This window comes from Acinetobacter pittii ATCC 19004 = CIP 70.29, from assembly GCF_000369045.1.
GTDB lineage: Bacteria > Pseudomonadota > Gammaproteobacteria > Pseudomonadales > Moraxellaceae > Acinetobacter > Acinetobacter pittii.
This window is the reverse complement of record NZ_KB849797.1, coordinates 583,803-641,473: the sequence shown is the minus strand read 5'-3', so window position 1 is coordinate 641,473 and position 57,671 is coordinate 583,803. Positions and strand designations below refer to the sequence as shown.

The following is a 57,671-nucleotide window of genomic DNA, read 5'->3' as shown; positions in this document are numbered from 1 at the left end:
TACTCACTGCTTCAATTGCAATTTTGGAGACAGAATATGCGCCCCATAAAGCACGCGCTTCACGGCCTACACCAGAACTGGTAAATACGACAGAGGCGTTTTCTGATTTTTGCAAAAGTGGTAATAAGGCTTGAGTGAGGGCAAACGGAGCACGTAAGTTAACTGCCATCACGTCATCCCATACTTCTGTAGGATAATGTGCCAGCTCTACACGCTCACCTAAAATACCCGCATTATGCAAAATACCGTCTAAACGTCCAAACTGCTTTTCGAGCGTATCAACTAAAAAGTCGTAATCACGGTCAGAGGCACTTGAAAGTTGTAGCGGTAAAATCGCGGGTTGCGGTGCACCTAGACTTTCAATTTCATCATAAATAACTTCAAGTTTGTTTAAGGTTCTACCATGTAGGACAACGGTTGCACCATGTAGGGCGTAACTTAGAGCCGCAGCTCGCCCAATTCCATCACCAGCACCGGTAATTAAAATAATTCGATCTTTGAGTAGATCCGGACGAGGTTGGTATTCTGAATATTTCATTGGTAAACCTCCTTCTTTTTATATTGATAAAACAAATAGCCGTTAAAAAAGTCTATAAAACTCTGATGTTAACTTATCATACGCTGATTTTCCTGTAGAACAGGAAGCTTTTGACGTAACATATCGTGTAATTCTGTCACTGTATTTACAATCGAATCGGCCTGCCATGATGCTAAATCATCACGGTGTTCGATAGGTAAATAGCCATAAGCTGCCAAGATGGTATACATATCGGCATTGCGACCAGCATCAATATCACGTGGGTGGTCGCCCACATAAATAATTTGATCTGCTGGGATATTTAACTGTTTAGCAGCCAAATACATTGGTTCAGGATCTGGTTTGGTTTTACTGACATCTTCAGGGCATACCAGAACCGCACAGCGTTCTGTCAGATTTAACTTTTCTAAAAGAGATTCACTTAATCCGCGTGGTTTGTTGGTCACAATACCCCATGGGATTTGCGCAGCTTCTAACTCTTCTAAGAGTGGATACATGCCTTCAAACAGATCTGTATCAACCACAATATTATTGCCGTACAGATCTAAAAAGTTTTGACGATGCGCCAAGAAAATTGGATTGGCTACATCCAACTCTGGATAGACCAATTTCACCATCGCACGTGCACCTTCAGAAACCTGAGTGCGAATAAGATCGGCTTCTACAACAGGGCGTCTTGCATCACGGCACATTTGCTGAATAATACGAATGAAATCCGCAGCTGTATCGATAAGCGTACCGTCTAAATCAAATAAAACAGCTTTCATCATGCACCTGTATTAATCGTATGAACCATATAGTTAACGTCAACATTTGGCGCTAACCAGTAATGCTTGGTCAGTGGGTTGTAATGTAGTCCAGTCATTTCTTTTAACGTAAGACCTGCATTACGAATATCATGTGCCATTTCAGATGGTCGAATAAATTTATGATAATCATGCGTACCTTTTGGCAACATGCGTAGGACGTACTCTGCACCAATAATGGCAAATAAATAAGATTTTGGGTTACGGTTAATGGTCGAGAAGAACACATGGCCGCCCGGTTTAACCAGAGCCTGACAAGCTTTTACAATAGATGCTGGATCTGGAACGTGTTCCATCATTTCCATACAAGTCACCACGTCATATTGACCTGCTTGTTCTTGTGCTAATTCTTCTACAGGAATTTGGCGATATTGAATATTTTGAACATTTTCTTGCTGAGCATGTAAACGGCCGACAGCTAGAGGTGCTTCACCCATATCGATGCCTAATACATCTGCGCCACGACGTGCCATGCTTTCGGCCAAGATGCCGCCGCCACAGCCGACATCAAGTACTTTTTTACCAGCGAGACCGCCTGCACGTTCATCAATCCAGTTTAGACGTAGTGGATTGATTTGATGAAGTGGGCGAAATTCAGAATGTTGATCCCACCATTTGGCAGCAAGTGCTTCAAACTTTGCGATTTCTTGTAAATCAACATTCAATTGCGACATGGTGCTACCTCTAAACTTGAGTTATCTTTTTGGATGTAGTTCGCCGTTAGTGTAGCGATTATTGGGAAAAAAGCGATAAACCCAATAAAAAACTTCACAGAAGCAAAACGAATTTAGCATATTTGTTTTATATTTAGGGCATAAGCTAATGCATAACAACTTAGAGGAAAAGCTGTAGCAATGAAAAAATTGGTTTTGGGTGGTTTGAGTGCAGCAATTATGGCCGTATCGGGTAGTGCAATGGCAGCAGATTTTGTTGCTGGTAAAGACTACACCGTGATTGCCAATCCAGGCAAAGTGGAAGTTCCGGGGAAAATCGAGGTTCGAGAGTTCTTTTGGTATGGATGTCCACACTGTTTTAAACTTGAACCGCATATGCAAACGTGGTTAAAACAGATTCCTAAAGATGTACGTTTTGTACGTACACCTGCTGCAATGAATAAAATGTGGGAACAAGGGGCGCGTACATATTATACATCTGAGGCATTAGGTGTACGTAAGCGCACGCATTTACCACTGTTCCATGCGATTCAAGTGAACGGTCAACAAATTTTTGATCAGGCTTCTGCTGCGAAATTCTTTACTCGTTATGGCGTACCTGAGCAGAAATTTAATAGTACTTACAACTCATTTGCTGTGACGGCAAAAGTTGCCGAGTCAAATAAACTTGCTCAACAGTACCAATTAACAGGTGTACCTGCAGTTGTTGTGAATGGTAAATATGTTGTGCAGGGTGAAGATGGTAAAGTCACTCAAGTTCTTAATTATTTAATTGAGAAAGAACGTAAAGCAAAATAAGTTGTTTAGGCTTTACTTCAAAAAAAATGGGCTTCATGTGAAGCCCATTTTTATATTTAATTTATCGTTAATTATCACGAAATAATTCAATTAATTTTGCTGATTTTCATCTTCAATCTGAAAATTTAAAACATCAAAATTAGCTGTTTGAGTCGGCAGTGATAATGCCTGATTAATATATAAATTAATTAATTTTTGGCGAGAACCAATCGAACGCTGGTAATAAGTAGAATTTAAAAGCAGTGATGCACCATAAGTCAGTGACCAGATATAAGACAAATAGTCACGAATCGACATATCATAATTCAATGATTTTAAATAATTTTCGGTAATATCTTTAATTGCTAAAATACGCTGTTGGCGAATTTCATAAAGCTCTTCGAAAAGATGCTTCAACTTAGACTCTGTCATCGTCAGATTTTCTTCAAGTTGATGCAATAGAATCGTTTTACCTGGTGCAAGCAAATGGTGAAGCATGTAATGAGGAGCATACTCTTTGAAATCTGTATTATATTTTTTAGAAATTTCTAAAATTTGCTTTTCATTTTGAATAATGAGCTCAAGTAGAAGCTCATTTTTACTTCTAAAATGCTTATAAAGTGTGCCTTTAGCAATATCTAGCTCGGCCACTAACTCATCTAGAGTAATTTCCTGATTGTTTTCTAATAACAACTTTTCTGCCACGCTCAGAATTTTTTCTTTACGCATCAAAAACTGTGTATGACGATCAAGATTCATAGGTATTCCCACACCAGTTTGGCCTAACTAATAGTTTACTTCCTGTAAAAAGAAAAAGACTTTTCTCGAAATTTTTAGCCTTTTTCTTTCTCTCTTTACGTATTACCACATAACCTGTTTTTTGTCATTTGCCGCTTCTATCGTTCCCAGTTTGCAATCCCTCTAAAGAGTAAACGGACTTGTGTAGAAGCATTTTCAATAAAGGCAGTTTGTTGCAGCTTGAGCTGTTCACCTTGATATTGTTTCGATAGGTTGAGCCACGTCATTGCCCATGTAAATGACATATTAGTCAAAATGGTAGATAAGACATTTAAGTCTTGAGGATTTTGAATATGTTTAAAATTTTCGAGTTTAGTAAGATCAGTTGTGAGATCTTCAATCAAAAATTCGATTTCTCTGGCAATTGCTGCACGAACCGTTTCTGAGCCTCCCCAACGTTCAGCAATCATAAATTGCCATTGCTTAGGGCTATGATTCACCGCCTGCACAAATAGCTCAATACTGGTTTGGGTTTTAGCAGATTTATGTTGTAAATAACTTTGACCTAATTGATGTAAAACGCTTTTTAAATGTAGGGCAACTTGGTCAACCAGTTCTTTGCCGAGTTCATCCATGTCCTGAAAATGACGGTAGAACGCTGTCGGTACTAAACCTACTTCACGTGCAACTTCACGCAAACTGATACTACTGAACGAACGCCCAGACGTGCTTAGATGCAAGGCTGCATCGAGAAGTGCCTGACGACTTTGCTGTTTTCGTTCATCCCGTATCGACATTAAAAGAACCTATTTAAACCGTGAGCCAAAGTCTAACAAAAAAGAGCAAACTTTCATAAAAAAAATAGTGAACAAGTGTTGACTGAGTGAACAGTTATAAATATAGTGTACATATGTTCACTATACGAACATGTGTTCACTCAAATAAATAGCCAGATACAAAAGAGGAACGTATGAACGCAACACTTAGTTATCAGCCACATTGGGTTCGAGAAGATTTCGTTGATTTTGTCTTGCAGAAAATTAACGTGACTTGGGCGTGGAAAAGGGTACTTGCAGAAGTTACTGCAGTTCAGCCACTGCATACCGATATGGTGCTCATTAGACTTAAACCGAATCGTAATTTTAATTTCGATCAGGTCCGCGCAGGTCAAAGTATTTTGCTGACTTTGCTTATCGATGGCGTTTACCAACAACGTAGTTACTCGATTATTGAAGTGACAACGCAAGGTGAAATTGCTTTAGGCATTAAAGTACAAGGTTTGGTGTCTCGTGCAGCTCAACTATTACATGTGGGCGAGTGTGTTGAGATTTCACAGCCACAAGGTGATTTTATTTTGCACCAAGGTCAGCATCCTGCAATTTTGATTGCGTCAGGAAGCGGTATAACTGCAATTTATTCACTCTTGCAGCAAGCTTTAAAACAGCAACTTGAACAAATTCATGTCATTTATTTTAATCGTGCGGAAATTTTTCATGCTGAATTAAAAGCTTTGGCAGAACAGCACCCACAGCTTCAATATCACTTTTTTAATACCACCGAGCAAAAACAGCATTTAACTGAAAGCTTACTGCAAAAGCTGGTTCCAGATTTTGAGCAGACAGCAACTTATGTTTGTGGTCATCATGGCATGATGCAGAAAGCCAATGAAATTTATGCACAAAAAGGTGCTCAGTCGCAGCTTCATCAAGAGTATTTTCAGCCACTTCAAGTGACTGGTACACATGCAGCACAGCCTGTTATTTTCCGCCGTGCTCAACACGAGTTTTTAGCTGAAACAAATTTACTGAGCAGTGCAGAGCAAGCTGGTTTACGCCCACAACATGGTTGCCGTATGGGTGTCTGCAATAAATGCAGCTGTACCAAGGTAAGCGGAGTTACTCAAAACCTATTAACTGGTGAAATTGAAGATCAACCGAACCGCCCAATTAAACTATGCGTGAGCCAGGCATTAAGCCCAGTCACAATTGATCTATAAAAAGAATTAAAGAGGATTAACCCTATGAATATGGCATTAGAATTTTCTACTGTTTCTAAATCTGCTCATTTAACACCTGAACAGACTGAAGAGTTTGGTCGCCGTGTTGAGCAGATTCGCCAAGACGTGATGCAAAGCCTTGGTGAACAAGACGCGAAATATATCTACAAAGTGCGTAATTTTGTTCGCTACACCGAAATCGCTTCACGTGGTATGTTGATGTTTGGTGGTTGGATTCCGCCAGTCTGGCTACTAGGCACAGGCTTATTAGGTATTTCTAAAATTGTAGAAAATATGGAACTTGGTCATAACGTCATGCACGGTCAGTTTGACTGGTTAAATGAACCAAGCCTGAACGGTAATACTTACGATTGGGATACCATTGCCTCTGGTGATGACTGGCGTGAAACACATAACTATGTGCACCACACCTATACCAATATTGTCGGTAAAGACCATGATGTTGGTTATGGTATTTTGCGAGTAAGTGATCAACAGAAGTGGGAACCCCGCCACCTGTTTAATATTCCTCTAGGTCTACAGTTAATGTTTTTCTTTGAGTGGTATGTAGGCGTGCAAAACTTACATCTTGAAGATGCATTAGTTTATAAAACCAAGAGTTGGAAACAAGTTTGGAAAGATTCGGCTAAAGTCCGTAAAAAGGCCACGCGCCAAGTCTTAAAAGACTATGTGTTTTTCCCTGTGATCTCTGGCCCTATGTTTTTACCAGTTTTTGCAGGAAATGTAGTTGCGAATATTATTCGTAACTTGTGGTCATCTGCGGTGATTTTTAATGGTCACTTTACTGAAGATGCAGAAACGTTTGAGCCTGATAATACTGATACCGAAACTAAGGCCGAGTGGTACTTACGCCAGATTCGTGGTTCAAGTAACTTTAGTGGTACAGAATGGCTGCATTTTATGAGTGGTAACTTAAGCCATCAGATTGAGCATCATTTATTTCCAGATATGCCAGCTAACCGCTATAAAGAAGTAGCACCGAAAATTAAGGCACTTTGCGCAGAATATGGCATTAATTACAATGAAGCGAACTTTATGCGCCAGTTCTGGAGTGTATGGGTACGTTTAGCGAAATGTTCACTGCCAAACCATACCACTGGAAAAGTGATGCAGACATTAGAAAAGTTAAAAGCAAAATTTAAATTTGCATAATCTCAGTTAATTCAAAATAGCTCCTTTTTAGGGGCTATTTTTATTTCTGAATTATAAAAATTGCAGACTTACATTTGAAAGTAGGGAATAAACTCAACCTGTCAAAATCCTTTGCTATACTATGCCCAAGTTTGTATTTAAGAGAAGTTAGGAAGGATTATGCGTATTGACCAACGTGCATTAGACCAATTACGTGAAGTGAAAATTACACGAAACTACACCCGTTATGCTGAAGGTTCTGTGCTGGTCGAATTTGGTCACACCAAAGTCCTTTGTACTGCAAGCATTGATAACTCAGTGCCACGCTTTTTAAAAGGCCAAGGCCAAGGCTGGGTAACGGCGGAATATGGCATGTTACCACGTTCAACCCATTCACGTTGTGACCGTGAAGCGGCTCGTGGCAAACAAACTGGTCGTACTCAAGAAATCCAACGTTTGATTGGCCGTAGCTTACGTGCGATGGTTGATTTGAAAAAGCTTGGTGAAAACACGATTACTATCGACTGTGATGTCATTCAGGCTGATGGTGGTACGCGTACTGCTTCAATCACTGGTGCTGCTGTAGCATTGGTTGATGCGATGAATGTTCTATTGTCTCAAAAGAAAATTAAGCATGATCCGCTTAAAGGGTTGGTTGCTGCAATTTCTGTCGGTATGTATCAAGATGAAGTGTTGCTTGATCTTTGCTATGAAGAAGACTCGAACTGTCAAACTGACTTAAATGTAGTAATGACACAAGCTGGCGAGTTTATTGAAATTCAAGGTACTGCCGAAGACAAACCGTTTACCCGCGCTCAAAGCAATGCCATGTTAGAAATGGCTGAAAAAGGGATTGCCGAGCTCATTAAAAAGCAACAAGAAGCTTTAGGCTGGTAATTTTACGCTTTCTGAAAAACGCATCTTCGGATGCGTTTTTTTATGCCTTCATCAAATCGACATAAAAACATCACTTGCTTGTCACTTTTACACTTTATTAGTAGTTCGCATTTAAACCGTTTGGAAAAAACCAATGCGAAAACTTTCAATTTTATTAATTACCTATTTAGCACTCATGCTCAGTGGTTGTAACGATGATAACGACTCAGATAATTCATCGCCAACAACACCGCCCACCAGTAATTGCAAAATACACTGTGCACCATAATAAGAACTAGGATAGAACTAATGAATCGTCGCGAATTTCTTTTAAACTCTACAAAAACCATGTTTGGGACAGCTGCTTTAGCGAGTTTCCCGCTAAGTATTCAAAAAGCCTTAGCTATTGATGCCAAAGTTGAAAGTGGAACTATTCAAGATGTTAAACACATCGTGATTTTGACTCAGGAAAACCGTTCTTTCGATAATTATTTCGGAACATTAAAAGGCGTACGTGGTTTTGGTGATCGTTTTACGATTCCAATGACGGAAAGCCGAAAGGTTTGGGAACAATATGATGCGAATAAAAAGAAAGTATTGCCTTACCATTTAGATAGTCGTTTAGGAAATGCTCAGCGTGTTTCAGGTACACCTCACTCATGGTCTGATGGCCAAGCAGCTTGGGACAATGGCCGTATGAGTGATTGGGTCGCTTATAAAAAACCACAGTCGATGGGCTATTATAAAAAACAAGAAGTCGAATATCAGTTTGCTTTAGCGAATGCTTTTACCATTTGTGATGCTTACCACTGTGCTATGCATGCTGGGACCAACCCAAACCGTAAGTTTATTTGGACTGGAACTAATGGTCCTACAGGTGCAGGTGTTGCGAGTGTTGTAAATGAATTTGATGGGATTGGGGCATCAACAGAAGGTTATGAATGGACGACGTATCCTGAGCGCTTACAGCAGGCTGGCGTAACATGGAAAGTCTATCAAAATATGCCAGATAACTTTACCGATAACCCGTTAGCTGGTTTCAAACAGTATCGCCGTGCAAATGAGCAATCTGGTCAACCTGTTAGTAACGACACACTAACGTGTCCAGCATATGATGAAAAGATTGATGCGACTCAACCACTTTACAAAGGTATTGCCAATACCATGCCGGACGGTGGTTTTTTAGGAACTTTTAAAGCTGATATCGCACAAGGTAAATTACCGCAGGTGAGTTGGTTGGTCGCTCCTGCAACTTACAGTGAACATCCGGGGCCATCTAGTCCTGTACAAGGTGCTTGGTATATTCAGGAAGTATTAAATGCATTAACTGAAAACCCTGAGCTGTGGAGCCAAACCGTTTTATTGGTGAACTTCGATGAAAATGACGGTTTCTTTGACCATATTCCTTCACCAAGTGCACCTTCTAAAGATGTAAACGGTGTTGTATATGGAAAAACGACTTTAAACGATCAGCAAGTATCTTATGAGTACTTTAACCATCCAGCAGTAGCGACTTCAAAATCTCAACCTAAGCCAGATGGTCGAGTGTATGGACCAGGTGTACGCGTTCCAATGTATGTGATTTCGCCGTGGAGCCGTGGAGGATGGGTAAATTCTCAAGTCTTTGACCATACCTCTATTTTACAGTTCTTGGAAAAACGCTTTGGTGTGCAAGAACCTAACATTAGCCCTTACCGCCGTGCTGTATGTGGTGATTTAACGACGGCATTTAATTTTAAAACACCGAACCTTCTGCCTGTTGCTGAACTAGATGGGAAGAAAACCAAAGCCGAAGCCGATGCGATTCGTGTTGCTCAAGCTTTATTGCCACAAGTTCCTGTTCCGAGCCAGCAGCAATTTCCTCAGCAGGAAATGGGAATTAGGCCATCACGTGCTTTGCCATATATTTTGCACACCAGTGCCAAAGTCGATACCACTCAAAAAACGATTAAGCTGATGTTCTCTAATACAGGTAAACAAGCAGCCGTTTTCCATGTCTATAACCGATTAGATCTTACGGCAATTCCACGTCGTTATATGGTTGAAGCGGGTAAACAGCTTGATGATGTATGGAATACTGCAAATGGACAGTACGATTTATGGGTACTTGGACCAAATGGTTTCCACCGTGCGTTTAAAGGTAATTTGAGTCAAGCTAACCAGACTCAAGCATTACCGGAAATTAGAGTATGTGTGGAAGAGTGTGATGCGAATTTGTATTTAAAAGTGCGTCATGATGGTAATAAGTCAGTCAAGCTAAACGTCAAAGCAAATGCTTATCTTCCAAATAAGACATGGACGATTGAAACCAATAGTTCTGAAAAAGAACTGGTTTGGGATATGTCTGAATTTGGTGGTTGGTATGACTTCACTGTGACTTTAGCTGATGATGCTACGTTTAGTCGTCGTTTTGCAGGACGTATAGAAACTCAAGAAGATTCAATTTCTGATCCTTATATGGGTTATCTAGAGTCTTAAGTTATATAGTCTGAATTGGAATTGTTATTTAAAGTCGATTTAGATGACTTTGATAAAAAAGCACGGCCTTATATCACATGAAATTCAAATAGATGTTGTATAGGCTTCCTCACTTTTGAAAGGTCAAAAGTGACAAAAACCTCTGTTTCTCTGATGTTACTTCCATATAACACAGAGAAACGGTGACATCCATGTCACCTGTCACGATAGTAAATGCAGGGTTTAGGCTGTTGATATAAAACTTTATGCGTAAAATATTGTCGTATAGATGAATAATAAAAATAAAGGCTTACCTTTTGTAACAGAATCTCCTAAGCCTGGTCATATTTATCTTTTACCTTGAAACCCTGAATTTTTAAAGTAATGGGGAAAATTTATGCTACAAGGTTTTATTGTATTATTAGCAGTCGTTACATTTGTTTTAATGGCTGCCGATCCACGTGATGGGGGGGCACAAGCGACTCAGTCAGCGTGGCAAAAAACACAAGCGGCGGACATGACCAAGTCGCAAAAAAATACCAATAATGACGCAGATTTTATCTAAACATTAAAACGCATAGATAAATCAACAGCTCTAACGTCTTTAGTTAGGACGCCCATAGAAATATAGTCAACGCCAGTGGTGGCAACTTCACGCAAGTTTTCAATGGTGATATTGCCAGAGGCTTCGAGTTTACAGCGACCTGCTACATGTTTAACTGCATCAATCATTTGCTGTTGACTGAAGTTATCGAGCATGACAATGTCCGCGCCAGCTTCAAGCGCTTGATTTAGCTCATCCCAAGTTTCAACTTCGACTTCAACTGGTTTACCCGGCGCGATTTGATGTGCTTTGGCAATTGCCTGAGCAATACCTCCCGCTGCCATAATATGGTTTTCTTTAATTAAGAACGCATCAAATAAACCAAGACGATGGTTTTGTCCACCCCCGATAGCAACCGCATATTTTTGTGCAATACGTAAGCCTGGTAGGGTTTTACGTGTATCGAGAAGTTTTGTATTTAAACCTTCAAGATGCTTAACATATTCAGCAGTTTTTGTTGCAACAGCAGACAAAGTTTGAATAAAGTTTAAAGCAGGGCGCTCTACAGTCAGTAAGCTACGTGCAGAACCAGCAAGCTTTAAAAAGGCTTCGTTTGCAGCAACACGTTCACCTTCTTGTTTTAGCCAAGTCACTTGAACAGTATTGTCATAAGCTGAGATGAGTGCATTTACCCACGGCTGTCCAGCTAAAACCATATCTTCGCGGCTAATAATGGTTGCAGTGGCTTGCTCATCTTCAGGTGTGAGCATCGCGGTAATGTCACCGTCCCCAATATCTTCTTGTAATGCTTGTTGAATATTGATTTGAATTGATTGTTCAAGCAAAGACTGAGGTATGCTCATACGGTTTCCATTTTGTCGATGACCCTAAAACTTGCGATATATTAGCATCGTCGACCTGAAAAATAAGCTGTTTTATGAGATTAATCGCGATAAACAATCGCATTTACTACTTTGAAAAGCACATAACTGTTTTAAACTAAAACAATTGGCAAGCAATTTATTGGCGTCTCAATGAAGCAAATCACACCGTATGAAGTTATAGATGGACAATTAAAAGGGGCGAGACAAATCCCTTCTCCAAATTTTAACCAGCGTCCGACTGGCACCGAAATTCAAATGATTGTGGTTCATAATATTAGTTTGCCGCCGTCTCAATTTGGAGGTGGCTATATTGAGCAGTTTTTTCAAAACAAATTAGATTGGTCAGTTCATCCTTATTTTCAGACTATTGAAGGCATGCAGGTTTCTACACATCTGTTAATTTTACGAACAGGTGAAGTCCTACAGTTTGTTAACTTTAACGAGAGAGCATGGCATGCGGGGCGTTCAAGTTATTTAGCTAAAGTAGAATGCAATGATTATTCAATTGGTATAGAACTTGAAGGAAGTGATGATTTACCTTTTGAAGACGTACAATATGAAGTGCTAACTGACGTTGTTACCGCTATCCGTCAGGCTTATCCTGAAATTAAAAACCATATAGCAGGGCATTCAGACATTGCACCGGGCCGAAAAACCGATCCGGGGCCTTATTTTAAATGGCAACACTTTAGACAACTGTTAGCACAGAAAAAAACTTGAGTTCATTCATCATTTCACAACGAAAAGATTTTCTAGTTTCATTACAATAGCGTCTTTCGAATATAGCTGTAGGTGAGTGCGATGGCATTGTGGCGATCGACTTTTATTGTCAGTGCAATGACGATGTTGTCACGAGTGTTAGGGCTCGTGCGTGACGTCGTATTGCTCAACGTGTTTGGTGCAGGTAAAGATTTTGATACCTTCGTCGTCGCTTTTCGTATTCCCAACTTCTTTCGACGACTATTTGCCGAAGGCGCCTTTTCTCAGGCCTTTATCCCAGTCTTAACTGAATATAAAACGGGTCGAGCACACGCTGAAGTACAGATCTTAATTAGTCGGGTATTTGGCTGTTTGCTCACAGTCATGACCTTACTGACTTTTGTGGCTATGGTTTTAGCACCTGCAATCATCTATATGTACGCACCGGGCTTCCACAGTGACCCGGAAAAGTTCGATTTAGCCGTCAGCATGTTCCGTTTGACTATTCCATATCTAATGTTTATGTCGCTCACGGCTTTTGCTAGCAGCATCTTAAATAGTTATGGCTCGTTTGCCTCACCAGCTTTTTCACCAGTTTTGTTAAATGTAGCGATGATCGCAGGAGCGTGGTGGCTTACGCCGTATATGGCTGAGCCAATCAAAGCACTAGGCTGGTCAGTTGTTGCGGCTGGGGTATTACAGTTAGCGATACAAATTCCTGAATTGTGGCGTAAAAACCTACTGATTCCACCTAAAGTTGATTTTAAACATGAGGGTGTAGAGCGTATTTTAAAATTAATGCTTCCAGCATTATTTGGTGTATCGGTGACTCAGATTAACCTATTGCTAAATACGATTTGGGCATCTTTCATGCAAGATGGTTCAGTGTCTTGGCTCTACAGTGCTGAGCGTATGACTGAGCTACCTTTAGGTTTAATTGGTGTTGCGATTGGTACAGTAATTTTGCCTTCACTTTCTGCCCGTCATGCAGAGCAGGATCAAGCAAAGTTCCGCGGTATGATCGACTGGGCTGCAAAAGTCATTGTATTGGTAGGGTTGCCGGCAAGTATTGCTTTATTTATGCTTTCAACACCGATTATTCAAGCATTATTCCAGCGTGGTGAGTTTGATCTACGTGATACACAAATGACAGCTCTAGCATTGCAATGTATGAGTGCTGGTGTAATTTCTTTCATGCTTATTAAGGTATTTGCACCCGGTTTCTATGCACAACAAGACACAAAAACACCAGTGCGCGTAGGCTTAATGTCAGTTGCAGCTAATGCGATTTTAAACGTTGTATTTATCGGCTTCTTTAAGCTTATTGATTGGCATGCAGAACATATGGCACTTGCACTAGCATCTTCAGGTTCAGCGTTAGTAAATGCCGGTTTACTCTACTTCTATTTGCATAAGCGTAATATTTTCCGATTTGGTCCGCATTGGAAGAAATTAGGACTTCAATATGGTTTAGCGAACCTTGCTATGATTGTAGCGCTTTGGTTTGGGCTCAATTGGTATAACGGAGAGCTTTCACAGTGGTTACGTGTTGCCGAAGTCGTAGGGCTATGTTTAGTTGGGATAATTGCTTACCTGATCGGTTTAATCCTTACGGGTTTTCGACCTAGAGATTTAAAACACTAAAAATAAAAAAGCGATCTTAAAATGATCGCTTTTTTTATACTAATACATTTATTTTGGCAAAACTTGCAGCAGTTCAATATCGAAAATTAAAGTGCTATTCGGACCAATCGTGTCACCTGCACCAACTTCACCGTAAGCGAGATTTGCGGGGATAAAGAAACGAGTTTTACCACCTTCTTTCATGGTTTGTAGACCTTCAGTCCAGCCTGCAATCACTTGGCTGAGTTGAAACTCAACTGGATGATTACGTGCGATTGAGCTGTCAAACACAGTTCCGTCAAGTAAACGGCCTTCATAATTTACTTTAACACGTGATACAGCTTTCGGTTTTTTACCTGTACCTTCTTTTAATACTTGGTATTGGAGACCTGATTTAGTCGTGATTACGCCCGATTTTTTTGCATTATCAGCAAGAAATGCAGCACCTGCTTGAGCATTTTGTTGACCTACTTTTTGAAATTCAACAAGCTGCTTAGCTTCTAAAGTTTTTTTATAATCATTAATCGCTTTCGCCATTTCTTCGTCAGTTAAGCGTGCGGTTTTGTTCTGAGCACCTTCTTGTAAACCCTGATAAAAAATATCAAGATTTAGATCTGTTAGAGCATCAGTATTATTACGGCCCATTAAATAGCCATAGCTATAGCTAAATTGTTCTTTTGCTGGGCTTTTATTTGTAATAGGTGCAGCAGCAAAAACAGATAAACTCATCGTTGATGTTGCAATAATTAAACCAATTTTTTTCATGCCGTTTTCCAAAAAAAAGGAGAGTACTGTTTTACTCTCCTGAATGTTTTTATTTCACTGAAATGAGTTCTACATCAAAAATCAGCGTACTGTTTGCTGGAATGCCAGGAAGTTCCTGAGGACCATAAGCAAGATTAGATGGAATAAAGAACGTCGCTTTACCACCTTCTTTCATGAGCTGAAGTCCTTCAGTCCAACCTGGAATAACCTGATTGAGAGGAAACTCAACAGGCTCACCGCGCTTATAAGAACTATCAAATACTTGACCGTTAATTAAACGGCCTTCGTAATGTACTTTAACCATAGACTGCGCAGTTGGTTGTTTACCTGTGCCTTCTTTAGTGATGATATATTGCAAGCCAGAGGCTGTAGTTTTTACACCAGCTTTTGTTTTATTTTCTGCAAGGAATTGAACATCTGCAGATTCAGACACTGCACCAGCGGCTTGCTCTGGTTTATCTTGTTGTTGCATTTTTTGTTGCAATTCTTTTTCATAAGCAGCAACAGCAGCTTTTAACTCTTCTTGAGTATAAGCACTTGGTTGCTTATTACGAGCATCATGAATCCCTTTCACAAATGATTTTGTGTCTAGTTCAGGTGGAGTTTGCTGAGCAACTTCGTATCCAAGAACATAACTGATTTTTTCAATTGGAGAGGCATTTTTATTTGCTTTGCTTCCGACTTCTGTGGTCGGATGTTGGCTTGCATAATAAACTGGTACAAGTGCAGCACCGCCTAAAACTACAGCGACAGCAATGGGTAAGGCTTTACTCATAAAAGGTTCCAAAAATAATCATTTGAGTCTAAAAAGGCTGCTTTTGATCTTAGCATGCTTAAGCATAGAATGTTTAAGAAAAAAAACGAGTGGTTTTTTATATATTTTAGTTAGTTTTAGTAGGGATAGACTTAAAAAAATCTTAAATAAAAAACCGGATCATTTGATCCGGTTTTTTTATCACTTTACGATTAATCTTCTTTTTGTGCTTTATAAGCATAGGCATAGTTATAGCCATAACCATAACCCGCGCTCGCACGTTGAATATCGTTAAGAATAAAGCCGTTGACTTTAACACCTGCTTGTTCAAAGCGATTAAGCGTTAATTCAAGCTCTTTCATTTGCGACTTAGCATAACGCGCAACAATTAAGTTCACGCCTGTATATTGCGAAATAATAATACCATCGGTTACTGCAAGTACTGGTGGAGTATCGATAATGATGTGGTCATACTGACTTTGTAGTTGTTCAAGTAGTTCTTTAAATTGGTTAGAGCTTAAAATCTCTGAAGGATTTGTTGGACTCTTACCGCGAGTAATCACATCAAGGTTAGCAACTTGAGTTTTATGCAAAACTTTTTGTAGATCAGCTTGTCCACTCAATAACTCAGAAAGACCTGGCTTAACATCTACATCGAAGTATTTATGCATATAACCACGGCGCATATCGGCATCAATGAGTAATACACGCTTGTCGCTTTGAGCAAAAATAGTTGCAAGGTTGGTTGAAATAAACGATTTACCAACTTCTGGTGAAGGGCCAGCAATCATAATGATATTGTTTTTTGCATTTGCTAATGCAAAGTGAATCGCGGTACGGATACTACGTAAGCTTTCAATTGCAATATCATCACTATTTTTAACTGCAAGAATAGGAATACTCTTCTTTTTCTTTAAAATCTTGATACGACTTTCTTGAATTGGAGAACGTGGTACGGTTGCATAGACTGGTAAATCCAACTCATTTTCAATTTGCCCAGAATCTTTAATGCCTGTACGTAACATATTACGTAGTAGGGCGACTAGTGTTCCAATAAAACCGCCCACAAATAAAGATAAAATAAGAACTAACAGTTTTCTTGGTTTAATTGGCTTAACTGGCTCGACTGCAGTGTCAACAATACGTACGTTGCCTATTTCACCTGCTTTGGCGATACGAAGTTGTTGGTACGAGTTGAGAAGCGCTGTGTAGAGCTGTGTTTTTACCTCTACCTCACGATACAATTGTAAATATTGACGTTGCACATCAGGTAGTTGTTTTAAGGTGCTATTTAACTCACCAATTTGTTTATTAATAGCAGCGAGCTGCCCATTAATTTCACGCATTGCAGGGTGTTCAGCAGTATATTTTGCCGCCATCTCAGCTTGCTTTTGCTCAAGCTCAGCCTTTTTGGTCTCTAAAGTAATACTTTGAGTTAAGTACAACTCAGACTCTTTAGTGACATCAACTGTGTTGTATTGTTGACGGAACTTATTAAATTGACGCTCTGCATCGTCTAATTGCTTTTTAAGATCTGGAAGTTGTTCATCTAAGAACTTTAAAGTTTGAGCAGACTCAGCCGAACGACGTTCAATATTTTGTGCACTATAAGTTGCCAGAATTGCATTTAAAACTTTAGTAATATGTTCTTTATCTTGACCTTGATAATTTAGACCTAAAACACCTGTAAGTTTGCCACGTTCTGCGACAGAATAATTTACGCTAAGTGAATTTACAGCAGCAGGTAAGGACAAATTAGTAATATTATAGGTCGCATCAAGTTGATCTTTGGCAAAAATTGCAACCTTCCAGAGTCCATGTGGCCCAGTAACATGGTTAGCCCGGTTCAACGGAACTGTTAATATTACCTCTTCAGTTTCTGGGTCAGTTAAAGTTAAAGATTGTTTATCAAAATTAAGAAGTAAGTTTTTGTCTAGATAATAATTCGGAACTTCAAATTCACGCACTTCAAAACTTTTAAGGTTATCTTGAAATAAAACCGATTTTTTTGTGTACTCGGTTTTATATTCTGTGTCGCTTAATAATCGGTGAGTAAGCGTATCTTCTGTACTGGAAATTTGTATATTTAGATGTAACTCTTTAATGACAGAGCCTAGAACCAAGCGAGATTTTAAAATTTCAATTTCAGCTTGCGCTGGTGATTTTTGCTCAATCATTTGCGACAAATCACCTAAAAGTGCAGCAGAAGCCCCTTTACTGTCTTCAACTTGGACCAAAGCATCAACCGAATAGGTATCTGGCGTTACGCGTAAATAGAGTAGAGCAAATACAACGCTTAAAATAACGCATAGAGCAATAAGCTTCCACTGAGCGATCAGCGAAAAAAACAGTTCTTTTAAGTCAATTGTATCTTCGGTATTAGTATTCTGTTGGTTCATATGCTTAAAAATCTATACGTTAAATATAAGGTTTCCAATCAGCCACACACTGCTGAATGAGTTGGAAAGTTTCATCAAAAACAACTTGATCGTGCTGGTAGGGATCAGGCACATTTTTGTTCTGCCAGTGGCCTAGGCGATAGGTTTTACCTTTTGCAAAGGGCCAAGTCTGCTCAATATGCTTTTGCTGATTGTGACTCATGACCAAAATAAGGTCAGCTTTTTTAATATGCGAAGCATTAAGTTTACGGGCAATATGTGGTTGCATATCGATGCCTAAGCGTTGCATACAAAGTTGTGCTTTACTGTCTGCTTGATGACCTACAAGTCCAGAAATACCAGCAGATTCAATATTTAGTTGGGGGTATTGCTGTTTTAACAAATACTCTGTCATAGGACTACGACAGATATTTCCAATACAGACGACTAAAATATTTTTAATTTGCATAATATTATTGTCCCAAACGGTCTATGTTATATAAAGCATTTGAGAAAGGAATAATCTGGTTAATTACACGTTGCCAACGTGTTAAACCAGTCGCATCAACGTAGACAATATCATTACTACGTAGTTTGAATTGATTCGCTAGACCAAAATCACCAATACTTAAAAGATTTAAGTGATAAATTTCAGTGGTATAATCATTTGGATTAGTACGCACTACATAGATCTTACTTGCACTACCAGAAGCTGGATTAATACCTAAACTTTCCCCGAGAGCATCACTTAAAGTCATACCCTGATCGCGCATTGGTAAAGCTTGACTTTTTCCAGCTTCACCCATGACATAAATTTTTTGGTTCTCACGTGTGCTGACATAAATGGTGTCATTGGGTTGAACGAGTAGCTTATGAAGTGAATAGCCAGCTTTTTCTAAATCAATTGTGTTTAGATTATAGGTCCGACCATTTCGAACGAGTTGAATATAAGTGTTATCACCCGTAGTGGTGACTCCACCTGCCATACCTAATGCAGTATATATACTTACAGGCTGGTCACTTAAATAAAATTGCCCACCTTTTGTGACGCTACCTTGAACAGAAAAGCGCTGTCCTTCATAAGATACTACACGAACTATAACATCCGGATTTTTTAAGAATCGGGCAAGTTGACCACGTAATTCACGGTTTACTTGAGCAAGCGTTTTACCAGCAGCTTTGTAGCGGCCAACTAAAGGAAATTGAATATAACCCGTTTGATCGATTGGATAACCATTTGATTGAGTTGACTGTTCATTATTAATGTTATTGAGCGGAGGGGTAATTTCTGGATAAGCCCAGAGCTGAATAGAAAGAACGTCACCTGAGCTTAAACGATAAATAGGTTGTTGAGTTTTAAATAAGGATGCGTAGTCATGTTGATAGTTAATTTGAGCAGGCTGAATGACCGGTAGCGTTTCTTGAGAAATTTTAACTACATTTACGGTAGTTCCGAGGTCAGTTTTATAAACACCTTCACTTGGAAGATCATAAGTTTGTAAACCGGAAGTAACCGCACAGCTAGCGGCACTCAAACTCAAGGCAAGAACAGAAAAAAACTGGCAATACTTCACACGCAACCCTTTGTGTATTTATCTTTAATTGATATTGGCTACTGCTTAGTGACAAGTGTCTATTAAACGCAGGCTGAACTGATTCTAGCTGAAAAGTAATGAAAAAACACCGAAAAATCGCAAGGCTTTGTATGTTTAGTTTAACTGGGGAGGGCTTTTAAACAGTATTCACAGTGTAGAAATATTAAAAATGTATAGTTTGGGCTAAGTGGAGAAAGATTGATTATAAATGTTGTAAACACATTTATACAATTGGCATACGGCGGTAATTAAAAATCTGATATAGTACGCTGCACAGTTAATGCCAAAAGCATGATTTATTAGATATATACTCTAAGGAAAAGGCTCGTTTGTATGCAAATTGCCAAATTAAAAATAGCAATTATTGGGTTGGGCTATGTTGGCCTGCCGTTGGCAGTTGAGTTTGGTAAAAAAGTACCTGTTGTCGGTTTTGATATTTATCAAAAACGTATAGATGAGCTTAAGAGTGGTCAAGATCATACCTTAGAAGTCTCTTCAGAGGAGCTGAAGCAAGCAGTTCAATTGACTTATAGTGCTGACCTTAATGATTTAAAAGGTTGTAACTTTTTTATTGTGACTGTTCCAACACCAATTGATGACTTTAAACAACCAGATTTAACACCTTTAATTAAAGCATCGACCAGTATTGGTCAGGTGCTTAAAAAGGGTGACATAGTTGTATATGAATCTACTGTGTATCCAGGTGCAACAGAAGAAGTGTGTATTCCTGTTTTAGAAAAAGTTTCAGGTTTAAAATTTAACCAAGACTTTTTTTCAGGTTATAGCCCCGAGCGTATCAATCCTGGTGACAAACAGCACCGTGTCACTAATATTTTAAAAATCACCTCAGGTTCAACCCCTGAAGTGGCGGATTATGTTGATGACGTTTATAACTTGATTATTGAAGCGGGGACACATAAAGCACCTAGTATTAAGGTAGCAGAAGCAGCTAAGGTCATTGAAAACACGCAGCGTGATGTGAATATTGCTCTGATTAATGAATTAGCGCTTATTTTTAATAAATTAAATATCGATACGGAAGATGTGCTCAAGGCGGCAGGTACGAAGTGGAACTTTTTACCCTATCGTCCAGGATTGGTCGGTGGGCACTGTATTGGTGTAGATCCATATTATCTGACCCATAAAGCTCAATCGATTGGGTTACATCCAGAAATTATTTTGGCTGCCCGTCGTTTAAATGATCGTATGGGTGAATATGTGGCAACACAGCTCATTAAAGAAATGGTGAAGCAGCGAATACAAGTTGTTGGCGCGCGCATTTTGGTGATGGGGCTTAGCTTTAAAGAAAACTGTCCAGATATCCGTAATACAAAAATTGTCGACTTTATTAAAGCCCTTAAAGAGTATGATTTAGATTTAGATATCTATGACCCGTGGGTAGATGATACAGAAGTACAACACGAATATGGTTTAGGACCAATTAAAGAACTGCAACAAGGCTTGTATGATGCGATCGTTATTGCGGTAGCACATAACCAGTTTAAATCTATGAGTGTTGACGAGTTCCATGCTTTAGGTAAAGAAAAGCATGTGCTTTATGATTTGAAATATATTTTGGATAAAGAAGAGTCAAATCTCAGATTGTAATCACCATTTCATAGGTCATCTTATTTGATATGAATAATAATAAAATTGCGTTGGTAGTCATTGTGTATGGCAAAGCATTAGAAGATGCTTTGACTATACAAAGCTTGCTAGACTTTGAGCGAAAACTGGATCATTTACTTATTGTAAATAATGGTCCTAGAGTAATAGATGAAAATAGTGCAGTGTTGTCTGCATTGGCACAAAAACACCACCACGTTGTTTTGGAAAATCAGGTGCAAAATAAGCCTTTGAGTTGGATTTATAATGATTTTATCCAGCAATATGACGCTGATTATTATGTCTTATTTGATGATGATACGGAAATTAATATTGAGTATCAGAACATACTATTTACAGCACAGGATATTGATATTGAGTTGCCAAAAATCATTTCTATGAGTGATAAAGTGCAATATTATCCCTTGGTAGATGGGGTAATAGAGCAAAAAGATGGAATCATTTCTAATGCAAAAGAAGTATTCTCTATTGGTTCAGGTTTGGTGATTTCTAAAGGCGTAAAACAATATTTTATAGAAAATAAAATGGAGTTGTTCGATTCACACTTTGCCCTATATGGTGTGGATTTTAGCTTTTTTAGAAAGATTAACCGCATCAAGCAAAAAAGTAAGGTTTTTAACATATCTTCTCGTAGCTATATCAATCATTCTTTATCACGTGCTGAAAAAGAAACAAATGCATGGCGTGACAAAGAAAGGTTATATGATTTAGTACTGACTCTAAAATATTATTACTCTTATGCTGAATTACGAATTTTAAAATTATTTTTAAGAAAAATATTAGGTGGAAAAATAAAAGATGCATTACTTATTTTGAGTACTGCATTTAATGGCGCTCATCCAAGATGTAGCACTAATCGTAAGGATATATATTGATGTCTTTAGTGCAAAGTGTGAAGTGGATCACTGTAAGTCAAGTATTTAAAATAGTTGCTCAGCTAATATCAATATTTTATTTAACAACTCTAATCCCACCTCAGGAGTATGGTGTGCTAGCAATGGCTGCTGTTGTGATGAATTTTGCTAGTATATTTAATGAGCTGGGGACTGGTGCCGCAATTATTCAGAAACAAGGTATTTCAGTTGGATTTTATAATTTTATTTATAAAATTAATATGGCAACAGGTTTTTTTGTAATGTTCAGTGTTTTGTTGCTCTCACCATTAATTGTATATTACTTTCAAGAACCCAAATTATATAATATTTTATTTTTACTTTCTTTTAGCTTTCCTATAGTTGCTTTGAGTATTACTCATAAATCTAATTTTGAGAAGGAACAAAAATTTAAATTTTTGGCTAAAGTTGAAATTTTTTCTAGCTTAGTTGGGTTGTTGTTTGCTATTGTAATGGCAAATTTGAATTTTGGTGTATATAGTTTAATTGCACAAATATTAGTTAGTGTGTTTTTGTTTACTATTATAGTGGTAAGGTTCTCTGATCTTCATTTAAGTTTAAAAACTAAAATTGATAAAAGTGAAGTTTCTGGTGTTTTAGGATTTAGTGGTAATTTATTTTTATTTAATTTGATTAATTATTTTACTAGAAATTTGGATTCTATATTAATTGGACGTTTTTTTTCATCAGCAATTTTAGGTGTTTATTCTCTAGCTTATAGAATTATGCTGTTTCCAATTCAAAACTTAACATTTGTAGTTTCTAGAGCTTTTTTACCTCATTTGACCAAAGATTTAGATAATATTGCAAAAAATAGAGATGATTATTTTAAGTGTGTTTTTATTATTTTATCTTTATGTTCTCCATTAATGTTAGGGTTGGCAGCATTATCAAAAGACTTTGTTCTTATATTCTTTGATGAAAAATGGTCTTTATTATCTGACTTGCTGGTCTGGTTGGCGCCTACAGCAATAATACAGTCTATTTTGAGTACCACAGGAACGGTTTTTACAGCGTATGCGAAAACATTTTGGCTTTTTTTGCTAGGCTCTATCGGTGCTGCCTTAATGGCTGGTGCTTTCTTTTGGGGTGTTCACTTTGATATTAAAACACTAGCGAAGTTTTATTTTTTTGCAAATATTCTTAACTTCTTTCCAGTTATGATATTGCTAGGTAGAGTTTTAAAATTTTCATTAATGGATATTTTAAAGATTATATTTAAAACTACTTTCCCTGCGTTTGTTATGTATTTGGGGGTGGTTTTTTTAAATAATAATATTTTTTTGAATTCCATGGTGTTTCAGTTTTTATTAAAAGTAATATTGGGTTTTCTAATTTACATATTTATCTATTTGATAATAAATCGAGCAGTAGTGAGTATGTTACTTAATCAGTTAAAAGTGAGATTGGTAAAATGAAGATCTGTGTTGTTGGTACAGGTTACGTGGGCTTATCGAATGCGATGCTGTTTTCTAAACAACATGAAGTAACTGCCCTCGATATTGATGCAACAAAAATTGATAAACTTAATCAAGGCATATCTCCTATTCATGATGACCTTATTCAAGAATATTTGATTGATAATTCAAATTTTAAAGCAACATTAGATAAACATTCTGCATATGTGGATGCGGAAGTCATTATTATTGCTACACCGACCAATTACGATGAAGCAAGCAATTATTTCGATACGAGTTCGATTGAATCTGTGCTTGAAGATTTAAACCAACTAAAAAGCGATGCGATTATTGTGGTGAAGTCTACAATTCCTGTCGGTTTTACTGAGCGTATGAAGGAGACTTTTTCAGCATTGAAAGTTGTTTTTTCTCCGGAATTTTTACGTGAAGGCAAGGCATTATACGACAACTTGTATCCGTCAAGGATCGTGGTGGGTAATACCTCGGAAGTTGGTGCATTAGTTGGACAATTATTTAAAAATGCTAGTTTAAGACCTGATGTAGATGTACTACAAATGGATGCAACGGAAGCTGAAGCTGTAAAGCTTTTCTCAAATACTTATTTGGCAATGCGTGTTGCTTATTTTAATGAGTTAGACTCATATTGTGCATCACGTGGACTAAACTCAAAAGATATTATTCAGGCTGTAGGTTTAGATCCACGTATTGGAGCACATTATAACAATCCATCATTTGGTTATGGTGGATACTGTTTACCAAAAGACACAAAGCAATTGCTAGCCAATTATCAAGATGTCCCGCAAAATTTGATCGGAGCAATTATCCAGTCAAATACAACACGAAAAGATTTTATTGCCGAGCAAATTTTGGCAAGAAAACCCAAAGTGGTTGGTGTGTATCGTTTAGTAATGAAACAAGGTTCAGACAACTTTAGACAATCTGCAATTCAAGGTGTGATGAAGCGCCTGAAAGCCAAAGGTGTTGAAGTCGTCGTGTTTGAGCCAAGTTTAAATGAGTCAACATTTTTTAACTCACGTGTGTTGACCGATTTTGATAGTTTTAAACAAGAGTCGGATGTGATTATTGCAAACCGTATGGTGAGTGAGCTCGAAGACGTCATTGACAAAGTTTATACTCGTGATTTATTTGGTGAAAATTAATTATACTTAGGTAGTTGTATGAAAATTTTAATTACTGGTGGCGCTGGTTTTATTGGTTCAGCGGTTGTTCGTCATATTATCCAAAATACAGAAAATGAAGTATTAAATGTTGATAAACTGACTTATGCAGGAAATTTAGAATCTTTAATTTCTGTGGCAGATAATCCACGTTATCAGTTTTCTCAAACAGACATTTGTGATCGAGCTGCTTTAGATAAGCTATTTGAGACATTCCAACCAGATGCAGTTATGCATCTTGCGGCAGAGTCACATGTAGACCGTTCTATTACCGGTCCTTATGCGTTTATTGAAACCAATGTGATTGGTACTTATCAAATGTTAGAAGCTAGCCGTGCTTATTGGTTAGGTCTAAGCGATGAAAAGAAAGCAGCTTTCCGTTTTCACCATATTTCAACCGATGAAGTTTATGGTGACCTAGAAGGCACAACGGATTTATTTACCGAAACTACATCGTATTCACCAAGCTCACCATATTCAGCAAGTAAAGCAAGTTCAGACCATTTGGTACGTGCATGGAATCGTACTTATGGTTTACCTGTATTAGTGACTAACTGCTCAAATAATTATGGCCCATTTCATTTTCCGGAAAAGCTTATTCCACTAATGATCTTAAATGCGTTACAAGCAAAACCATTACCAGTTTATGGCAATGGTCAGCAAATTCGTGACTGGTTATTTGTAGAAGACCATGCGCGTGCGCTTTATACGGTAGTGACTCAAGGTGTGGTAGGTGAAACATACAACATTGGTGGGCATAACGAAAAAGCTAACCTTGATGTTGTATATGCAATTTGTGATCTGCTTGAAGAACTTGCACCAAATAAACCGGAAGGTGTAGCACAGTATAAAGATCTGATTACGTACGTGAAAGACCGTCCAGGCCATGACGTGCGTTATGCAATTGATGCAACCAAAATCAAAGAAGAACTCAACTGGGTACCGGAAGAGTCATTTGAAACTGGTTTACGTAAAACTGTTGAATGGTATTTAAATAACAAAGAGTGGGTTGAGCACGTACAAAGTGGTGAATATCAGTCTTGGTTAAACAAGCAATATCAAGGATAGCTATGAAAATCTTATTGCTTGGTAAAAATGGACAAGTGGGGTGGGAGTTGCAACGTGCGCTTGCACCTTTAGGGGATATCATTGCTTTAGACCGCCATGGTTTAAACGGCTTGTCTGGTGATATGACCCAACCACAGGCGATTTATGACACGATTTTGGCAGTACAACCGGATGTTGTGGTCAATGCTTCTGCTTATACAGCTGTCGATTTGGCGGAAACTGAGCAAGAACAAGCTGATATCGTCAATCATCAAACTGTAAAAGCTGCAGCTGAAGCCTGTTTGAAAACGAATGCTTTATTGGTGCATTACTCAACAGACTATGTTTTTGAAGGTATGGGAACAACAGCCTTTGTTGAAACTGATGTAATTGCGCCATTAAATATTTATGGGAAAACCAAAGCTTTGGGTGAGCAAGCGATTGTTGATAGTGGCTGTCGCTATTTAATATTCAGAACTTCGTGGGTATATGCTTCAAGAGCGAAAAATTTTTTGAAAACCATGTTAAGCCTAGCTCAACAACGCGAAGAATTGTCAATTATCGATGATCAGATTGGTGCACCAACTTCAGCTGAATTGATTGCAGACATCACCGCGCAGGCTATTCCACAAACTGTGGCAGACGCAAACAAAGTTGGTATTTATCACTTGGTGGCAAGTGGTGAGACTTCTTGGTTTGGCTACGCAAACTATGCATTTACACAAGCACGTACTTTGGGGCAAGAGTTGGCGATACAAAAGGTTAACCCGATCCCAACAAGTGCTTACCCAACGCCTGCAACACGACCACACAATTCACGATTAGATAATCAGAAAATACAACGCACTTTTGGATTGACTCTACCAGTCTGGCAAGAAGGTGTTAAACGCGCATTAATGGAGCTTTTAAACAAATGAGCTTAAAACGTAAAGGTATTATTTTAGCGGGCGGTTCAGGTACACGCTTGCACCCAATTACTAAAGGTGTTTCAAAACAGCTTTTGCCGATTTATGATAAACCAATGATTTACTATCCGCTTTCAGTACTTATGCTCGCGGGTATTCGTGAAGTATTGATTATTTCAACTCCGGAAGACTTACCAAACTTTGAAAAACTTTTGGGTGATGGTTCGCAATTTGGTATTGAACTCAGCTATAAAGTGCAACCTTCTCCAGATGGTTTGGCCCAAGCTTTCTTAATTGGTGAAGAGTTTATTGGGCAAGACAATGTTTGCTTGATCTTGGGAGATAATATTTACCATGGTCAGCACTTCAGTCATCAATTAGAGGCTGCTTCTGCACGTGAATATGGAGCAACGGTATTTGGTTATCATGTGACAGATCCCGAGCGTTTTGGTGTTGTTGAATTTGATAAGACTGGTAAAGTGCTAAGTATTGAAGAAAAGCCAACCCAACCAAAATCGCCTTATGCAGTAACAGGTTTATATTTCTATGATAACCGTGTCGTTGAGTTTGCAAAACAGGTGAAACCATCTGCACGTGGTGAGCTGGAAATTACAGATATTAATAACGCTTACTTACAAGATGGTTCACTGAATGTTGAATTACTTGGCCGTGGTTTTGCATGGTTAGATACAGGCACACATGAATCTTTGCTTGAAGCGGGTCATTTCATTTATACCATTGAAAAGCGTCAGTCTTTTAAAGTGGCATGTCTGGAAGAAATTGGCTTCCACCAAGGCTGGATTAGTAAAGAACAGCTTTTAGATAGTGCGGAAGCATTGAAAAAAACTGAATATGGCCAATATTTGAAAAAAGTTTGGGAAGAATCAAATGAAGGTTGAAACGACTAAAATTGAAGGGCTTTTGATTCTTCATCCAAGTGTTTTTGGTGATGACCGTGGTTGGTTTATGGAAAGTTTTAATCAACAACGCTTTGCTCAAGCGCTTGAAGATTTAAATTTACCGGTTCCAACTTTTGTGCAAGATAACCATTCATTGTCACAAAAAGGTGTGTTGCGTGGTTTACACTATCAAAACGCACCTTATGCACAAGGAAAACTGGTACGTGTTGTACAGGGTCGCGTTTGGGATGTGGCTGTAGATATTCGCCCAGACTCAAAAACCTATGGTGAATGGGTTGGGGTAGAACTCAGTGCAGAGAACAAAACTATGTTTTGGATTCCTGAAGGATTTGCCCATGGTTTTATCTCTTTAGAAGATAATACACAGTTCTTGTATAAAACCACAAACTACTACAACAAAGAAAGTGAAGGGGCCATTATTTGGAATGACCCGACACTTGCAATTGAATGGCCTTTAACGGAAGTTGATGAAGTGTTGGTGAGTGATAAAGATCAGGTTGCAAAGGAATTTAAGAAATAAACAATGAAGAAGGTCTTCTTTTTAACCAATGCGGTAGATTTAGCTAATTCAAGTGATGGATTGGCTAAAAAGATACATGCACAAACTAAAGCCTTTCAAGACTGTGGGTATGCAACAGAACTAGCGGGTTGTTCAGGAGACTTTTATAAAATTGGAGAGCACCAGTTTTCAATTCAAGAATCTGGTGTTTTTAAGAAAACTGATGAAATATTAAAAAAAGTTGAGAAATATATTCTTGAACAAGAGAGTTATGAGATCCTCTATATACGGAAGTTCTATTTTACTCCGAAATTTTTATCCTTTTTAAAAAATATTCGACAAAAATTCAAATCTATTTTATTAGAGTTGCCAACTTATCCATATTATGGTGAATTACAAACGACCAAAGCAAAAATTGGATTTTGGATAGAGTATTTTTTAGTCATTAGAAAACTATATAAATATATTGATAAAGTTATAACCTTTTCAAGTGATAAGAAAATATATGGTATTGATTGTATAAAAATATCCAATGGTATTGATGCTTCAGAGCAAATATATTTTGAAGAACCAAGTAGAGATATAATTCATTTTATTAGTGTATCTTCTATCAGCTTTTGGCATGGAATAGATCGGTTTATTTTGGCATTAAAAGACTATCCTGAAAATAATGTGCATTTTCATGTGGTTGGTGGTGAAAATGATATAACAGTTTCACTAAAAAAAATGGTTGATGAATATCATTTAAAAGATAAAGTAACTTTTCATGGTCATAAAAATGGTAATGCACTTAAAGACATATATGCAATGAGCCATATTGGAGTGGGAAGTCTAGGGCGTCATAGAAGTAATATCTACTATCTAAATTCACTAAAAAATAGAGAATATATAGCAAAAGGCCTACCTATTGTTTATTCAGAAATTGATGATGGATTAGAAAATCTTTCCTATATTTACAAAGCTACTCCAAATGAGGAGCCTATTGTTATTAGTGATATTGTTTCATGGTTTAAAAGTATGGAATTTTCCAGAGAAGATGTTGTTAGATTTTCAGATATTTTCTTATGGAAGAATCAAATTGATGTCATTTTGAAAAATATCTATATTTCTTTTAAGGAAGAGGGATAGTAATGCTTTTAATGTCCTTTTTAGTTTATGGATATAATTTTCTATTTTCTATTTTTAGTTTAAGTTTTCGAGGAAAACTTAGTGTATATTTTATATATTTCCCACTTTTTTTGATTTTATCTTGGTATGGTGCTGAAAATATCAAAGAATTGAGTGTGGATTATGATAATTATATACAATGGTTTGATTATATTTATTATGGTGCGGGTGTAAGTCTGCTTAATGATAAAGACCCAGGCTTTCAGTTGTTTTTAAAGTTTATTCAATCATTGCTTGGGAATGATTATTTTTATATTTACTTTATTTTTATATTTTTATCTCTTTTTCTTAAGTTGAATCTTGCTGTAGATATTCTAAAGAAGAATTTAATCCCTTTATTTTTGATTTTATGTTTTAGTAGATATTATATTCTCCATGATTTAAATCAATTTCGAGCATCTATAGCAATTGTTTTTATAACATACTTTTCTTTGAAGTTGCTTAAGAAGGATATAGGGTTGTTGCTGTATTTGATATTAAGTGCAATAGCTATTTCTGTGCATTCTTCAGTTTTTTTCATTTTTCTAATTTTTTTTGTGAATTATTATTTTTCATTTTTGAAGAGTAAGTATTTAGCTATAGGGTTAGTAGTAGCTGGAGTAGCTCTTTACCCATTTAGTCAAAAAATATTACAAAATTTAGGGGCGGTAATATCTAGTGACTTTAGATACGGTGCTTATGTCGGTTCTTCAGGAGGATACGAAGAGGCTAGTATTAGTATTTTTTCCTTCTTTGTACTTGTTAAAATTTTAATATTGGTGATTAATTTTTTGATTTGGGATTATTTAGATGATTTATATAGAAAAATGGTAACGTTGTCATCTATTGGTCTATTTTTAATTTTGTTTTTTTCTAATGTTGCTGTTATAGGATGGCGGTTTTCAGAGTTATTTGCATATTTTGATTTGTTGTGTTTGCTATCTCCATTAATTTTTTTGAAATTGAAAATGGATGAAAGAGTTTTATATATTATGGCATTATTGGTCTTATCTATTCTAATGCTTTATAGTGGCTTAATGGTTGTACAGAGAAATTTAGTATGAATAGTGCAATAATAGTTTTATTTAATCCTGATCTGACACATCTTAATAACTTTATAGGCCAGCTAAGTGGGCAAATCGACAAAATTATTTTAGTTGATAATACTCCATACTCTTTAAAGCAATATGGTAACGATGAGTTTTCTGAAGAAAATATTATCTATATTGATTTAAAAGATAACTTAGGTATTGCCACTGCACATAATGCAGGTATTAAAAAAGCAATAGAAATTGATTCTGAATATGTCATTATATTTGATCAGGATTCATCTGTAACAGAAGGCTTTGTCAACTCTTTAGTTAGTGTCGATAAAATATTACGGAGCGAAGGAAAAAAAATTGCAGCAGTTGGCCCCTCTTATATCGATATTAAAACTAATACGATGGCCCCAGTAATTCAGTTTAATGGTTTGAAGGTTAATAGAATAATTCCTAAAGAAGAGGAATTATATACTTCAGCAGATTACATTATCTCGTCCGGTACACTCATCCATGTTGATGCTTTTAAAACAGTTGGATTGATGATGGAAGAGTTATTTATTGATTATGTTGATTTGGAATGGGGGTTGCGTGCCAAGAAAATGGGGTATCACTGCTTTGTGGCGAATCATGTTGTTATGAAACATTCGATTGGTGATCGTTCAATAAAAGTTCCTTTTTCAAATAAACACGTTAATATTCATTCTGATTTTAGAAAGTATTTTATTATTAGAAATGCATTTTTCTTGATTCTATATTCAAATTTACAGGCAAATTGGCGTATTGTGCAAATACCTAAAACCTTTATGTACTTTGGTTTTTTATGTTTATTTGTGTCACCAAGATTAAATAATGTGAAGATATTCTTTCAGGCATTCAGAGATGCAGTAACAAAAAAAATGGGTAAAGGAAGTATGTAATGGTAGATAACATGCCTAAGACCATTGCTTCGATCGTTTTATATAAACATAGCTATGCTGAGTTAAAAGCAACACTCGACAGTTTATTTGCCACTCCAAGCATTGAAAAAGTTATTTTGGTAGATAATCATTCAAGTAACTGGGCTGCAACATTTCAACATCCTAAAGTTGTTTATGAAAAATCAGAGGGTAACTTTGGTTTTGGTTATGGGCATAATGTCGCCATTCGTAAATATGCGCCAAAAAGCGATTATTTTCTCATTTGTAACCCTGATATTTACTTTGATGCTGAGCAATTTGCCCAATTGCTAGACTTTGCTCAAAGCCGACCTGAAGGTTTGTTTTTACCAAAAATTGTCTATGATACTGGTGAAGACCAACATGGTGCGCGGTTAATACCAACTCCCTTGAACCTGTTTGCCCGTCGTTTTTCCCCATCTTTTGCCAAAAAGCTTGATCAACAATATTTGTTAAAAGATTATTCACTTAATCAGCCATATTTTGTGCCTTATCTTTCAGGTTGTTTTATGTTATTTGATGCGGCGAAACTTTTAGCAATTAATGGTTTTGATGAACGTTTTTTTATGTATATGGAAGATGTGGATTTATCTCGTCGTTGTGCAGACCAATTTGGTGCTGTGTACTATCCATTAGTACAAGTAGTGCATGTTCACGAACAAGCATCATATAAAAACAAACAATTACTTAAAGCACACTTAAAAAGCGCGATACAATACTTCAATAAATGGGGATGGATTTATGATATGGGGCGTAGTAGGCTTAACGCAAAATGTTTAAATCAATTTTCTAAATAATGAAGCATTTAAAATGAAATTTGTAGGTATATTCAGATGTTAAAAAGGCTTGTAGATATCATTATTGCCCTATCTGCCTTAATTCTTCTAATGCCTGTTTTTTTGATTGTAATTTATAAAGTTAGGAAAAACTTAGGTTCCCCTGTCTTTTTCTTACAAGAACGTCCGGGCAAAGATGGTAAATTATTTAAAATGATTAAATTTCGCTCTATGAAGGATGCGGTTGATCAAGAAGGTAATATTTTACCAGATGAAGAGCGGATTACCCCTTTTGGGCAAAAGTTACGTTCTACTACACTCGATGAAATGCCTCAGCTGATTAATGTGCTTAAAGGCGATATGAGCATTGTAGGACCACGTCCCCAGTTGCCAGATTTTTTGGAATATTACACACCAGAGCAGATGCGTCGTCATGAAGTTCGACCAGGTATGACTGGTCTAGCACAGGTAAGTGGACGTAATAATTTGAGTTGGGAAGAAAAGTTCGATCTAGATGTGCAGTATGTGAATACACAAAATCTTTGGCTCGATTTTAAAATTATGTTTAAAACAGCAGAAGTCATGCTGAAAAAAGAAGGAATTAACGCACCGGATCAAGCAGTGGGCGCAAGTCGTTTCACTGGTTCCCGAGATAATTAAGTTTTTAAATAATAGTTGGTAACAGTTCAATGATTAAAAAAGCAGTTTTGCCAGTTGCGGGTTTAGGTACCCGTTTTTTACCAGCGAGTAAATCGATTCCCAAAGAAATGGTTACAGTTGTTGACCGCCCTGCCATTGAGTATGTGGTACGTGAGGCAGTTGAAGCAGGTATAAAGCAAATTATTTTTGTGACTCATTCTGCGAAGGTTGCTATTGAAGATTATTTTGACCATGACTTTGAATTGGAAACAACATTAGAACAAAAACAAAAATATGATTTGCTTAAAGAAATTACTGATATTTTACCTAAAGATGTCAGTATTGTGAGTGTACGTCAACCAAAGCCTTTAGGCTTAGGGCATGCGGTACTCTGTGCTAAGAGTATAGTAGGTGATAATGATTTTGCTGTACTTTTACCTGATGTGTTGGTTAAAAATAAATCTGAAAAAAATGATTTGGCTCGTATGATAGAGCGTTACGAAACAGTACATGCTGCCCAAATTATGGTTGAAGCTGTGCCAGAACATTTGGTTGATCAGTATGGTATCGTCGATGTGTCACATTCACCTGCTGCTGGTGAAAGTATCGTCATGCAAGGCATTGTAGAAAAGCCTGCTATAGGCACCGCACCGTCAAATTTATCAGTAGTTGGACGCTATATTTTACCCGCAAAAATTATGCAACTTTTAGAACAAACCCCTAAAGGTGCTGGCAATGAAATTCAATTGACTGATGCGATTGCTTTATTACAGCAAACAGACCATGTAGAAGCTTATTGTATGCAAGGTCAAACTTTTGACTGTGGTAGTAAGTTAGGCTATTTAAAGGCTGTGTTGCACTATGGGGTTGAACACCCGCAATTAGGACAAGCATTTAAAACGATGATTGCTGAGTTAGAACAATAAGAGATTGTAGGTATAAAATGAAAATTGCGGTTTTTGGTGCAACTTTACATGCCGGAGTAATGGCAGCATTGTTGGCTGAGTATGGTAATCAGGTATTTTGGTGTACCAGCCCTGCCTGTGAGGAACAAGCTTGTATCTTGACGTTTCAAGATAAAGAAGTAAATTCCTATTTAGATAAACAACGCCAAGCTGGTTTTTTAGAAGAATGTTCTTTTTCAGCAATTCCGTTAGACGCTGAAGTTTATTTATTCTGTTATAGTCCAACGCAATTGCAGCTTGCTTTAAATACAGTAGAAAAACTTAGCCAGCGTCCAATTATTCATCCTCGTTTAATGATTAATGGTTCAACTTTTGGCTTACAAGGAACCCAAAAACTTAAACAGTATTTACCAAAAGATGAGTGGGTGTATTTTCCTGATGTAATCCAGGAAGGCAATGCTATCAATAGTGTCCTTAATGTAAAACATGTAATCGTTGGCGCAGAAACTGAATATGCATGCGATATTATGCGCGAATTATTACGACCGTTTTTCCGTTTTAGTTATCAATATCTTTTTATGCCAATACTAGACGCGGAGTTTACCAAGCTGAGCATTTCGGGCATGTTGGCAACGCGCGTCAGTTATATGAATGACTTGGCTGTAGTTGCGGAAAAATTGGGTATTGATATTGCCAATGTTAAACATGGTATTGCAGCAGATACACGTATTGGTGCAGCGTATTTATCCGCTGGTGCGGGGTTTGGTGGCGAAAACTTTTCTCATGATATTCTGACTTTATCGAGTACTGTATCAAAAACTGGGATAAAAAGTCGATTGTTAGAACAGGTTTGGGAAATTAATGAGCAACAAAAAGAAATTTTATTCCGTAAATTATGGAATTATTATCATTGTGATTTAAATGGAAAAACCGTTGCAATTTGGGGGGCGGCCTTTAAGGAAAATACCTCCAGTACACATAATTCGCCAATTCATGTCTTGTTAACGGCATTGTGGGCGCAGGGGGTAAGAGTGCGTTTACATGACCCACTAGCGTTAAATGAAATTGAAAAAAAATATGGCAAACGTGATGATTTAATATTATGCGCTGATCAATATGATGCAGTTAATGGCGCTCATGCGCTTTGTTTGGTGACGGCATGGAAGCAATATTGGGGGCCAGATTTTAAACGGTTACAACAAAACATGAAACATCCACTCATTTTGGATGGGCGTAATATTTATGACCCTGCATATGTCAAGGCCCGAGGTTTTGCATATGAAGGAGTAGGTCGTTTATGAGTAAAAATATAGAGCAATTCCCAAAAGAAAAGCTGCCAAGCTCAATGCTTATGTCACAGTTAAAGTCATTAGGGAAACAGTATGAACATCTTCACTTAAATGAGTTGTTTGCTGCGGAGCCAGAACGTTTTCAGAAGTATTCCGTTCATTTTGATCAACTTCTTTTTGATTATAGTAAACATCGCGTAAATCAAACTGTTTTAGATCAGTTGGTGACTTTGGCTAATGCCAAGCAATTAAAACCATGGATTGAACGTTTATTTTCACAAGAAAAAGTAAACTGTACAGAGCAACGTGCAGCGATGCATTGGGCATTACGTTTACCAGAGGGACATGCACAGTTTCCTGAACTGACCAAACAAGTTCATTTACAGCTTGAACGAATGTATGCATTGGTTGAAAAAATCCATGCTGGACAATATCGTGGTGCAACTGGTGAAGTTATTCAGGATGTAGTAAATATTGGAGTAGGTGGGTCCGACTTGGGGCCACTTATGGTAACTCATGCATTGTCTGACTTTAAAGTGCAAACAGAAAAGCCTTTAAATGTACATTTTGTTTCAACAATGGATGGTAGTCAGCTTTCTGAAAAGCTACATAGACTACGCCCAGAAACAACATTATTTATTATTTCCTCTAAGTCATTTGGTACGATTGACACGTTATCAAATGCACATACAGCTCGTCAGTGGTTAGAAAAAGCATTAGGGGAATGTACTCGTGTATTGAAGAGTCATTTTATTGGAGTATCGACCAAAGCTAATAAAATGACCGAATGGGGAATTGCTCCTGAAAACCAGTTATTGCTGTGGGACTGGGTAGGAGGGCGTTACTCACTATGGTCTTGTATTGGGTTACCAATTGCTTTATTGATCGGTGTAGATGGTTTTAAACAGCTTTTAGCTGGTGCTCACGCTGTTGATGAACATTTCCAACAAGCACCATTTGAGCGGAATATACCAGTTCTAATGGCATTATTGGGGATCTGGAATAATAATTTCTTAAATATGCAAACTCATGCAGTTTTACCTTACGATGGCCGTTTGAAATATTTTGCTGCTTATTTGCAGCAGCTTGAAATGGAGTCTAACGGTAAATCAGTACAACGTGATGGTCAAAAAGTTGAATTAGATACATGTCCTATTGTTTGGGGTGAAGTTGGTCCAAATGCACAGCACGCATTTTACCAGTTATTACACCAAGGATCATTCTCGGTAACTTGTGATTTTATTGCTCCAATCCACCGATATAATGCAGACCATTTTACCTATGCTGATAGTGCTGAAGCATTGGTTGAGCAGCATCATTTAGCTTTATCCAACTGTTTGGCTCAGTCGAGATTACTTGCATTTGGTAATCAGGCGCTGAATACTGCTGAGTTAGAAACTTTGCCAATTTACAAACAGTATGAAGGTAATCAGCCAAGCTCAACATTGTTACTTCAAGAGCTTAACCCTTATAGCTTAGGTATGCTCATTGCTCTGTATGAACATAAAGTATTTGTTCAGTCAGTGATATGGAACATTAACCCATTCGATCAATGGGGAGTTGAAAAAGGGAAGCAAATTGCTGATCAGCTTTTACCAATTTTAAATCGTAAGCAAAGTGATTTATCAGCATTTGATGCCTCGACACGTGGTTTGTTGAAAATTTTGTTAGGGAAAAGCGAATAAATAATAAAGATGAATATTGGGTTATTATAATAAATGATATATCAATATTTTAACCTATTTAAAAAGGCTTCTCGATATGACGAGAAGCCTTTTTCGTGGCTGTACTGTGATTGATCAAAAATAGTATAAGCACCTGAATCATGATGTATTGGATGGCACTAATCTTACTTATGGGATGTTTTAGAAGTGATAAAAAATAGGAGGACTATAGTGTCCTCCTATTCTATTTGTATGACTTAAACTAAGACTGAATCAACCTAGTCAACTCATCTACATAACGCTGCATTGGCTGAGCTTGACGGTCTGCACGACTTTCAATATTGAGACGTAATAATGGTTCAGTATTTGAAGCACGGACGTTAAAACGCCATGCGCCAAAGTCGAGGCTTACACCATCGGTACGGTCAATTTGTGGATTTTGATCGGCATAAAAATCAAAAATCTTTTGAATAGTGATCTGTGTATCAGCTACTTTAAAGTTGATTTCACCACTGCAAGGGAACTTGGTAATCATGTTTTCAACTAAGGTTGAAAGTGATTGTCCTGTTTCAGAAAGTAGGGCAATAGTGAGTAACCAAGGAATCATACCGCTGTCGCAGTAAGCAAAGTCACGGAAATAGTGATGGGCACTCATTTCGCCGCCATATACCGCATTGTGTTCACGCATCACATCTTTAATGAACGCATGACCAGATTTTGACTGTACAGCGACACCTTTGTATTCATCTACGATATCAAATGTGTTCCACACTAAACGCGGGTCATGCACAATTTTCTCGCCTGATTGCTTAATCAAGAAAGCTTGAGCCAATAGACCAACAATATAGTAGCCTTCAATGAACTGACCTTTTTCATCAAATAAGAAGCAGCGGTCAAAGTCGCCGTCCCAGGCAATTCCCATATCTGCTTTATGCTCAATTACAGCATTACGGGTACTGTCACGGTTTTCAATTAAAATTGGGTTAGGAATGCCATTTGGGAAAGTACCATCTGCTTCATGGTGAATTTTAATAAATTCAATAGGTACGTTAAGCTTTTTAAATTTTTCTTCAATGGCATCAATGACGTGACCAGCTGCACCATTACCAGCATTAACCACCAACTTAAGTGGGCGGATTTTTGCTGGTTCAATATAGGTCATTAGGTGATCAACGAACTCAGGCAAAATGTTATAGCTTTGCGTTGTACCTTTTTGGCTAGCTTCTTCAAAGTTATTAGTTTCTGCTAAAGCCTGAATTTCTTTTAAACCGGTATCAGCACTAATTGGACGAGCATTTTCTCGTACTAATTTCATGCCATTATAGTCCATTGGATTATGGCTAGCAGTAACTTCGATACCACCTTGTACATCTAAATGGAAAGCGGCGAAGTAAACTTCTTCAGTACCTGTCATGCCCAAATCAAGAACATTGACACCCGCGTCATTTAACCCGCGGATGGTCGCTTGTTTTAAAGCCTCACTGCTTAGACGAATATCACAACCTACAACCACAGTCTTTGGTTTATAGATTTGTCCGTAAGCGCGGCCAATTTTATAGGCGATTTCTTCATTCAATTCGGTGCCGAGTTTGCCTCGGATATCATAAGCTTTAAAACACGTTAAAGTAGTCATTATTCAATTCAATACATGTGGTTTGAGTTGTGTGCACATTATACATAGATCATGAAACAGGTATGTTTATAGTTTTTATATTCAAATTTTCCACTTCATTTCTGTAGTTCATATCTAAATTTATAAGAAAGATTTTTACGACTTTAGTCTAATAAATAAATTTATAAATTAGAAATTGCTTGATTTTACTTAGTACTATTGGTCTTACCAATTGTGGTCGTTATTTAATTATTGATCTTGCTAATATCTGCATTTATGATGTCTCCTGTGGTTTAAGGAATAACATTTGCACTTAATTTTTAATTGGTCATACCAATTGTGTTGAATGTTTAAGAATTTAAGGTACAAAAATTCGCCCCGGCATTTCAAGGAGATGACAATGCTCAATATGTGGCAACAACTTTATGACCCTTTAAATAATATTTGGCTGTCCAGTGCGGTTGCATTAATCCCGATTATTTTCTTCTTTTTGGCATTGGCTGTTTTTCGTTTAAAAGGCAGTATCGCGGGTACGGGCACAGTCATTATTGCATTATTGATTGCGCTCTTTTTCTATCAAATGCCGGGGCAAATGGCCTTTGCGTCAATCATTTACGGTTTCTTCTACGGTCTATGGCCAATTTCATGGATCATTATCGGTGCAGTTTTTCTATACAAAATTTCGGTAAAAACAGGTCAGTTTGAGATTATTCGCTCAAGCATTTTGTCGATTACCGAAGACCAACGTCTGCAGATGCTATTGGTTGGTTTTGCATTTGGTACTTTCCTTGAAGGGGCGGCTGGCTTTGGTGCTCCTGTAGCAATTACTGCTGCGCTGCTTGTCGGTTTAGGGTTTAAACCACTTTATGCTGCTGGTTTATGTTTAATTGTAAATACGGCGCCAGTGGCATTTGGTGCAATGGGTATTCCAATTATTGTGGCGGGGCAGGTTTCTGGTGTAGACACTATGGAAATTAGCCAAATGGTGGGTCGTCAGTTGCCATTTTTAACGCTGATTGTGCTGTTCTGGATTATGGCGATTATGGATGGCTGGCGTGGTGTTAAAGAAACTTGGCCTGCGGTTTTAGTCGGTGGTGGCGCTTTTGCGATTGCCCAGTATCTTACATCTAACTTCATTGGTCCTGAGTTACCAGACATTACCGCTGCAATTGCATCATTGGTGAGCTTAACTTTACTGTTCCGTGTTTGGAAACCAAAACATATTTTCCGTTTTGAACCTGAAGCGGGTCAGACTTTGACTCAGCAACCTACCACGGTTCAACGTTCTAGCATTGGCAAAATTGTGAAGGCATGGTCTCCATTTGCAATCTTAACCGTGATGGTGACGATCTGGAGTGTTAAGCCATTTAAAGCATTATTTGCAAAAGATGGTGCTCTTGAACATTGGATTTTTAAACTTGAAGTACCGTATTTGCATAAATTGGTCGAAAAAATGCCGCCAATTGTGGCAGAGATGAAACCATATGAAGCGATTTATAAGTTTGACTGGTTCTCTGCAACAGGTACTGCAATTTTTATTGCCGCAATCATCACTGCTATTTTCTTAAAAATGAAAGCAAGTGAGGCAGTTACAACCTTTGGTGAAACACTCAATGAGTTAAAAACACCGATTTATTCAATTGGTATGGTTTTGGCTTTTGCTTTTATTGCGAACTATTCAGGTTTATCTGCAACTTTGGCTTTGGCTCTATCGCATACGGGTCATGCGTTTACTTTCTTCTCGCCATTTTTGGGTTGGCTAGGTGTGTTCCTTACGGGTTCAGATACCTCTTCAAATGCTTTGTTCTCGGCATTACAGGCAACTACAGCACAGCAAATTGGTATTCCAGAAGTATTGCTTGTAGCTGCAAATACCAGCGGTGGTGTAACGGGTAAGATGATTTCTCCACAGTCGATTGCTATCGCTTGTGCAGCGGTAGGCTTAGTTGGAAAAGAGTCTGACTTGTTCCGTTTCACTGTAAAACATAGCATCATATTCACTGTCTTTGTTGGCATCATTATTACGGTTCAGGCTTATCTGGTGCCGTGGATGATTCCATAACTCCAGTGAAGGAAACGCGATGAGAATCTCCGATCAAGTGGTCATGAAATTGCAGGCATTAATTGAAGAGCGTCACATGAAAAAAGGTGATCGTTTGCCTGCCGAGCGCCAGCTTGCAACTAGCTTAGGAGTTTCTCGTCCGTCTTTGCGCGAAGCAATTCAACAGCTCAATAGTCAAGGGATACTCAGTAGCCGCCGTGGCGATGGGACTTATATTCAGCAGTTACCTGAACAGTGGCCACAGCAACTGATTGTGAACCCGATTAGCAACCTGATTGAAGAAGATCCACTCTACCGTTTTGATGTGCAAGAGGCGCGGTTATTACTTGAGGGTGGCACTGCTTGGTATGCCGCATTACGCTCAACACCTGAAGATCGCGCCAAAATCCATCATTATTTTAATGAAATTAGTCGCCATCAAAATGCAGGTGACTCAGCCCAGGCTGCGGTGGCCGATGCTGAATTCCACTTAGCGATTGCTGAAGCATCTCACAATGTGGTGCTGATTCAGATGATGCGCAGCTTGTTTGATTTGCTGCAATACAACGTCTTGTTAGGACGTAAAAAAGTTTATAACGACCCCGTAAATGGTGACTTGCTAAGCGAGCAACATTTTCAGGTGATGGATGCTATTGATCGTAAAGATCCCGAGGCCGCACGCCAAGCTGTCTGCGGTCATATTGAATTTGTGATTAATCATGTGCGTTCTCTGGATGAAGATGAAGCTCGCCAGAAACGTGCAAATCGTTTAAATAGAGTTGATTCAAAATGATTATTTCTTCTGGCAATGATTATCGTGCTGCGGCACAACGTCGCTTACCACCATTTTTATTTCATTACATTGATGGTGGAGCGTATTCAGAATATACCTTAAAGCGTAACGTACAAGATTTGTCAGAAATTGCATTGCGTCAACGTGTGCTGAATGACATGTCCGCGTTAAGTTTAGAGACAAAACTGTTTAATGAAACGCTGTCGATGCCAGTTGCTTTGGCGCCTGTGGGTTTAACAGGTATGTATGCACGCCGTGGTGAAGTGCAAGCCGCAATGGCAGCCGATAAAAAGGGCATTCCATTTACGCTTTCAACAGTTTCTGTCTGTCCGATTGAAGAAGTTGCACCTGCAATTAACCGCCCAATGTGGTTCCAGCTTTATGTATTACGTGACCGTGGTTTTATGCGTAATGCTTTGGAACGTGCAAAAGCGGCAGGCTGTTCAACACTGGTATTTACCGTAGATATGCCTGTGCCGGGTGCACGTTACCGTGACGCCCACTCGGGTATGAGTGGACCAAATGCTGCGATGCGTCGTTATATGCAGTCTATGTTCCATCCGCATTGGTCATGGAATGTTGGCCTAATGGGACGCCCGCATGACTTGGGTAATATCTCTAAATATTTAGGTAAACCGACTGGGCTTGAAGACTATATTGGCTGGTTAGGCTCGAACTTTGACCCATCAATTTCATGGAAAGATCTTGAGTGGATTCGTGAGTTTTGGGATGGCCCAATGGTGATTAAAGGTATTTTAGACCCTGAAGATGCCAAAGATGCCGTGCGTTTTGGTGCAGATGGGATTGTGGTATCAAATCACGGTGGTCGTCAGTTAGATGGTGTGATGTCGTCTGCTCGTGCATTGCCTGCAATTGCCGATGCCGTCAAAGGTGATTTAGCGATTTTGGCTGACTCAGGCATTCGTAATGGCCTGGATGTGGTGCGTATGTTGGCACTCGGTGCAGATACGGTTTTACTTGGCCGTGCGTTTGTTTATGCCTTGGCAGCAGCAGGTGGACAAGGGGTCTCGAACTTACTTGATTTGATCGATAAAGAAATGCGTGTTGCGATGACCTTAACGGGTGCTAAGTCGATTTCGGATATTAATGCGGATTGTTTAGTACAGGCGATTAAACAAGGACTTTAAGACATGGTAAGTAAAGCAATAAGCACAGCCTCAAAATTTGGTGATTTGCTGATGTTTTACGTATAGGCATTTGTCACTTTTGAAAGGTCAAAAGTAACCAAAAACCTTTTGTTGAGCAAACCGTACTTCCTTGTACGGTTGCTCAACAGGCGGCATCCATGCCGCCACCACGATAGTAAATATAGGGCTGATTCACATTAGAGAATGAGCTAATTAAATTATAAATTACAAACGGTAAGATCCCGTCGTGTTGGTCTAATTTGATAAATGGATGACCAAAAGGAAACCATCATGCAAACATTTTCTCCTCAAGCAGTGATTGACCGTTTACAAAACATTGTAGGGCGTTCGCATGTTTTGACCGATGATCAAAGCACGCGTCAGTACCGTCAAGGCCGTCGTTTTGGTGAGGGGAAAGTACTTGCTGTAGTGGTGCCGGGGACCTTGCTAGAGCAATGGCAAGTGTTGCAGGCTGCAATTGAGGCGGACTGTATTGTCATTATGCAGGCAGCAAATACAGGACTCACTGGCGGTTCAACCCCATATGGCGATGACTATGATCGTCCTGTTTTGGTCATGAGTACGCGCCGATTAAAGGGCATTCAGGTCATTCATGACGGTAAGCAAGTGATCTGCTTACCGGGTGCGACCTTAGATAATTTAGAGCAAATTTTAAAGGGCTACGACCGTGAACCTCATTCGGTGATTGGTTCATCTTGTATTGGGGCATCAGTACTAGGCGGTGTTTGTAATAACTCGGGCGGTGCATTGGTACGTCGTGGACCGGCGTATACTGAACTGGCGTTATATGCTCAGGTCAATGCTGCTGGTCAATTAAAACTGGTGAACCATTTAGGGGTGAATTTAGGTTCGACACCCGAAGAAATTTTGACTCGTTTAGAGAAGCAGCAATATCAAGCCGTAGATATTCTAGATGACAGCGAAAAACAGGCATCGGACCATCGCTATGCCCACGATGTGACCCAAGTTGATGAAGATACACCTGCTCGTTTTAATGCAGACCCGTCACGTTTGTTTGAAGCATCGGGTTCGGCAGGTAAAGTTTGTGTGTTTGCCGTGCGCCTTGATACCTATGAAAAAGTAGAAAGTAATGTCTTTTATATTGGTACTAATGATGCTGATGATTTAACAGCCATTCGCCGTTATTTACTGACCTCACTGCCAAGCTTGCCGATTGCAGGTGAGTATATTCACCGAGATGCTTATTTAATTGGTGAAAAGTACGGAAAAGACACGTTCTTATTTATTGAAAAATTTGGCACAGCCAATGTTCCAAAAGCTTTTGCGATGAAAGATAAAGTCGATGGCTTTTTAGAAAGATTTAAAATTAAAGGCTTAACGGATCATATTTTACAAGCGATTACGTTCTTTTTACCGAGTCATTTGCCGAAGCGTATGACCGAATATCGAGACCGTTACGAGCACCATTTAGTACTACGCGTTGAAAATAATTCAAAAGCACAGACCGAGCAGTTTCTAAAAGAATATTTTGCGGTGCATCAGTCAGGTCACTATTTCGTATGTAGTGAAGAGGAAGGCCGAAAGGCGTTCTTGCACCGCTTTGCGATTGCGGGGGCGGCAATTCGTTATCGTGATACGCACCGTAGTGAAGTTGAAGATATTGTGGCGCTTGATATTGCTCTACGCCGTAATGACCGTGAATGGGTAGAGCAACTACCAGCCGAGATGGAAAATAAAATCATCCATAAACTTTATTATGGGCATTTCTTTTGTCATGTGTTCCATCAAGACTATATTCTTAAAAAGGGCAATGACCCGTTAGAAATGGAACACCAAATGTGGAAGTTACTCGATGCGCGCCGTGCTGAATATCCGGCAGAGCATAATGTCGGGCATCTCTACATTGCCAAACCTGCATTAGCCAATTTCTATCAAAAACTTGACCCAACCAATAGCTTTAATGTGGGTATTGGACATACCTCAAAACTGAAATATTGGGGCAAAGCTAAATCGTAATATTGAGACATAAAAAAAGGCGCCGAAGCGCCTTTTTTAATAGATGTATTATGCCGCTTCTGTTGATTTAGCAAGCACTTCTGCAACTGCTTTAGCAACAGTGTAAACATTGTTCATGTTTAAACCTGCTACACAAATACGGCCACTACGTACTAAGTAGATTGCATATTCTTCACGCAAGATATCAACTTGCTCAGCAGTTAAACCTGTGTAACTGAACATACCTTTTTGGTTTACAAGGTAGCTAAAGTCACGGTCTGGTAATGCTTTAGTCAGTTCGTCTTTCAAGATGCTACGCATTTTGATAATACGCTCACGCATCTCTTTTACTTCACCTTGCCATTGTTGGTTAAGTTCAGCGTCATTTAACACTTCATCAACTAACCAAGCGCCTGTAGTAGGAGGGCTAGAGTAAATACGGCGTACAGTCGCTTTTAACTGACCGAATGTACACTGAGCAGCTTCTGCATCGTCACATACGAAAGTTAAGCCGCCAACGCGTTCGCCATATAAAGAGAAGATTTTAGAGAAAGAGTTGCTCACAATGAAGTTTAGACCCGCTTGGTCTAAAGCACGAATTGCATACGCATCTTCTTCCATACCGTCACCAAAACCTTGGTAAGCGATGTCTAGGAATGGAATAAGGTTACGGTCTTTTAATGCTGCAATCACTTGGTCCCATTGTGCTGGGTTTAAGTCAGCACCAGTTGGGTTATGGCAGCATGGGTGCAATAACACAATGCTTTGCTCAGGCAAAGTTTTAAGTGTAGAAAGCATACCGTCAAAATCTACACCACGCGTTTCGTTATCGAAATATGGGTAGAAATGAGTTTTGATACCAGCGCCATTGAAAATCGCAACGTGGTTATCCCAAGTTGGTTGGCTTACCCAAACGTCTGAATTTGGGAAATAAGTTTTTAAAAAATCTGCACCAACTTTTAATGCACCTGAACCACCAAGTGTTTGGATGGTTACAGCACGGCCAGCTTTAACTGCCGGGCTGTTTGCACCAAATAAAAGTGCTTGAATTGCTTCACGGTAAGGTTTGAAGCCTTCCATTGGCAAATAAAGTTTGGTTTTACCGTTTTTAGGCTCAATACGCTTTTGCGCCTCGATAATGGTCTCTAACTGAGGAACAATGCTGTCTTCGTTATAATAAAGACCAATACTCAAGTTCACTTTTCCAGAACGAGTGTCAGCATTGAACTGTTCCATTAAAGAGAGAATTGGATCGCCTGCGTATGGGGGGATATGTTGAAACATCAAAAAAGTCCTTTCATTCAACAATATGCATAGTGCTGGGTTTTTTCTGTCTCGAAAAATACGCCACAACTATGTCGATGCTCAATAATGTATCAATAAAGCTACCGTGAAGCACCTGATAATTTCACTAATATCGATATTTTCTGGATGAAAATGATAAAAAGATTTAAAAGAAATTACGGTAAATAGAAACTAATTTCTAACTCATGCTTTCATTCAAGCAGATTGTCTACAATCTTGCTGTAATACATTGGTTGTAGACTAAAGTTTGAAACAAAAGATTAGAGGTCGAAAAGCAACTAAAAAAGTATCATAAATTTATAGGTAAAATAATATTAAATATCTGTTTTATAAAGACTAATTTGTAAGTGGTTTAATGCTTTAAATATAAGGTGATATAAGCGGTCAGGCTATAAAAATTGACCTGATGCGTTCTGTAAAGTGTCAACAATCACCTTGATTTTTTTCATTCATACCGCTATAAAACTCATAATTGATTAAAAATTGTCGACAATATGCAAGATTTGACCTACGCACCAGAGCCATTACAAAGTCAGGGAAGAACACTGACCGAGCATGTATTTAAACAAATACAGACGGCGATTGTTTTGGGTCAAATTCCGGCAGGTAGCAAGATTTCTGAGCCTGAGCTGGCACGCACTTATGGAATTAGCCGTGGGCCATTACGTGAAGCGATTCATCGCCTTGAAGGGCAACGTTTGGTTGAGCGTACTGCACACGTGGGTGCGCGCGTGGTTTCGCTTTCACTGCAACAGTTTAAAGAGCTTTACCAGATTCGTGCGTCTTTAGAAGGTTTGGCTTGCAAACTTGCGGCACAGCATATTGATAAAAAGCAAATTTTGGCGCTACGTGATGTATTACGTATGCATGCCGAAGATGAAAACTTTAAAGCAGGTAAGGGATATTACTTGCAAGAAGGGCAGGACGATTTTCACTACTGCATTATCAAAAGTAGTGGCAATAAAACGCTAGAAAAAATGCTATGTGATGAGCTTTATCACCTCATCCGTATGTACCGAATTCAATTTTCAAACACACCCGATCGACCTAGCAAAGCTTGGGACGAACATATCCGTATTTTAGATGCAATTGCAGAAGGTGATGGTGAACTTGCCGAGCTGCTCATGCATCGACATATCAATGCTTCTTACAAAATTATTGAGCAAACACTGCTACAAGCACAAGGAGAACATAACAATGGCTAAACAATCCGCAGGTCAGCTATTTCGCGATGCAGTAGCCCAAGAAAAGCCATTACAAGTGGTTGGAACCATCAATGCCAATCATGCACTTTTGGCAAAACGTGCAGGTTATAAAGCGATTTACTTATCAGGTGGTGGTGTAGCAGCTGGTTCTTTAGGCTTACCTGATTTGGGAATCAGTAACCTTGATGATGTGTTGACAGACGTACGCCGTATTACTGATGTATGTGATCTTCCGTTATTGGTCGATGCGGACACAGGTTTTGGTGCTTCTGCATTTAACATTGCCCGTACGACAAAAGCACTCATCAAGTTTGGTGCTGCGGCAATGCACATTGAAGACCAAGTGGGCGCAAAACGTTGTGGTCACCGTCCGAACAAAGCCATTGTGACTCAAGAAGAAATGGTTGACCGTATTAAAGCTGCGGTTGATGCGCGTGGTGATGACAGCTTCGTGATTATGGCACGTACCGACGCATTGGCAGTAGATGGCTTACAAGCTGCAATTGACCGTGCGGGTGCCTACATCGAAGCGGGCGCAGACATGTTGTTCCCTGAAGCAATTACTGAGCTTGATATGTACAAGCAATTTGCTCAGAAGACTGGCGCACCGATTTTAGCAAACATCACAGAGTTTGGTTCTACACCACTGTTTACCACTGAAGAGTTAGCATCTGCCGATGTAAGCCTTGCGCTTTATCCGCTTTCTGCTTTCCGTGCCATGAACAAGGCAGCCGAAACTGTGTATGAAACCTTACGTAAAGAAGGCACGCAAAAGAACGTGATTGATATTATGCAAACGCGTAAAGAGCTATATGAACGCATTAATTACTATGCGTTTGAAGACTACTTAGACAACGCATTTGCTAAAAAGAAGTAATAAATTAAAAAGTTGATTAATTGGAATCTGATACTCGGAGGCGTCATCTGCAACTGTTTGAGGCAGGACTACATTTTTTAAAATTGATTCTGCGATAGATAGGATATTCGATGGTTGTGGACGAGTTTTGCAGATGACAATCGTTTTGCCTACTTTTCCCGAAAGAAAAGTAGGTCGAACCGAAGGTTAATCCTGAAATAAGAAGTGAAAATGGTACGACTCCGTCGTGCTTAATAAATAAATTCAGATAGATAGGAAAGGACAATCTTATGAGCTCAAATGAAACAACAACAGGCTTCAAACCAAAAAAATCAGTTGCACTTAGCGGACAAGTTGCAGGCAACACAGCACTTTGTACCGTAGGACGTAGCGGTAACGACTTGCACTACCGTGGCTATGACATTCTTGACCTTGCAGCAGGTAGCCAGTTTGAAGAAGTTGCTCACTTGCTCGTACATGGCAAATTACCAAACAAAGCTGAACTCAAAGCCTATAAAGCAAAATTAAAAGCACTTCGTGGCTTACCAGCAGCGCTTAAAACAGCACTTGAACAATTACCACCGTCTGCACACCCAATGGACGTGATGCGTACAGGTGTTTCAGTGCTAGGTTGTTTAACACCAGAACACGAAGACCACAACGAAGCGGGCGCAAAAGACATTGCTGATAAATTAATGGCATGCCTAGGCTCAATGCTGCTTTATTGGTATCACTTCAGCAATAACGGTCGTCGTATTGAAGTTGAAACAGATGACGACTCAATTGCAGCGCATTTCTTACATTTGCTTCATGGCGAAAAACCATCTGAAGAATGGATTCAAGCAATGCATACCTCTCTTATTTTGTATGCTGAGCATGAGTTCAACGCATCTACATTTACCTCACGTGTGGTTGCAGGTACAGGTTCTGACATGTACTCGGCAATTACAGGCGGTATTGGTGCACTTCGCGGACCTAAGCACGGTGGTGCAAACGAAGTTGCATTCGTGATTCAACAACGTTACGACAACGCAGACGAAGCAGAAGCTGACATCCGTAAACGTGTTGAAAATAAAGAAGTTGTGATCGGTTTTGGTCACCCTGTCTATACAGTTTCTGACCCACGTAACGAAGTGATCAAGAAAGTTGCGCACGACTTGGCACAAGCGCAAGAAAACACCAAAATGTACCTCATCGCTGAGCGTTTAGAAGCAGTGATGAAAGAAGTGAAAAACATGTTCCCGAACCTCGACTGGTTCAGTGCGGTGAGCTATCACTTGATGGGTGTTCCAACTGCAATGTTTACACCGTTATTCGTAATTGCACGTACAGCAGGTTGGTCAGCGCACGTGATTGAACAACGCCAAGATGGCAAAATCATTCGTCCAAGCGCGAACTACACAGGCCCTGAAAACCTCGAATTTAAACCATTGGCGGAGCGTGGTTAATGAACACAAAATACCGTAAACCGCTGGCAGGAACCCAGCTTGAATATTACGACGTGCGTCAGGCCGTTGAAGATATTCAGCCAGGCGCATACGAAAAACTGCCTTACACCTCTAAAGTACTCGCTGAGCAATTGGTACGCCGTGCCGATGCCGAGAACTTAACTGCTTATTTAACACAGTTGATTGAACGCCGTCAGGACTTGGACTTTCCTTGGTATCCTGCGCGCGTAGTGTGTCATGACATCTTGGGTCAAACTGCTTTGGTTGACCTTGCAGGTTTACGTGATGCGATTGCTGACAAAGGCGGTGACCCATCTAAAGTCAACCCAGTTGTGCCGACTCAGCTGATTGTTGACCACTCTTTAGCGGTGGAATACGGTGGTGCTGACCCAGACGCTTTTGCAAAAAACCGTGCTGTTGAAGACCGCCGTAACGAAGACCGTTTCCACTTTATTGAGTGGACCAAAACAGCATTTAAAAATGTCGATGTGATCCCTGCGGGGAACGGCATTATGCACCAGATTAACCTAGAGAAAATGTCTCCGGTGATTCAGGCGCGTGATGGCGTAGCATTCCCAGACACATGCGTAGGTACAGACTCACACACGCCACATACAGACGCTTTAGGCGTAATTTCTGTGGGTGTTGGTGGCTTAGAAGCTGAAAACATAATGTTAGGCCGTGCATCTTGGATGCGTCTGCCAGACATTATTGGTGTTGAGTTTGTAGGTCAGCGTCAGGCAGGCATTACTGCAACGGATATCGTACTTGCTTTAACTGAATTCTTGCGTAAAGAGCGCGTAGTGGGTGCTTACCTTGAGTTCTTTGGTGAAGGTGCTGACAGCATGTCTGTGGGCGACCGTGCAACCATTTCGAACATGACTCCAGAATATGGTGCTACGGCTGCGATGTTCTACATCGACCAAAACACAATCGACTACTTACGCCTAACAGGCCGTGAAGATACTCAAGTGGCATTGGTTGAACAGTACGCAAAAGAAATCGGCCTTTGGGCATCTGACATGACCAAAGCAGAGTACCCACGTGTACTTCGTTTTGACCTATCGACAGTCACACGTAACATTGCTGGCCCATCAAACCCACATGCACGTGTTTCAACTGCCGACCTAAAAGAGAAAGGCATTGCGGGTGTCGTTGAAAACCGTTCTGATGGCTTAATGCCAGATGGTGCAATCATTATTGCTGCCATTACTTCATGTACCAATACTTCTAACCCACGTAACACTGTGGCGGCAGGTTTATTGGCACGTAAGGCAAATGAGCTAGGTTTAGTTCGTAAACCTTGGGTGAAATCATCATTTGCACCGGGTTCAAAAGCAGCTGCACTTTACCTTGAAGAAGCAGGCGTTCTAAAAGACTTAGAGCAACTTGGTTTTGGTATTGTGGCTTATGCTTGTACAACGTGTAACGGTATGTCGGGTGCGTTAGATCCGGTTATTCAACAAGAAATTATTGACCGTGACTTGTACGCAACAGCAGTACTGTCTGGTAACCGTAACTTCGATGGCCGTATCCATCCATATGCAAAACAGGCGTTCTTGGCATCTCCACCATTAGTTGTGGCATATGCAATTGCAGGTACGATCCGTTTCGACATCGAAAAAGATGCGTTAGGTCATGACAAAGACGGTAACCCGATTTACCTCAAAGACATCTGGCCATCTGATGCTGAAATTGATGCGCTAGTTAAAGAAGCTGTGAAGCCTGAACAGTTCCGTAAAGTCTACATTCCAATGTTTGACTTGGGCGAAGTTGAGCAAGCGAAGAGCCCACTTTACGACTGGCGTCCGCAAAGTACTTACATCCGCCGTCCACCATATTGGGAAGGGGCGTTGGCTGCACCACGTACTTTGGCGAACATGCGTCCACTTGCGATTTTGGGTGACAACATCACCACTGACCACTTGTCGCCTTCAAATGCGATTTTGATGGACTCGGCTGCGGGTGAATACCTTCACAAAATGGGCGTACCAGAAGAAGACTTCAACTCATACGCAACGCACCGTGGTGACCATTTGACTGCACAACGTGCAACATTTGCCAACCCGAAACTGTATAACGAAATGGTGGTTCGCTCAGACGGCACCATTAAGCAAGGTTCAAAAGCGCGTGTAGAGCCAGAAGGCGAAGTAATGCGTATGTGGGAAGCGATTGAAACCTACATGAACCGTAAGCAACCGTTAATTATTATTGCGGGTGCTGACTACGGTCAGGGTTCAAGCCGTGACTGGGCTGCAAAAGGTGTACGCCTTGCTGGTGTTGAAGCGATTGTGGCAGAAGGTTTTGAGCGTATTCACCGTACCAACTTGGTGGGTATGGGCGTGTTACCACTTGAGTTTAAACCGGGTGTAAACCGCAAGACGTTAAAACTAGATGGCACAGAGCTTTATAGCGTGATTGGTAATATCGCGCCGCGTTCGACTTTAACTTTAGTGATTGAACGTGCTACAGCGGATGGTAAAGAAGAGATTCTTGAAGTGCCTGTGACTTGCCGTTTAGATACAGAAGAAGAAGTTTCTGTATATGAAGCGGGCGGTGTATTACAGCGTTTTGCGCAAGACTTTTTAGAAGGCCAAGTGGCTTAATTTAGTCTATAGCTGATTGAAAATTATTCAAAAGAACCCTATCTTGATGATGGGGTTTTTTTATAGCTTATATTTGAGTGTATATGCGAGATTTAGGACAATTAGGTGAAAGCACCTTTGCAATGTGGTGTGCTCAAGTTGGATTAATTGCTAATGGTTCGGCAATTGATAAAACAGGATGGGACTACTATGTAGAATTCCCAATATCTTCAAATATAACTACTCATGAATTACATAAATCAGCTTTTGAATGTAAAGTTCAAGTTAAAGCAACAGATAAAAAGGATAGAAAACTCGCTATTACAGTATCAAATCTTAGACGGATGGCAACTGTGCAAATGCCAGCATTTTACGTTTTTCTAGAATTTGATGGGAAGAATGAAGCACAAAATGCATTTGTTTTACATATAGATAATGAGTTGGTTTATAAAATTCTTAAAAGAGTTCATCAAATAGAACAAAGTGAAAAAAATAAGGATTTAAATAAAAAGACAATTACTCTTACTTATAGTGAACAGCACAGACTTGAAAAATTAGATGGGGAAAATCTAAAACAAAATTTGTTGAAATATATCGGTGAAAACTATTCTGATTACATAGCTAGTAAAAATAAATATTTACAAGAGTGTGGTTTTGAGGATGGGTATGGAACAGTTCAATTTTCCCTTGAAGGTGAAGAGGGTATTCAGAGAATCATTGATGTTTCTTTAGGATTAGAAGAGGATTTAGATGTCCAAAACTTAGTTAATATTGAAAAGCGATTTGGTATCCCATCTAAAAAGTCGAATTTTGAAATACCTAAAGCAAAACTAAGTTTGAGTGTGCAACCACCAAAAAAAGGAAAAATTAGATTTAAAGAAGATAGTCTCTCTACTGGCTTAGTTTTTGATATAGATTTTTATAACTCACCTTTTAGTTTTAATGAGTTTAGGAAATTTTCAAAATTTCGAGTTGTTGGCGATTTCTTTGATATGACTTTTGAGCCATATAAAAAACAATCTAATTATAAGTTTAACTTAGGTGACGATAGGAGATTTGAGTTAAAGAAACTAAAAGATGCTATTGGCTTAATTGAATTGATGAGCAGAGATAACCAAGAATTCATTATTGAACTAATCATAGAAAATTTTGAAACTGTAGTTTCTTCATCTAAAAGTAAATTTATAAAAAGAGAGCTAAGTATATTTGATGATCTATTGAACAAGGCATTAGAAATATGTTTTCAAAGCAAAATTTATGATGAAATATTTATTTCTATTCAGGAGTTATATAATTATAGAGAAGAAATTGAACAGTTCCATACTATAATTACTAAAACAAATAAGTGTGATTTTAGAGTCGAGTGTGAGGTAGACAGTAATCACATATTCGAATTTGAGAAAACAAGTTTGACTTCGGCTATATTTTGCAGATTAGGTAGTCATGCCATAGGAGCAATTCTAACAATTATTGGTAAACCTGAGAAAATATCAAAAAATAAATTTAGGATTGATAAAGGTGAACTAATGATAGATAGAACTCTTATATTTACTCGAAGTAATGAAAATATTAATGAAGAAATTAGTAGAGTAATACAAAATACGATAAGTAAATATGCAGATGAATACGATGTTTTCTATAACTGGGATACAGATGTTGTATAAAATAAAAACATAAAAAAAGCCCGACATCCTGTCGGGCTTTTTCGTATTTGGTTGCTAGATATGACTCCTGTCGTATCTCACGCTCCTGGTGCTTGAACCTATTATTGTTGTTTTGTGTTCCGGAACATCCTGTTCCTGTATGAGTTCATATTAGAAAAAAAGCAGAGGATAGCCAATCGGCTAAATCCCTAAATCTATGTAAGATAAATCGTACAAATAACATTTTTTGCATTTATGCCATCATCATCGGGCGAAATGGACAATTGACATTCACTTTAAGTGGGTTATATTCCTGTTTAATATATATACGATTATAGGAATGTAATCATGGTAACAGCTGGCGAAAAACCCGGAACAGGCTTCTACTTCTGTGCTCAGTGCGGACATAGAGTGTTTTTAGAAATTAATACCGACCCTTTACCACCTTGCACGAAATGCTACTGCACGCAATTTAAACGTTAAGAATGAAATAATATTTGCGTTCGCATTTAACAAAAAGCCCTGTCACCTGATGGGGCTTTTTTGTTAATTTAAAAATAAGACTTACATAACAAGACCCGTGATGGGCATGAAAAGGAAACCGTTATGGAAACAATATTGGGTTTATGTATTGGCTTGGGGCTGAGCGCTGCCTGCGGTTTTCGCGTGTTTGTGCCGCTACTGGTTATGAGCATTGCAACCATGATGGGATGGTTTGAACCATCAAAAGGTTTTGAATGGTTAGCTCTGCCATCGGTGTGTTTAGCTTTAGGTGTGGCAACGGTGTGTGAAGTTGCAGCCTACTATATTCCGTGGGTCGATAATGCCTTAGACACAGTCGCGACTCCTGCGGCGATGATTGCGGGTACATTAGCGACAATGGCGGTGAGTAGCGGAGAAATGTCTCAGTTTGCCAGTTGGGCGGCAGCGATTATTGTGGGCGGTGGTACGGCAGGTGTGGTGCAAATGAGTACCGTTGCTGCACGCGGTGTTTCAACTGCAACTACGGGTGGTTTAGGGAATTTTGTCGTTGCGACAGGTGAGTGGATTGGAGCGATCTTACTTTCGGTTTCGGCCATGTTAGTGCCTGCACTTGTTGCGGTAGTAGTGCTGATTGCGATTATTTTAGCGGTACGTTGGATCCGCCATAAAAAGCAAGAACAGGCGCATAGTCCTCTATAGGCTTAGCATAAACATATTTTTAAACAGCAATAAAAAAAGCCCAACATCCTGTTGGGCTTTTTCGTATTTGGGTACTAGATATGACTCCTGTCGTATCTCAAGCTCCTGGTGCTTGAACCTATTATTGTTGTTTTATGTTCCGGAACATCCTGTTCCTGTATGAACTCATCATAGGAAAAAAGAAGGAAGTCGCCAATCCGCAAAATCCCTAAAAGTTTGTAGGATAAAACGTACATTGAAACATGGTGTGAGGCGTTTTGTAGTTACAGAGGGGGCTTACTTTTATACCTAATCATTTAAGATGTTGAGAAGTATAAGAGTTGCTATTGATAACAATATGTTATGTTTAAGTTTGGTTGTAAAAAGAACAATTTTATCGGGAGTAATCAATAAATGACCGTTATGTTGGTAAAACCTCATTTAAGGTTTAAAGAGAGCTATAACAACTATATTAATGAATTGGCAGATGAAGATCGTCACCCTTTGACAACGGAGTTTGACCATACAAATTTTGAATCATTTTTGAATAAACTGAGAGATTATGAAAATGGGGAATCCCTAGAAGAAGGGCATGTTCCCAACATTACATATTGGTTAGTAGAGGATAATGAAATTATTGGCGCGTCTAACTTGCGACTTAAACTCAATGAACAGATTGAATATTGTGGTGGACATATTGGTTTAGGTATTCGTCCTTCTAAACGTGGACAGAATTTTGGCTCGAAATTGTTAGAGCTTACAATTCAGGAGGCATGGAAGCTAGGCCTAACGGAGTTACATATACATTGTTATAAATCTAATTTAGCTTCTGCAAAAACTATTCAAGCAAACAATGGTCGTCTTGATTCCGAAATTACTCTCAACCAAGTAGTTCAAAGGTATGTTGTGCATAAAACAATATAAGAATTTTCTTTAAGTTGTTTTTAAATGAACATAAAAAAAGCCCGACATCCTGTCGAGCTTTTTCGTATTTGGTTGCTAGATATGACTCCTGTCGTATCTCACGCTCCTGGTGCATGAACCTATTATTGTTGTTTTGTGTTCCGGAACATCCTGTTCCTGTATGAGTTCATATTAGGAAAAAAGCAGGGTGTCGCCAATCCGCAAAATCCTTAAAAGCTTGTAGGAAAAAACGTACAAGATCGCTTTCGATATATATTATTTTGAATTCAACTTTAGGCCCCTGTGCCGCAACAGACTTTAATCTTTTGCGCTGATTTAAAGTAATAAACCATTGCAACACAGAGATAAAGAGCTAAGCCAAACGCTTAGCCCAGACTACTTTTGTCACACCGCTGCATGACGCTAAAGAAAGTAGGGGCAAAGTCCCGTGGGAGAACAGGACTTTGCAAACTGACATGTTTAAGCTGCTGCATGAGCTTAGGGGAGTAGGTTTGTTCAAGTCGCTGATAAATACATCCACAACTGGTCTTAGTGTGTCCACCCGACAGGCAAATTTTTTCAAACTCCTGCTGAGTATGTAAGTTACAACCCGAAATTCCCAAGCTCGCTACAACCAAACTTAAAGCCATAATAGATTTATAAATTGTCATATTATTCTCATAATGATTTATATCTATGAGTAGAATAAAAATATAATTTGTTTTAAGGCTTAAAATAATTTTTGGGTAATAGTTAATCCTCCAATGTATGTAGGAAAATAAAATAATTAAATTTTTAAAATAAAAATAATTTATAAATTTAAAAACTAGGCAATAAAAAACCTAAATTTTAAATAAATAAAATGATTAAGCAGGAGAGGGAATAAGTTTGAAAAGTGTCATGGTCAACTCCTTATAATTTATGGAGTCCTACCACCAGATTACCGCGAATTAATTTATGGTGGTAGAACGAAAGGGGGTTGACAGACTGGACTCGTAGAACCAGCACGCACGGGGCGTCCCCCTCCCGTCCTGAACTGCACCCCATAAGTTAGACTTTTAAAACTTATGAGGTGTGCTCTATGCCAATTCCGAAGCATTCAAAAGAGTTAAAATTAAAAGTCATTCAAGCTTATTTAGAGGGAAGTAAAGGATATAAAATCCTTTCACAAGAATTTAATGTAGATCTCCAAACCATCCGCTTATGGATTGAAAACTATAAGGCACAAGGTGAAGATGGCCTGAATGTTAAAACTAAAAAAACCTACTACTCTTCCGAATTTAAAATCAAGGCTGTACAAATGCTTCTTGATAAGATACCGGTAAGAGAAGTTAGAAGACGGTTAAATCTGAGCGGGACGTCAATTTTAAGAAGGTGGCTAGCTCAGTATCATAAAGAAGGGATTGCTGGGTTTAATACCACGAGGATTTATACCAATATGCTTAAACAAGATAAAACTAAAATAACCAAGTCTGTAAAAGATGACAAAGATAAATCTCAGCAGGAGCTCATTGATGAAGTGACCGCTTTACGAGCAGAGGTTGCCTTTTTAAAAAAGCTAAAAGCCTTAAAACTGAAGCAACGTACCTAAATTCAATTTCTACTGCAGACAGTGTTCAAGTTATTTCAGAATTAAGGCAAATTTATCCATTAAAGCTCTTACTCAGTATTGCCAAGATCGCTCGTAGTACTTATTTCTATCACATGAAAGCTGTACGCTCTAAGGATAAATATACTGAGTTAAAACAGCAGATCAAGTCCATATATCACAAGCATAAGGGATGCTATGGCTATCGTAGAATTACTCTTGCTCTGAAAAGTACAGGAATAATAATCAACCATAAATGTGTATATCGTCTTATGAAAACTATGGGACTTAAATCACGTATCAGAGCACTAAAATATCGCTCATATAAAAGTGGTTGTGTCGGGATGGTGGCCGATAACATTATGCAACGGCAATTTAAAGCGAACCGTCCCAACCAGAAATGGGCAACTGATGTGACGGAATTTAATGTTAACGGTGAAAAACTTTATCTATCACCAATTATAGATTTATTTAATGGGGAAATTATTACCTTCCGGATCCAACGTAAACTCAATTATGAGTTAGTGAAAGATATGCTCATTCATGCTTTAGCTAAACTTAAGCGACATGAGAAACCAATTCTCCATTCAGATCAAGGATGGCAATATCAAATGGCTCATTATCAACAGCAATTAAAGCAACATGGTTTAATTCAAAGTATGTCTCGTAAAGGAAATTGCTTAGATAATGCTGTAATAGAAAGCTTCTTTGGAATATTAAAATCGGAGTGCTTTCATGGTGAAAAATTTCAATCAACTGATGAGTTAGAGAAAACTATACGAGAGTACATTCATTATTATAATCATGAGAGAATCAAGGTGAAGCTACAAGGTTTATCCCCTGTACAATATAGAAACCAGTTTTTAAAAACTGCTTAACTAACTGTCCAACTTTATGGGGTCAGATCATCCTACCGCAAAGAAAAGGGGACGCAAGGGTCTAACGAATTATAGTAGAACTATAACCCGCTACGAGTTACGGTCTGTCAAAACCGTCTGGCAATGTAGGCCAGCAACGAGATAATAATCGGTGATTTTAATTACGTCAATTTAATGTTTAAAATATTTTTGATTTAATAATAAAACTAAATGTATTTTTAAAATAATAGGATTAATATTTATATTTAATTAGAAAAAATAAATAATAAAATAATCTTATTAATAATAGGGTTCAGTATCTTATAAATAAAATATTATAGAGATAGCTGCCTATTCTAAACTTTTAAGCATTTCTTTAGCATCCGAATCACCTGCATCGGCAGCGTGCT

General features: G+C 38.7%; 54 protein-coding genes and 1 pseudogene (2 of these 55 cut by a window edge). 39 read left to right on the top strand and 16 right to left on the bottom strand.

Features of this window, described 5'->3' with window-relative positions; genetic code table 11:
- The 3 genes from yciK to ubiG all read right to left on the bottom strand — a co-directional run.
- Positions 1-538 carry the 5' portion of a YciK family oxidoreductase gene (gene yciK / locus F928_RS21640; RefSeq protein WP_002120710.1) on the bottom strand. Its footprint begins 209 nt before the window's first position, so 538 of the gene's 747 nt are visible here — the first part of the coding sequence; it begins with the start codon at positions 536-538; its stop codon lies off the left edge, out of view.
- A gap of 68 nt (positions 539-606) precedes the next feature.
- The gene (locus tag F928_RS21635) at positions 607-1,308 is read right to left on the bottom strand and encodes an HAD family hydrolase (protein WP_080631240.1); all 702 of its coding nucleotides are present in this window, start codon (positions 1,306-1,308) and stop codon (positions 607-609) included.
- Positions 1,305-2,018, bottom strand: coding sequence for a bifunctional 2-polyprenyl-6-hydroxyphenol methylase/3-demethylubiquinol 3-O-methyltransferase UbiG (gene ubiG / locus F928_RS21630; RefSeq protein ID WP_002120733.1), 714 nt, complete (start codon positions 2,016-2,018; stop codon positions 1,305-1,307). Before ubiG ends, F928_RS21635 begins: the two co-directional genes overlap by 4 nt.
- A gap of 180 nt (positions 2,019-2,198) precedes the next feature.
- On the opposite strand from ubiG, the gene dsbA reads away from it, so the two are divergent.
- Complete coding sequence (dsbA, locus tag F928_RS21625) at positions 2,199-2,816, top strand: thiol:disulfide interchange protein DsbA/DsbL (protein ID WP_002120747.1); 618 nt, start codon at positions 2,199-2,201, stop codon at positions 2,814-2,816.
- A gap of 90 nt (positions 2,817-2,906) precedes the next feature.
- On the opposite strand, the gene F928_RS21620 is transcribed toward dsbA, so the two are convergent.
- Positions 2,907-3,554 (bottom strand): TetR/AcrR family transcriptional regulator, encoded by a 648-nt coding sequence (locus F928_RS21620; RefSeq protein ID WP_002120773.1) that lies wholly within the window; start codon positions 3,552-3,554, stop codon positions 2,907-2,909.
- A 137-nt stretch (positions 3,555-3,691) separates the two neighbouring features.
- Complete coding sequence (locus F928_RS21615; RefSeq protein ID WP_002120796.1) at positions 3,692-4,330, bottom strand: TetR family transcriptional regulator; 639 nt, start codon at positions 4,328-4,330, stop codon at positions 3,692-3,694.
- Positions 4,331-4,503: 173 nt separating this feature from the next.
- Here F928_RS21615 and F928_RS21610 point away from each other — a divergent pair, with 173 nt between their 5' ends.
- The 6 genes from F928_RS21610 (at position 4,504) to F928_RS21590 (ending at position 10,579) form a co-directional block, all read left to right on the top strand.
- Positions 4,504-5,529, top strand: coding sequence for a ferredoxin reductase (locus F928_RS21610; RefSeq protein WP_002120779.1), 1,026 nt, complete (start codon positions 4,504-4,506; stop codon positions 5,527-5,529).
- 30 nt (positions 5,530-5,559) lie between these two features.
- The gene (locus F928_RS21605; RefSeq protein ID WP_078221350.1) at positions 5,560-6,702 is read left to right on the top strand and encodes a fatty acid desaturase family protein; all 1,143 of its coding nucleotides are present in this window, start codon (positions 5,560-5,562) and stop codon (positions 6,700-6,702) included.
- A 159-nt stretch (positions 6,703-6,861) separates the two neighbouring features.
- Complete coding sequence (gene rph, locus F928_RS21600) at positions 6,862-7,578, top strand: ribonuclease PH (protein WP_002120794.1); 717 nt, start codon at positions 6,862-6,864, stop codon at positions 7,576-7,578.
- 133 nt (positions 7,579-7,711) lie between these two features.
- Positions 7,712-7,846 carry a hypothetical protein gene (locus F928_RS22720; protein WP_262452150.1) on the top strand — a complete coding sequence of 45 codons (135 nt, stop codon included), beginning with the start codon at positions 7,712-7,714 and terminating at the stop codon, positions 7,844-7,846.
- Positions 7,847-7,866: 20 nt separating this feature from the next.
- On the top strand, positions 7,867-10,035 hold the full coding sequence (locus F928_RS21595; protein ID WP_002120804.1) for a phosphocholine-specific phospholipase C: 2,169 nt from the start codon (positions 7,867-7,869) through the stop codon (positions 10,033-10,035).
- A 376-nt stretch (positions 10,036-10,411) separates the two neighbouring features.
- Positions 10,412-10,579, top strand: a complete 168-nt coding sequence (locus F928_RS21590) for an ABZJ_00068 family colistin stress protein (protein ID WP_000938938.1) — start codon at positions 10,412-10,414, stop codon at positions 10,577-10,579.
- On the opposite strand, the gene nadC is transcribed toward F928_RS21590, so the two are convergent.
- Positions 10,576-11,421 (bottom strand): carboxylating nicotinate-nucleotide diphosphorylase, encoded by an 846-nt coding sequence (gene nadC / locus F928_RS21585; RefSeq protein ID WP_002120703.1) that lies wholly within the window; start codon positions 11,419-11,421, stop codon positions 10,576-10,578. The two genes, F928_RS21590 and nadC, sit on opposite strands and share 4 nt — an antisense overlap.
- A 171-nt stretch (positions 11,422-11,592) precedes the next feature.
- Between nadC and ampD the strand changes: the two genes are divergently transcribed.
- Both ampD and murJ read left to right on the top strand, forming a co-directional pair.
- Entirely contained in the window at positions 11,593-12,162 is a 570-nt protein-coding gene (gene ampD / locus F928_RS21580; RefSeq protein WP_002120715.1) for a 1,6-anhydro-N-acetylmuramyl-L-alanine amidase AmpD, read from the top strand.
- 72 nt (positions 12,163-12,234) lie between these two features.
- Positions 12,235-13,785, top strand: coding sequence for a murein biosynthesis integral membrane protein MurJ (gene murJ / locus F928_RS21575; RefSeq protein WP_171057724.1), 1,551 nt, complete (start codon positions 12,235-12,237; stop codon positions 13,783-13,785).
- 48 nt (positions 13,786-13,833) lie between these two features.
- Here murJ and fklB read toward each other — a convergent pair whose 3' ends face one another.
- The 5 genes from fklB to wza form a co-directional block, all read right to left on the bottom strand.
- On the bottom strand, positions 13,834-14,529 hold the full coding sequence (gene fklB / locus F928_RS21570) for a BamJ family beta-barrel-assembly machinery protein (protein WP_002120725.1): 696 nt from the start codon (positions 14,527-14,529) through the stop codon (positions 13,834-13,836).
- A 49-nt stretch (positions 14,530-14,578) separates the two neighbouring features.
- Complete coding sequence (fkpA, locus tag F928_RS21565; protein ID WP_002120699.1) at positions 14,579-15,304, bottom strand: BamJ family beta-barrel-assembly machinery protein; 726 nt, start codon at positions 15,302-15,304, stop codon at positions 14,579-14,581.
- A 191-nt stretch (positions 15,305-15,495) separates the two neighbouring features.
- Positions 15,496-17,682, bottom strand: coding sequence for a polysaccharide biosynthesis tyrosine autokinase (gene ptk, locus F928_RS21560; RefSeq protein ID WP_002120731.1), 2,187 nt, complete (start codon positions 17,680-17,682; stop codon positions 15,496-15,498).
- Positions 17,683-17,701: 19 nt separating this feature from the next.
- On the bottom strand, positions 17,702-18,130 hold the full coding sequence (ptp, locus tag F928_RS21555) for a low molecular weight protein-tyrosine-phosphatase (protein WP_002120825.1): 429 nt from the start codon (positions 18,128-18,130) through the stop codon (positions 17,702-17,704).
- 4 nt (positions 18,131-18,134) lie between these two features.
- Complete coding sequence (gene wza, locus F928_RS21550; protein WP_002120808.1) at positions 18,135-19,235, bottom strand: polysaccharide biosynthesis/export family protein; 1,101 nt, start codon at positions 19,233-19,235, stop codon at positions 18,135-18,137.
- Between the two features lie 354 nt (positions 19,236-19,589).
- On the opposite strand from wza, the gene tviB reads away from it, so the two are divergent.
- Genes tviB through pgi form a run of 16 tightly spaced genes read left to right on the top strand, consistent with a single transcriptional unit; the run spans position 19,590 to position 36,160 of the window.
- Positions 19,590-20,864 (top strand): Vi polysaccharide biosynthesis UDP-N-acetylglucosamine C-6 dehydrogenase TviB, encoded by a 1,275-nt coding sequence (gene tviB, locus F928_RS21545; protein ID WP_005079638.1) that lies wholly within the window; start codon positions 19,590-19,592, stop codon positions 20,862-20,864.
- Positions 20,865-20,893: 29 nt separating this feature from the next.
- The gene (locus F928_RS21540) at positions 20,894-21,757 is read left to right on the top strand and encodes a glycosyltransferase family 2 protein (RefSeq protein WP_005079637.1); all 864 of its coding nucleotides are present in this window, start codon (positions 20,894-20,896) and stop codon (positions 21,755-21,757) included.
- Positions 21,757-23,193, top strand: a complete 1,437-nt coding sequence (locus tag F928_RS21535; protein ID WP_005079635.1) for a lipopolysaccharide biosynthesis protein — start codon at positions 21,757-21,759, stop codon at positions 23,191-23,193. The genes F928_RS21540 and F928_RS21535 overlap by 1 nt, the downstream gene beginning before the upstream one ends.
- Positions 23,190-24,353 (top strand): nucleotide sugar dehydrogenase, encoded by a 1,164-nt coding sequence (locus F928_RS21530; RefSeq protein ID WP_005079633.1) that lies wholly within the window; start codon positions 23,190-23,192, stop codon positions 24,351-24,353. Before F928_RS21535 ends, F928_RS21530 begins: the two co-directional genes overlap by 4 nt.
- A gap of 18 nt (positions 24,354-24,371) precedes the next feature.
- On the top strand, positions 24,372-25,439 hold the full coding sequence (gene rfbB, locus F928_RS21525) for a dTDP-glucose 4,6-dehydratase (protein WP_005079630.1): 1,068 nt from the start codon (positions 24,372-24,374) through the stop codon (positions 25,437-25,439).
- A gap of 2 nt (positions 25,440-25,441) precedes the next feature.
- A complete protein-coding gene (rfbD, locus tag F928_RS21520) occupies positions 25,442-26,335 on the top strand; it encodes a dTDP-4-dehydrorhamnose reductase (RefSeq protein ID WP_005079627.1) in 894 nt (297 codons plus the stop codon).
- Positions 26,332-27,222, top strand: a complete 891-nt coding sequence (gene rfbA, locus F928_RS21515; RefSeq protein ID WP_005079624.1) for a glucose-1-phosphate thymidylyltransferase RfbA — start codon at positions 26,332-26,334, stop codon at positions 27,220-27,222. The genes rfbD and rfbA overlap by 4 nt, the downstream gene beginning before the upstream one ends.
- Complete coding sequence (gene rfbC / locus F928_RS21510; protein ID WP_005079622.1) at positions 27,212-27,763, top strand: dTDP-4-dehydrorhamnose 3,5-epimerase; 552 nt, start codon at positions 27,212-27,214, stop codon at positions 27,761-27,763. The genes rfbA and rfbC overlap by 11 nt, the downstream gene beginning before the upstream one ends.
- Before the next feature lie 3 nt (positions 27,764-27,766).
- Positions 27,767-28,870: a glycosyltransferase gene (locus tag F928_RS21505; RefSeq protein WP_005079620.1), complete on the top strand. Its 1,104-nt coding sequence runs from the start codon at positions 27,767-27,769 to the stop codon at positions 28,868-28,870.
- A gap of 2 nt (positions 28,871-28,872) precedes the next feature.
- Positions 28,873-29,952, top strand: coding sequence for an EpsG family protein (locus tag F928_RS21500; protein ID WP_005079617.1), 1,080 nt, complete (start codon positions 28,873-28,875; stop codon positions 29,950-29,952).
- Positions 29,949-30,848 (top strand): glycosyltransferase family 2 protein, encoded by a 900-nt coding sequence (locus tag F928_RS21495; protein WP_005079615.1) that lies wholly within the window; start codon positions 29,949-29,951, stop codon positions 30,846-30,848. Before F928_RS21500 ends, F928_RS21495 begins: the two co-directional genes overlap by 4 nt.
- Entirely contained in the window at positions 30,848-31,663 is an 816-nt protein-coding gene (locus F928_RS21490; protein WP_005079614.1) for a glycosyltransferase, read from the top strand. Before F928_RS21495 ends, F928_RS21490 begins: the two co-directional genes overlap by 1 nt.
- A 36-nt stretch (positions 31,664-31,699) precedes the next feature.
- Positions 31,700-32,302 carry a sugar transferase gene (locus tag F928_RS21485; protein WP_002120766.1) on the top strand — a complete coding sequence of 201 codons (603 nt, stop codon included), beginning with the start codon at positions 31,700-31,702 and terminating at the stop codon, positions 32,300-32,302.
- A 29-nt stretch (positions 32,303-32,331) separates the two neighbouring features.
- The gene (gene galU / locus F928_RS21480; protein WP_005079612.1) at positions 32,332-33,207 is read left to right on the top strand and encodes a UTP--glucose-1-phosphate uridylyltransferase GalU; all 876 of its coding nucleotides are present in this window, start codon (positions 32,332-32,334) and stop codon (positions 33,205-33,207) included.
- A gap of 17 nt (positions 33,208-33,224) precedes the next feature.
- Positions 33,225-34,487: a nucleotide sugar dehydrogenase gene (locus tag F928_RS21475; protein ID WP_002120822.1), complete on the top strand. Its 1,263-nt coding sequence runs from the start codon at positions 33,225-33,227 to the stop codon at positions 34,485-34,487.
- Entirely contained in the window at positions 34,484-36,160 is a 1,677-nt protein-coding gene (gene pgi / locus F928_RS21470) for a glucose-6-phosphate isomerase (RefSeq protein ID WP_002120828.1), read from the top strand. Before F928_RS21475 ends, pgi begins: the two co-directional genes overlap by 4 nt.
- 241 nt (positions 36,161-36,401) lie before the next feature.
- On the opposite strand, the gene manB is transcribed toward pgi, so the two are convergent.
- Positions 36,402-37,772 carry a phosphohexomutase domain-containing protein gene (gene manB, locus F928_RS21465; RefSeq protein ID WP_005079609.1) on the bottom strand — a complete coding sequence of 457 codons (1,371 nt, stop codon included), beginning with the start codon at positions 37,770-37,772 and terminating at the stop codon, positions 36,402-36,404.
- Positions 37,773-38,145: 373 nt separating this feature from the next.
- Between manB and lldP the strand changes: the two genes are divergently transcribed.
- The 4 genes from lldP (at position 38,146) to dld (ending at position 43,731) form a co-directional block, all read left to right on the top strand.
- The gene (gene lldP / locus F928_RS21460) at positions 38,146-39,813 is read left to right on the top strand and encodes an L-lactate permease (protein ID WP_171057732.1); all 1,668 of its coding nucleotides are present in this window, start codon (positions 38,146-38,148) and stop codon (positions 39,811-39,813) included.
- Positions 39,814-39,832: 19 nt separating this feature from the next.
- Positions 39,833-40,585, top strand: coding sequence for a transcriptional regulator LldR (gene lldR / locus F928_RS21455; protein ID WP_005079603.1), 753 nt, complete (start codon positions 39,833-39,835; stop codon positions 40,583-40,585).
- Positions 40,582-41,733: an FMN-dependent L-lactate dehydrogenase LldD gene (lldD, locus tag F928_RS21450; protein ID WP_005079601.1), complete on the top strand. Its 1,152-nt coding sequence runs from the start codon at positions 40,582-40,584 to the stop codon at positions 41,731-41,733. Before lldR ends, lldD begins: the two co-directional genes overlap by 4 nt.
- 291 nt (positions 41,734-42,024) lie before the next feature.
- The gene (dld, locus tag F928_RS21445) at positions 42,025-43,731 is read left to right on the top strand and encodes a D-lactate dehydrogenase (protein WP_005079599.1); all 1,707 of its coding nucleotides are present in this window, start codon (positions 42,025-42,027) and stop codon (positions 43,729-43,731) included.
- Between the two features lie 48 nt (positions 43,732-43,779).
- Here dld and tyrB read toward each other — a convergent pair whose 3' ends face one another.
- Together tyrB and F928_RS22305 are read right to left on the bottom strand one after the other, a co-directional pair.
- Positions 43,780-44,994 carry an amino acid aminotransferase gene (gene tyrB / locus F928_RS21440; RefSeq protein ID WP_005079597.1) on the bottom strand — a complete coding sequence of 405 codons (1,215 nt, stop codon included), beginning with the start codon at positions 44,992-44,994 and terminating at the stop codon, positions 43,780-43,782.
- A gap of 335 nt (positions 44,995-45,329) precedes the next feature.
- Positions 45,330-45,464: pseudogene (locus F928_RS22305) on the bottom strand (hypothetical protein).
- A gap of 45 nt (positions 45,465-45,509) precedes the next feature.
- Between F928_RS22305 and ydhC the strand changes: the two are divergent.
- The 8 genes from ydhC (at position 45,510) to F928_RS21405 (ending at position 54,837) form a co-directional block, all read left to right on the top strand.
- Positions 45,510-46,220 carry a GntR family transcriptional regulator gene (gene ydhC / locus F928_RS21435; protein ID WP_002050495.1) on the top strand — a complete coding sequence of 237 codons (711 nt, stop codon included), beginning with the start codon at positions 45,510-45,512 and terminating at the stop codon, positions 46,218-46,220.
- Complete coding sequence (prpB, locus tag F928_RS21430; protein WP_005071840.1) at positions 46,213-47,097, top strand: methylisocitrate lyase; 885 nt, start codon at positions 46,213-46,215, stop codon at positions 47,095-47,097. The genes ydhC and prpB overlap by 8 nt, the downstream gene beginning before the upstream one ends.
- Before the next feature lie 269 nt (positions 47,098-47,366).
- Entirely contained in the window at positions 47,367-48,524 is a 1,158-nt protein-coding gene (gene prpC / locus F928_RS21425) for a bifunctional 2-methylcitrate synthase/citrate synthase (protein WP_005079594.1), read from the top strand.
- Complete coding sequence (gene acnD, locus F928_RS21420) at positions 48,524-51,130, top strand: Fe/S-dependent 2-methylisocitrate dehydratase AcnD (RefSeq protein WP_005079591.1); 2,607 nt, start codon at positions 48,524-48,526, stop codon at positions 51,128-51,130. Before prpC ends, acnD begins: the two co-directional genes overlap by 1 nt.
- Before the next feature lie 83 nt (positions 51,131-51,213).
- Positions 51,214-52,773 (top strand): DUF4365 domain-containing protein, encoded by a 1,560-nt coding sequence (locus tag F928_RS21415; protein WP_005079588.1) that lies wholly within the window; start codon positions 51,214-51,216, stop codon positions 52,771-52,773.
- Between the two features lie 327 nt (positions 52,774-53,100).
- Positions 53,101-53,235 carry a zinc ribbon-containing protein gene (locus tag F928_RS22565; RefSeq protein WP_001983336.1) on the top strand — a complete coding sequence of 45 codons (135 nt, stop codon included), beginning with the start codon at positions 53,101-53,103 and terminating at the stop codon, positions 53,233-53,235.
- Between the two features lie 123 nt (positions 53,236-53,358).
- Positions 53,359-53,934 carry a DUF4126 domain-containing protein gene (locus F928_RS21410; RefSeq protein WP_005079585.1) on the top strand — a complete coding sequence of 192 codons (576 nt, stop codon included), beginning with the start codon at positions 53,359-53,361 and terminating at the stop codon, positions 53,932-53,934.
- Between the two features lie 393 nt (positions 53,935-54,327).
- Positions 54,328-54,837, top strand: a complete 510-nt coding sequence (locus F928_RS21405; RefSeq protein WP_005079583.1) for a GNAT family N-acetyltransferase — start codon at positions 54,328-54,330, stop codon at positions 54,835-54,837.
- A gap of 365 nt (positions 54,838-55,202) precedes the next feature.
- Here the strand turns inward: F928_RS21405 and F928_RS21400 are convergent, their stop codons facing one another.
- Entirely contained in the window at positions 55,203-55,487 is a 285-nt protein-coding gene (locus tag F928_RS21400; protein WP_005079581.1) for a hypothetical protein, read from the bottom strand.
- A 410-nt stretch (positions 55,488-55,897) separates the two neighbouring features.
- Here F928_RS21400 and F928_RS22810 point away from each other — a divergent pair, with 410 nt between their 5' ends.
- Positions 55,898-56,407: a helix-turn-helix domain-containing protein gene (locus tag F928_RS22810; RefSeq protein WP_002120495.1), complete on the top strand. Its 510-nt coding sequence runs from the start codon at positions 55,898-55,900 to the stop codon at positions 56,405-56,407.
- A 5-nt stretch (positions 56,408-56,412) separates the two neighbouring features.
- Positions 56,413-57,282, top strand: coding sequence for an IS3 family transposase (locus tag F928_RS22805; RefSeq protein ID WP_106405999.1), 870 nt, complete (start codon positions 56,413-56,415; stop codon positions 57,280-57,282).
- Positions 57,283-57,612: 330 nt separating this feature from the next.
- On the opposite strand, the gene F928_RS21385 is transcribed toward F928_RS22805, so the two are convergent.
- A protein-coding gene (locus F928_RS21385) for a tetratricopeptide repeat protein (RefSeq protein ID WP_005079579.1) crosses the window boundary here: on the bottom strand, positions 57,613-57,671 show its 3' end. It continues 634 nt past the right edge of the window; 59 of the gene's 693 nt are visible here — the last part of the coding sequence; its start codon lies off the right edge, out of view — the gene reads right to left on this strand; it ends in the stop codon at positions 57,613-57,615.

Coding starts and splice junctions, on each gene's coding strand:
- lldR (WP_005079603.1), top strand. CDS start 39,833: ATGAGAATCTCCGATCAAGTGGTCATGAAATTGCAGGCATTAATTGAA.
- F928_RS21490 (WP_005079614.1), top strand. CDS start 30,848: ATGGTAGATAACATGCCTAAGACCATTGCTTCGATCGTTTTATATAAA.
- F928_RS21400 (WP_005079581.1), bottom strand. CDS start 55,487: ATGACAATTTATAAATCTATTATGGCTTTAAGTTTGGTTGTAGCGAGC.
- F928_RS21540 (WP_005079637.1), top strand. CDS start 20,894: ATGAATAATAATAAAATTGCGTTGGTAGTCATTGTGTATGGCAAAGCA.
- F928_RS21590 (WP_000938938.1), top strand. CDS start 10,412: ATGCTACAAGGTTTTATTGTATTATTAGCAGTCGTTACATTTGTTTTA.
- F928_RS21635 (WP_080631240.1), bottom strand. CDS start 1,308: ATGATGAAAGCTGTTTTATTTGATTTAGACGGTACGCTTATCGATACA.
- ptp (WP_002120825.1), bottom strand. CDS start 18,130: ATGCAAATTAAAAATATTTTAGTCGTCTGTATTGGAAATATCTGTCGT.
- fkpA (WP_002120699.1), bottom strand. CDS start 15,304: ATGAGTAAAGCCTTACCCATTGCTGTCGCTGTAGTTTTAGGCGGTGCT.
- F928_RS22810 (WP_002120495.1), top strand. CDS start 55,898: ATGCCAATTCCGAAGCATTCAAAAGAGTTAAAATTAAAAGTCATTCAA.
- prpB (WP_005071840.1), top strand. CDS start 46,213: ATGGCTAAACAATCCGCAGGTCAGCTATTTCGCGATGCAGTAGCCCAA.
- manB (WP_005079609.1), bottom strand. CDS start 37,772: ATGACTACTTTAACGTGTTTTAAAGCTTATGATATCCGAGGCAAACTC.
- F928_RS21415 (WP_005079588.1), top strand. CDS start 51,214: ATGCGAGATTTAGGACAATTAGGTGAAAGCACCTTTGCAATGTGGTGT.
- prpC (WP_005079594.1), top strand. CDS start 47,367: ATGAGCTCAAATGAAACAACAACAGGCTTCAAACCAAAAAAATCAGTT.
- F928_RS21500 (WP_005079617.1), top strand. CDS start 28,873: ATGCTTTTAATGTCCTTTTTAGTTTATGGATATAATTTTCTATTTTCT.
- ampD (WP_002120715.1), top strand. CDS start 11,593: ATGAAGCAAATCACACCGTATGAAGTTATAGATGGACAATTAAAAGGG.
- F928_RS21610 (WP_002120779.1), top strand. CDS start 4,504: ATGAACGCAACACTTAGTTATCAGCCACATTGGGTTCGAGAAGATTTC.
- nadC (WP_002120703.1), bottom strand. CDS start 11,421: ATGAGCATACCTCAGTCTTTGCTTGAACAATCAATTCAAATCAATATT.
- acnD (WP_005079591.1), top strand. CDS start 48,524: ATGAACACAAAATACCGTAAACCGCTGGCAGGAACCCAGCTTGAATAT.
- fklB (WP_002120725.1), bottom strand. CDS start 14,529: ATGAAAAAAATTGGTTTAATTATTGCAACATCAACGATGAGTTTATCT.
- F928_RS21495 (WP_005079615.1), top strand. CDS start 29,949: ATGAATAGTGCAATAATAGTTTTATTTAATCCTGATCTGACACATCTT.
- F928_RS21475 (WP_002120822.1), top strand. CDS start 33,225: ATGAAAATTGCGGTTTTTGGTGCAACTTTACATGCCGGAGTAATGGCA.
- galU (WP_005079612.1), top strand. CDS start 32,332: ATGATTAAAAAAGCAGTTTTGCCAGTTGCGGGTTTAGGTACCCGTTTT.
- dld (WP_005079599.1), top strand. CDS start 42,025: ATGCAAACATTTTCTCCTCAAGCAGTGATTGACCGTTTACAAAACATT.
- lldD (WP_005079601.1), top strand. CDS start 40,582: ATGATTATTTCTTCTGGCAATGATTATCGTGCTGCGGCACAACGTCGC.
- F928_RS21505 (WP_005079620.1), top strand. CDS start 27,767: ATGAAGAAGGTCTTCTTTTTAACCAATGCGGTAGATTTAGCTAATTCA.
- rfbB (WP_005079630.1), top strand. CDS start 24,372: ATGAAAATTTTAATTACTGGTGGCGCTGGTTTTATTGGTTCAGCGGTT.
- ubiG (WP_002120733.1), bottom strand. CDS start 2,018: ATGTCGCAATTGAATGTTGATTTACAAGAAATCGCAAAGTTTGAAGCA.
- tviB (WP_005079638.1), top strand. CDS start 19,590: ATGCAAATTGCCAAATTAAAAATAGCAATTATTGGGTTGGGCTATGTT.
- ydhC (WP_002050495.1), top strand. CDS start 45,510: ATGCAAGATTTGACCTACGCACCAGAGCCATTACAAAGTCAGGGAAGA.
- F928_RS21405 (WP_005079583.1), top strand. CDS start 54,328: ATGACCGTTATGTTGGTAAAACCTCATTTAAGGTTTAAAGAGAGCTAT.
- lldP (WP_171057732.1), top strand. CDS start 38,146: ATGACAATGCTCAATATGTGGCAACAACTTTATGACCCTTTAAATAAT.
- ptk (WP_002120731.1), bottom strand. CDS start 17,682: ATGAACCAACAGAATACTAATACCGAAGATACAATTGACTTAAAAGAA.
- F928_RS21615 (WP_002120796.1), bottom strand. CDS start 4,330: ATGTCGATACGGGATGAACGAAAACAGCAAAGTCGTCAGGCACTTCTC.
- F928_RS21620 (WP_002120773.1), bottom strand. CDS start 3,554: ATGAATCTTGATCGTCATACACAGTTTTTGATGCGTAAAGAAAAAATT.
- rfbC (WP_005079622.1), top strand. CDS start 27,212: ATGAAGGTTGAAACGACTAAAATTGAAGGGCTTTTGATTCTTCATCCA.
- F928_RS21485 (WP_002120766.1), top strand. CDS start 31,700: ATGTTAAAAAGGCTTGTAGATATCATTATTGCCCTATCTGCCTTAATT.
- rph (WP_002120794.1), top strand. CDS start 6,862: ATGCGTATTGACCAACGTGCATTAGACCAATTACGTGAAGTGAAAATT.
- pgi (WP_002120828.1), top strand. CDS start 34,484: ATGAGTAAAAATATAGAGCAATTCCCAAAAGAAAAGCTGCCAAGCTCA.
- dsbA (WP_002120747.1), top strand. CDS start 2,199: ATGAAAAAATTGGTTTTGGGTGGTTTGAGTGCAGCAATTATGGCCGTA.
- F928_RS21595 (WP_002120804.1), top strand. CDS start 7,867: ATGAATCGTCGCGAATTTCTTTTAAACTCTACAAAAACCATGTTTGGG.
- rfbA (WP_005079624.1), top strand. CDS start 26,332: ATGAGCTTAAAACGTAAAGGTATTATTTTAGCGGGCGGTTCAGGTACA.
- tyrB (WP_005079597.1), bottom strand. CDS start 44,994: ATGTTTCAACATATCCCCCCATACGCAGGCGATCCAATTCTCTCTTTA.
- F928_RS22720 (WP_262452150.1), top strand. CDS start 7,712: ATGCGAAAACTTTCAATTTTATTAATTACCTATTTAGCACTCATGCTC.
- rfbD (WP_005079627.1), top strand. CDS start 25,442: ATGAAAATCTTATTGCTTGGTAAAAATGGACAAGTGGGGTGGGAGTTG.
- F928_RS21535 (WP_005079635.1), top strand. CDS start 21,757: ATGTCTTTAGTGCAAAGTGTGAAGTGGATCACTGTAAGTCAAGTATTT.
- F928_RS21410 (WP_005079585.1), top strand. CDS start 53,359: ATGGAAACAATATTGGGTTTATGTATTGGCTTGGGGCTGAGCGCTGCC.
- F928_RS22565 (WP_001983336.1), top strand. CDS start 53,101: ATGGTAACAGCTGGCGAAAAACCCGGAACAGGCTTCTACTTCTGTGCT.
- F928_RS21530 (WP_005079633.1), top strand. CDS start 23,190: ATGAAGATCTGTGTTGTTGGTACAGGTTACGTGGGCTTATCGAATGCG.
- F928_RS21605 (WP_078221350.1), top strand. CDS start 5,560: ATGGCATTAGAATTTTCTACTGTTTCTAAATCTGCTCATTTAACACCT.